Below are 45,958 nucleotides of genomic sequence, written 5' to 3' on the forward strand. Positions count from 1 at the left end.
CCCTTTAAAATTAATATAAAAAGATTTGGAAATGTACTTTTATAAACCAACTATAATACACGCAAATTTAAGCAAAAAAATCAGTTAAAAATGCCTAGATTATCACATTAAATCTAACACCCTATATAATACATATTATTGAAATAGTACGATTAGCAAAGATAATTAAAGAGGTGAAATTTTATGGCAGCTAATTTACATGTAATTGCAGGTAAAAAAGGGGGTTGGGATGTAAAAAGAGATGGAGCTGTTAAAGCTTCGGGACATTTTAACACTAAAGAGGAAGCTATTGAATTTGCTGAGGAAGAAGGTAGACGTTATAATGTGGAAGTATTTATTCATGGAGAAGACGGTAAAATCCAGAAAAGGGAGACTTTTGGCAAGAAGCTATATCCTGGATAGAAAAAATCCTATAATTAATTCCTAATGGTTCCTAATGGTCAATTTTTTAATATGATAAAATATTTCCATAGTTAACCAAATTTTATTTTTGATATTCATTTTTTAAATCCATCAGTGAGCTATTCCGCTCAGAAATTTACAAAAATTAAATTTTACCCATAATTATAATTCATCTTCAAGTCTAATCTTCAAATTTATATTTGAACTCCCAGATATATCTTCCAGTGTGTTCACACCCGGCAAGGTGCTCCATCTCATGGGAAATTCCATATGCTGCTGATCCCTCAAAACTCAATGGCCCCCTTATTCGTTTAAGTCTTATCTCCATGGATCCAGGATTAAGTTCTGCCAGTATAATATCCTCAGCATCCATTTTCACCCGGAAAGGTCTCTCCACCAGTTCACGTTCATTCTTATTCCCACATTTCTCCAGCCTCAGAACCTTACCTTCAGTGGATATTACTTGAGGGTTGATAAAAAGAGTGACTTTCTCCAGAGTGTAACCCTGACTAAGTTCTTCATTGTAACGGGTAATCTTCTCTTTGACTGCCATTGCTTCTAATCTATTGGTTTTAAAACTCCAGTCACCTCCAAATTTAAGAGAGAACAATACCGGAATAAAAGCATCAGGTTGGATATTGAGGCTTTTAATGGCTTTTTTCTCAATCAAATTAAAAGAAAGCTGTTTTTTGAGTTTATCATATTCTAAAACATCATATTCTCGAGCAGTGTATTCAGGTATGTTCAAAATATCACATCATGATTGGAGATTTTAATCAATTTAAACCATAATAGGGGAATTGATAATATTTTTTATAGCTTTTTATGGAGAATAAAAATAGAAAACTGGAAAAAATAGGAATATAAATCCTTTTATTTAGTTTGGTAGTCTGCTATGGCTTTATCAACCACATCAATTATAGCAGAATCCAGATCATCATCTTCACGAATTGCCAGGGGAATGTTATCACAGTAGACAACTTCCAATCCTGCTTCCAGCGCATCCTTGGTGGCCACATCCACGGCAGCAGCCTTAAGTTCAGTGAGCATGACATCCACTTCATCAATATATTTTTCAATATCCTTCTGAAGCAGGGGACGGTTAGATAAGTATGGTGTGGTTCCCACTACAGTACATCCGTGTTCTTCCTGAAGGTCTTTTATCAATACATCTTTAATGGAATCCGGGGCTGTGGTAGCAAATAAAACCTTTTTGCCCTTCACGGATTCCAGGGGTTTGGGTCGAAATACTGTGGGTATTACTGTGGCCTCTGGATTGAGTTGTTTGATGAATTTTTCTATGCGTTCCACCTTCTCTGGACTGGCCATGGGCTCCTCACACATGGTGATGACAGCCAGATCTGCCATTCGTATCCGATAAGGTCCGAAGAATTTTTCGATGTTAATTATGGGCTGATTAGCCCCTATGAGTACAATGTGTCTGTTGGTTTTTATGGGTGGTATGGCAGCTCCACTACCTTCCATTATTACAAAATCAGCATCAACCTGGTTAGCCTTAAGGGCTCCCTGTTTCATATTGGTAATGAAAACCTGACCTACCATCCCCCCACCGCAACGACGGCATCCAATGGTAAGGATACGACTCATGAGAGCATCTTCCCAGTGATCAGATGCTGCATGAACACCTTTTTCTGACTGTTCCATGAGGTACTGGGGAGTGATCTCAATCTGATCACCTCTCACAATCTCCGGTTCTTCCGGACCTCCACGACCCATAGCCACCACACAGGGATTGTATTTTTCACGGTGAATTAATCGTGCAGCATAAGCTGAGACTGCAGTTTTCCCAATTCTTTTACCTGTTCCTAAAATTTTCAGGGATGGTTTTTGGAGAACATCATGTTCCCCTAAGGGTTGGAATGAGAAATCAGGACCTTCATAGAGGATGCCTTTCTCCAGCACCAAGGATGCAATCTTGAATCTTTGGGAATAATCAACTACCGGCTCATCACTGAGGTCCATTACCACATCGGCCTGGTGATCAACAGCAACCTGCACAATTAGATGGTAAGGTATTTTATCATGATCTGATTCAAAATAAACTTTAACTCCGAGTTTTTCACCGATTGATTCAGGTGAAGCATCTCTTAGTTTCTCAGTGCCTCCTATAAAAACAGCAGCAACCAGTTCAATGTGTTCTAGGCTGTCGAGGGTATTCAACGCGGATTTGGTAACTGGAAGATAATGTTCACCATCAATTAAGCATACCATCTTCAATAAACCACTCATATGTCATCACCAGCCAGGGGATCAATAATTTTGTCTTACATGGAAATTTTTTCTACAGTTAAAGCATCTTCGTTCTGATATTTGATTAGTTCTTTTTTGGACCGCTTAACTAGTTCTGAGAGGCCGTTGGAAATGTTAGAAGAACTTCCCCCATTGTTGGCAGCAATGATCTCAGAAATAGAATTTGACAATACAAAAATAGCATATTTATGTTCAGCCTTGGTGCGGTGTATGTGATGAGGGCTGATGTTAAGGCACAGATACTCCTTACACTCATCTTTTACCTCATACTCATGGTCCAGATGCTTTAAAACGTATACTAAAAATTGATGTAACTGTATAAGCTCATCCTTGTACATATCTACCAGACACCTACAATTTAAGTAATTATGATTCAACCAACAGGCATATATAACTTTGTACCAAAAGCTATACCCAGAAACATCCATAAGCACAAGATAAAAAGTATTAAAGTGCTGTTGATAGTATATAATTACACTCTGAGTATAGTGGGTAAATAATTGTTTATCTTAATTGCAAATAAAGGTTTTGACTCTCAAAAGATGAACAAAAATAACATCCCCCAACAATATTATCACTGATAAAAAACTGATTAATAACATTCGCTGGTTATGAAAATGAAAATCGTAGAAATTAATGACAAAAATAGAATGAATCTATTACAGAGGTCACAAATTGATGCAGAATCAGTTATGGATACTGTTAAAGAAATTGTAATTGATGTGATAAATAAAAAAGATGAAGCATTACTCCATTACACGGAAAAATTTGATGGGATTACATTAAGGGACTTTCTGGTGAGTGAAAATGATCTTAAGGAGAGTTTCGGAAAAATTGACAAAAGAATAGCTGAGAGTCTTTCAAAAGCATCATCTAACATCAGGAAATTCCACCAGGCACAATTAATTAAAGACTGGTCCATTGAAGTTGAAGCTGGAGTAACTGCTGGACAGATCATTCGTCCATTGCAAAAGGTAGGCTGTTATATACCTGGAGGAAGGGCAGTTTACCCTTCAAGCATCCTTATGACTGTTATACCTGCCAAAGTAGCAGGGGTTGAAGAAATTATCTGCTGCACTCCACCAGGACCAGAGGGTAAAGTGGAAGATATAGTACTGGCTGCAGCATATCTGGCAGGTGCAGATAAAGTTTACCAAGTGGGAGGAGCGCAAGCCATAGCTGCCATGGCCTATGGTACTGAAACCATTCCTTCTGTGGATAAGATTGTTGGACCGGGTAACGTATTCGTAACTGCTGCTAAAAAAATGGTATACGGCCAGGTGGATATTGATTTTCCAGCTGGACCTTCTGAAGTGCTAATAATTGCTGATGAAACTGCCAATCCAGAATATATTGCACTGGATCTTCTGGCTCAGGCTGAGCACGACCCTCAGGCTGCATCAGTATTGGTTACCACATCATCACAACTGGCAAATGCAGTTTTAGATCAAATAAAAATTGAACTTCCCCAAATGAAAAGGAAAAAGATTATCGAAGAATCTCTTAGTGAAAATGGATTAATTGTACGGGTTAAAAGTCTTAAAGAAGCCATAGATTTCTCCAATGAATATGCACCAGAACATCTTATCATCATGACGAAAGACCCCGATAATCTTGTTTCCGAAATAAATAATGCAGGATCCATATTCCTAGGTAATTTAACACCAGTAGCAGCTGGTGACTATGGATCAGGGACCAATCATGTTCTACCCACTTCCTTCTGTGCACGGATGTACTCGGGATTATCCACCGAATCCTTCATTAAAAAACCCACAGTACAAAGAATTTCCAAAAAGGGTTTAGATAATCTTAAAGATGTGGTAATTCCTTTAGCAGAATATGAAGGATTATACGCTCATGCTGAATCATTTAGAAGGCGTTTAGAAAAAAAATAATTGATGATCACTTAAAAGACAAAAAGTCACTTAAAAGACAAAAAGAAAATCTGTGATTATGAGATATGCTGCTAATGGAGTTAAAGTGATAGTAAGTAAGAAGATAGAAAAGGGGAGAATTAATATATTAAATTAAAATAATTATTAAATTAGACTACAATCATATAGTGTTACAGCATTATGAAAATGAATTAATAATCTCATGATTAGAATTTATTTCTAATTCTAATACCTATATTCACATAAACATTCTATATATTATTAATTAGTATAATTTTAATTATTATCTAATTAGTTTTGTAATGTAAATGTGATTTTGAATAAAGACAGATGTTGAAACAGATCAAATGTACTTACATATCAATTCTTGAGGAGAATTAAATATGACAGAATTATTAGGAGATTGGAGAAGAACACATTACTCAAAAGAACTTGACGATAATATGGATGGCGAGTCAGTAACCCTCATGGGTTGGGTTCATGAAATACGTGATTTGGGAGGGATCATATTCGTCCTTTTAAGGGATCGGGATGGTATCACGCAGATTACTGCTCCCAGCAAAAAAATTGATTCCCAATTATTTGAACAGATCCGTAAACTACGTAAAGAATCCGTTCTGGCAATTAAAGGAACTGTTCAAGGGTCAAATAAAGCACCAGGAGGAGTTGAAGTAATACCTGTGGAAATTAAATTACTAAACAACTCACAACAACCACTGCCCCTTGATCCTACCGAGAAGGTGAAAGCTGAAATTGACACCAGACTTGATTCTCGCTTCCTGGATATGAGAAAACATGGAGTTAGTGCCATATTCAAGATAAAAAGTGCCATGTTACATTCTGTCAGAGTTTTCCTTGAATATAAGGGTTTTCTGGAAATTAACACCCCCAAATTAGTGGGTTCGGCCACTGAGGGAGGTACTGAACTATTCCCCATTACCTACTTTGAAAGGGAAGCCTTCCTGGGTCAAAGTCCCCAGTTGTACAAGCAGATGATGATGGCTACTGGACTGGATAAAGTATATGAAATAGCACCTATCTTCAGGGCTGAGGAACATGACACCCTCCGCCATCTTAACGAGGTTATCTCCATTGATGTGGAAATGGCATTTGCTGACCAGAAAGATGCCATGAAACTCCTGGAAAACCTGGTGCACAATGCCATTAAAGAGGTTAAAAGAAACTGCCAGGCAGAACTGGAAGATATTGGTGTAGAATTGGAAGTTCCTGAACTACCCTTCCCTTGCCTGGAATATGATGAAGTCATTGACATTGTTAATTCCAAGGGAGTGCCGCTCCGACATGGAGAAGATCTTTCCCGCGCCGCTGAAAAGGCTCTGGGGGAGGTTATGGATGGATATTACTTCATCAACAACTGGCCCAGTGACATTAAACCCTTTTACGTCTTACCCCATGAAGATGAACCTGAGAAGAGTTATGCTTTCGATCTTATGTTCAAAGATTTGGAAATCTCCTCTGGAGCTACCAGGGTGCACCAGCACGACCTTTTAGTGGATAGAATCAAAAGGCAGGGACTGAATCCTGATTCTTTCCAGCGTTACCTCGCTGCCTTTGAGTATGGTATGCCGCCACATGCTGGATGGGGTCTGGGAGCTGAAAGATTCACTATGTGCCTCACTGGAATGAAAAACATCCGGGAAACCGTCTTATTCCCCAGAGATAGGCGAAGGTTGACTCCATGATTCAACCATGAAGTGATAACCATCAATACCCATTTTTTTATGATCATTTTTTTATTGATGAAGATTATTATTATCCCCTTTTTTCTTTGACAGTAAATTTTTTGACAGTAAAACAACAGCTAACAATTACCATCCGCTCTAATAATATTTTACCCCTTAAAAATCGACAAATGCTAAAATCAATCATAAAGGTTGTTAAAATCATCATTGATTGTTAAAACATCATAGAGATCATGGAAAAAAATCTTCATGTAGAAAAATTCATGAATAAATCCTTACGAGCATGAACTAAATTCTTTATAGAGTACGTTTATAGAGTACGGAAAAAATGATATATGACGTAGCAGTGATTGGAGCAGGACCTGCCGGGTGCATGGCAGCAATCTGCGCAGCGCAACTGGGAAAAAAAGTCCTCCTCATTGAAAGGAATGATAGCATTGGCCATAAACTTCTTTTAACAGGTAATGGTAGATGTAATCTCACTAACACTGCCGAACTTAATGTTTTCCTAGAGAAGTTTGGTAGGAGAGGATCATTTTATCGTGATGCATTCACCATATTTTCAAATTATAATTTAATGGATTTTTTCCAAAATCAGGGCTTGGAACTCACAGAGGATGAAAATGGAAGAGTATTCCCCATCACTCAAAACGCACAATCTGTGGTGGATGTTTTGAAAAAAGTTTTAGATGAATCAGATGTTGAAGTTCTTTATAATTATCGCTTAAAACACGTTCAAAAGGTTTCCAAGGTTTTTAAGATTTCTTCAACACGTGATAGGTTCATAACTGCACATAACGTTATCCTGGCCACAGGAGGTGTGACTTATGGCTTTACTGGTTCTACCGGTGATGGGTTGGCTGTTGCTGAATTGCTGGGTCATCATATAACTGATATTAAACCGGGAGGTGTTCCACTTAAAGTTCGTGAAAAATGGGTGCATGATTTAAAGGGGATTACCCTGAAAGATGTGGGATTGAAAATCGGATATGGAGGTAAAATTTTGTCCATTGAACGCGGAGATCTCCTTTTAACACATTTCGGCATCTCAGGACCTGTAATTCTTGATAGAAGTAATGAGATTGTAGAGCTTATGGACAAACATGGAGATTTAAAACTTTATATTGATTTTAAACCTGATCTGAGTCCAGAACAACTGAAATCACAGCTCGTAAGGGATTTTCAAACGAATAGTAAAAAATCCATTAAAAATTATTTTAAATACTATTTTCCCAACAGTGCCATTGAACCAGTTTTGGAGATTTTATCCATAAATCCTGGTAAAAAGTTAAACCAGATAAATAGAAAAGAGAGATTAATGGTGCAGGAAACATTAAAGGGACTGCCAGTTACCATTAATGGACATATTGCCCTGGAAAAAGCCATGGTCACCTGCGGTGGTGTTTCTAAAAAGGAAATTAATCCTAAAACTATGGAATCAAAAATAATTTCTGGATTATACTTTGCAGGTGAGATAATATCTGGCTGTGGCAGAAGTGGTGGTTATAATCTTCAGCAAGCTTTTTCAACGGGTTATGTTGCTGGAAAAAGTGCTTCAGAAAACTAGTCATGTGCAAACAAGTCATGATTTAAATGAGTCTTAAAAAAGAAAAGAAATATAAATTTATTTAAATTTATTTCTAGCTTCTAAAGTAGTATTTTTTTAAAATATGCTTGTTACACTCTTATAATTACATTTTTTTACATTTTTTTAATATAATCTTCAATTGGACGGGTGCTGAAGTAAAGAATAATCACCACGGCAATTAACCAGCTGAAATTGGTAACCACAGACTGGGCAGATGTCCCTAAACCTATAGGAACAGCAACCATTCCAAAGGCCATAAGTGGTACGAAAGCAAGATAAACTGTTATCAAAGAAACAGTTAATGCTTTTCTAATCTCCCCGGTGTTAAAGGGGGATGTTCCAGACATATAATTTACTATTAACATCATGCCCAGGAAGGTTACCAGTCCTATTGATACAAATATCCACTGTAAAGGTATTCCCAGAAGGGTGACCAGTAAAGGAATTAATACCAGATCCAGAAGTCCTAGTATAGAAACCATTTTCAGTGCATTTTTCCAGGTTTTTTCATTGGAATGACGCACCTTACGTGAGAGATTATCCCGTTCTTTAATGGCTTTTATACGTTCTTTATCCATCCATTCAGATTTTTTCTCTAATTCCTCATTAATAGATTTCAATTTTTCTATTTTAAGAATGTTTAGATTGTTGATCTCTTCCTCAAGACTGATTCTTTCCTTGTAAAGTTCATCAACCCTTTTTTCTAACTCTTCCCGTTCTTCTGTCATAACTAATTCCTCCTCTGAGGAAATGAGTTTAAAATGATTTTAAACACCTTGCAAGCCTTTCAATAATATTATTGTTTATTCAATATATTAATTTTTAGATAAGAATATTTTAAGATAAGAACTGACTCTAGAAAAAAGCTAACAATTCAGATTATTAATTGTTATTCCAAGCAATATGATTCATTTTTTGGTAATAAAAAAGACGTTAATAGTAGCTTATAATGTTCAAAGATTAAAACTAATGAAATATTGATATAAAACTCCTCATGGTAAAGAATTTCAATATTCTAATAAAACTTCTAATAAAATTCAATGAATGCAATAAAAAATTACATTTAATGGTCCCTGGATGGTGATGGCATATGATAAAAATTGTTTACGATATTAAAGTTTATAGGGAAGTTTTGAAAGATACTATAAGAGAAAATGATGTAGTTGTGGAACTGGGCTGTCATGTGGGTAATTCAACTAGGATTATTTCCCAGATGGCACCAAAAGGACATATTATCTCAATTGATAAAAGTCCCCAGTCTCAAAAGAAGTTACAGGAACTCATGAATGAAGAACAGGCCTCAATCATTTTTATGAAGTGTGATGTGAGGCTTCACGAAACCCTGGAACAAGTTTCTGTAATGGTTAAGGAATTAGGAGGTTGTGATGTTTTATCAGTTGATCTGGGTGGAGGTTACTATCCAGACACTACCTTTAAAGTATTCTTCATTTGGTCATCAACTTTAAAACCTCGTGACACCATAATTAGAAATAGAGGACTTTTAGATTTCCTTCACTCAGCAACAAGTTCTGAGATCATCAGATCTGAAGAGGGGTGGCTGGAGTCCTGTGGAGATGATGGAATACCAACTAGATTAAAAGAACTAAAACTCTGGTCTCCTAAAGTTTAACATGGAGGGTGTTCATGATAGGAAAAAAAATCAGGATCGAAAGGATAATCAACCGAAAGACAGGGCGATGTGTAATCGTACCTATGGATCATGGTGTTTCCATAGGACCTGTGGATGGAATAATAAAAATGGCCGAAACCATTGATGAAGTGGCGAGTGGCGGTGCTAATGCAGTTATAATGCACAAAGGAATGGTTGGCACTGGACACCGAGGTTACGGAAGAGATATTGGACTCATAATCCACCTTTCTGCCAGCACCGCCTTGGGACCAGATCCAGATCATAAGGTGCTGGTGACTTCAGTAGAAAAAGCTATTCAGATGGGAGCAGACGCAGTTTCTGTGCATGTGAATGTGGGATCCGAGATGGAACCTGAAATGTTAATGCACTTGGGAAGCATTGCTGAAATATGTGATGACTGGGGCATGCCCCTAATTGCTATGATGTACCCTCGTGGTAAGAAAATTGATGATGAACACCACGCTGATGTGGTGAAACTGGCATCTCGTGCCGGTGCTGAACTGGGAGCAGACATCATTAAAACCAACTACACTGGAGACCCAGAAACCTTCAAAGAAGTAATTGATGGATGTCCCGTACCCCTGGTTATTGCCGGAGGCCCCCGGGTAGAAACCGACCGGGAATTGTTGGAGATGGTTAAAAACGCAGTTGATGTTGGTGGAGCTGGTGTAGCAATAGGCAGGAATATTTTCCAAGCACCATCCCCTCAAAAAACCACCCGAGCCATTGCTGAGATTGTTCACAATAACCTGGAAGTGGATGAAGCTCTTAAAATAATTAACAGCCAATAAACAACCAAATACAGTGATTAATTTATATCACTTCAAAATTTTTAAAAATCCACCAATTTTACTATTATGAAGAATTCTACTATTATGAAGATAATCTTAGAAGGTTAAAGTTATGAAATTTGCATGGATAATGGCTGAAGGCAATGTGTGGGATAAAAAGAAGCAATTTATCACCACCGCCCTGGAATCGGGAATGGATCATATTGTAGACTTCACAGATACAGATAACATCCGCAGGCTGGGGAATGTGAAACTCATCTCAGATACTGAGGGTTCTGACATTGTAATGATTGGTAGAAACAGTGAAGGAGACGGAACACTCAGAATCCCTGATGATCTATCAGAATCAAAAGATCTAGCAGCGGTTAAAAGACTGAAAAGGATAAATAAAAAAGTTGCTGCCTATGTGGAAATCACCAGTAAAAAACACGAACAACTGGCAGCCCTTCTGGGAAAAGATGCAGATTATCTCATACTAATGGGTCGTGACTGGAAGGTCATACCCCTGGAAAACTTGATTGCCGACCTGCAGAAAGAGAAAGTTCAAATCATAGCCGCAGTAGCAGACTATGATGAAGCAAAACTCGCCCTGGAAACCATGGAACACGGAACTGATGGAATTCTGTTATGTCCCACTGAAATCAGCCAGATAAAAAAGGTGGCTGATTTAATTGAAAAAATCAAGACTGAAAGCTACCATTTAAAACCTGCCACTGTCACCAAGGTAGAACCTGTGGGTATTGGAGACCGGGTTTGTGTGGACACCTGTTCCATGATGCAATTAGGTGAAGGTATGCTGGTGGGATCTTACTCCCAGGGACTGTTCCTAGTGCACAGTGAATCCATGGAAAGTGAATATGTGGCATCAAGGCCATTCAGGGTTAATGCTGGCCCAGTGCATGCGTATGTCATGACCCCGGGTAACAAGACTAAGTACCTCTCAGAACTGGAAACCGGGGATGAGGTACTCACTGTTGACAAAGAGGGCAACACCAAGGTAGCCATAGTGGGACGGGTGAAAATCGAAAAACGACCCTTAATGCTGGTGGAAGCAGAACATGAAGGAATAGTATTGCGCACCCTCCTTCAGAATGCTGAGACCATTCGCCTGGTTACAGAAGATGGGAAACCCATCTCCGTGGCTGAACTGAAATTAGGGGATAAAATTATGATATATCTTGATCCCAACGCCCGACACTTTGGAATGGCTATTGAAGAAAGTATTATCGAAAAGTAATTATATTTAGAGTAGAGGGAATTTTTTTTCCCCAAACTTCCCTATTCATCCCATTGAAAAGCTTTTCATTTTTATCTATTTCCTATTCCTCATTAATTCTATGGTAAACTTTATACATTAAGTCGAGGTTTAAGAGGGAGATTATGGATTTCAAATCCATTGTAGTTGAGGGAGTTAAAAAGGATCTCAATCCCCATGAAGGGGCCTGTGGTATATGTCATCTAACCCTAAAGAACATATCTGAAGCAGGAGGGCAGGCTATTTCCTATGAAGTACCTGGTGGAACTATAGCCCAAATAATTGATGATAACCGGGAGGTTATTGGTGAAGGAGTGGATCTGGTATGGGCTCCCTCAATTCTGGCTGCGGAAATAGATGCTGGTTTATTACCCGAACCTGCAGCTAAAAGTCTTAAAAAACTCTTAACTAATTCTAAAGATCGTAAAAGTGTTTCTGATATTTTTGGTTATGGTAGATGCGTCACACCTGCAGCTAAAGCCATAAGCATCGTCTGGCAGGATGGTGGAAGGGTGGTGATCGCTCGTAAAGGCTTGGGAATTGGCGCATCTCTTTACAACAGGTATGGTGAGTTAATATCTGAAGCAGTAACTGGTTTCTGTCCTATTTGTGCAGTTAACATATCTATTTCTCGCAATAAGGATTTGAAAGAAAGAGTTACTAATGAATTAGAAGGCATGAACAACACAGGACTCTTTAAATATGAACAGGGAATTACTAATCGTGTTGAATGGAAGAACAGAAGAGTATATTCCTACATACTTAAAGGTAATGAAATAATAGGAATGAACTGGGGTTGCTGCATTGCCTATGCTACAGTTAGAGCAGAAATAGCTGCTGGTTTCGGAAATAGGAAATGGAATCTTCTTTTTAAAAATTACTGTGATTTCTGTCCATTAAAACACTGCTGGACTGGGAAGACTATGGGTGCCCTGGGAAATGTTATCCTGGAACGCATGCAAAACATTGGTGTTGAAGAAAGACTTAAAATTGAAAATTACCTCACAGCCCATATTTTGAAAGATAAAACTAGAATAGCTGAAGGTATCGGGACACTCTGCTCCCTGAGTGCCACGGTTAATGCCTTTTTAAGAGCTGATGCTGTGGAAATACTCAAACCATCACCTGCAAGGGGTTTTCCATACAAAGATAAAGATAGAACCGATTAAAGTAAGAAGAAAATTTGCAATATGGAGAATTAAATGATTAAATAAAAAATTAAAGAAGATTCAAAGGAATTGCAGGCCATAGGGAATCTGGAGGATTTGCAAAAAACAGTTTCTAATTGTGAAATAATAGATGCCCAGGCGTTGCTTGGCCAATCTGAAGGTCTTGATGCAGAAAAATCTGTGGCTGTCAGTACTGCAGATCCTTTAAAGGATGGCGAAAGATTTGAGGAGAAAAAAAAGCATCATGTGTTGTGACTGGATACAGGCTCAAAAATGCACCGAGAGAGACAGAAACAGAATCAATTCGCATATAAATAACGATTTTTAAGAATTGAGCTAGATATATCTTTAAAATCCAAAATGAAATGAATCATTTCCTAATAATACAGAAATAAATATAATCAATCATTGTAATAATAAACCCTGGTGGAGATAGCATGTTAGATTATGAGGTAGTGATAATAACTCCCAGTGAAAAGGAAGAAATGTTTCTTGATCTTAACGGGAAAGTTCTATATGAACGAAAGGCCAATATTCACGGTGCTTGCGTTAAACTTTTAACTGATAATGAGGAATTTAAAGAAGAATGGGAGGATAACTTCAAGTTCATGAATGAAGATATCCGACCCCATGCCAAGATTTTCTCAGTGGAAGATGGTGGGGAACTTCGGGTATTATATGAACCTATTTCCAGAACCTGTATAATCAAAAATTGCGACTATTATGGCTGGATTAAAAGTATTGCCCTGGCAGCTATATCTGACTTTTTCGAGGAATATCATTCAGAACACCGACGTTACTCCACTCATGGATCTGCAGTGGATTATGGAGGACATGCCATGGCCATTATTGGACCTCCAGGAACTGGAAAGACGACTTTAACTTATGGAATGCTGCAATATGAAGATTTTAATTACATTTCAGATGATTGGTTCTTCACCCGATTATTTGGGAATGCCAGTGTGATTTATTCATCAGAAAAGAACTCCTATATACGTGATGATTTAGCAGAAGTGTGGAAGGATTTTTCCAATGAAGTTAACCGGGTCAAACTGGACAACCGGGGTCGAGGGATAGCGGATGTAAACACCTTATTTAATGGACGTGTGCGGGAAAGTAGCACCCTTAAAACAGTGGTACTACTTGAAAGAAACAAGTCAAATCCACCCTTCCGCAAACTGGAAGTACAAGAATCTCTAGACTTTATGTTAGAGAAGGATTTTTGCAATCCTCACCAGTTGCTTAGAGATGAGCGTAAAATGAATATCCGGAAAAATTTCTTCCACGATTTATTCAGTTCAGTGGATGTTTATTTACTAAACACCATTGAAACTCCACAGGAGAGTTTAGATAGAATAAAAAATCTTATTATCTGATAGTAAAATATTATTATTTATTAGTAAATAAATTAGCTTAATAATATTTAACAGAAGAGTTGGTCCAATAATTCAATACCAAAAAAATAAGTCAAAAAAGAAAAAATAAAGTAAATAAGCTCTTAAACATTGAACTATGAAAATTTCCATTAAAATTAATCATTGAAAAGAGAAAAAATCATCGATTAAAAAAAAAAACCTGCATGTATGAAGCTAGGTGATTTTAATGCGAGCATTTTTAGCAGTGGACGTTGATAGCAGATTACATTATAAAATACAGAAAATTCAGAAGGAATTAATAAAAACTGACGCACCACTCAAGTTAGTGGAGCTAGAAAATTTGCATTTCACCTTTAAATTCTTCGGTGAAATAAACTCTTCCCAGACTGAAGATATCATCAATATTACTCAGGAGAAACTAGAAAATCACCAGGATTTTACCATGAATATCAAAGGAACTGGTGTGTTTCCCCACCCCGGATATATGAGGGTTCTCTGGTTGGGTGTTGATGATCCCAGTAACTTTTCCGCACTTCAGAAAGATTTGGATGAGGAATTTGTGAAGATGGGCTTTAAAAAGGAGCGCAGCTACATACCACACCTCACCATTGCCCGAATTAAAGGAGCCCATAACAAGGAATTCCTGGCTGATAAAATCAAGGATTTGGAGGATGTGGAAATTGGTCAGATGAATGTAGGCAAACTGGTGTTGAAAAAGAGTGAACTTACCCCGGCGGGTCCAATCTACAGCGATGTTAAAGAATTCTTTATTTGATGAACAATCTGATCATTTTAATGAATGGCTTTTCTAATGTGTGTGCATTAATGTGTGTACATCTGAAGAAGATATTGATACGATATTCATACTAATATTTATACTAAATTTATAAACTGGATAAAGAAGTGAATTGGATAACTTAATTTGAATTAAGATGTTAGTTAATTAAGTTTTCAGTTAATTAAGAGTTGAATAAAAATTTTAAAGGATCGAGGTATCTAATTGATTGATTTTAAGACGATTTTAGAGGATATTGAACCTTCAAAGGACGATGAAAAAAGAGTTCATGATTTATCACACACTTTAATGGAAATAATTGATATTAATGCTCAGAAAGAAGGTATTAATGCTAAATCAACTCTCCTTGGTTCTGTGGCTAAAAATACCTGGATAATAAGCAAGGACAGTGGTAAAGATTTGGATATTGATATCTTTATCAAATTCCCTTTAAGCACATCTCTAGATGATCTAAAAATTAAGGGTTTGGAACTGGCCAGAAGGTGCATTGAAGAAGCAGGTGGGACCTATGAAGAACGTTATGCATCACACCCTTACTTAACCGGGACCATAAAAGGTTTCCAAGTAGATATCGTTCCATGCTATGATATAAAACACGGAAGCGAGTTGAAATCGGCAGTTGACCGTACCATTCTTCACACGGATTATGTAATGAGAAATCTGAAAAAAAGCCAGGAAAAAGAGGTTCGGTTATTAAAACGCTTCATGCAAATGGTAGGAACTTATGGATCAGAATTCAAGGTAGGGGGATTTTCCGGTTACCTGTGTGAATTGCTGGTGATTTATTATGGTTCCTTTTTAGATGTTCTCAAAGGAGCTTGGGAAGAATGGAAACCCGGCTACCATATTGATCTAATGAATTATGGGACTGAAAATGAATTTAATGATCCCCTGGTTGTGGTGGACCCTACTGATAAAAATAGGAATGTTGCAGCTGCACTAACCCTTCAAAAGATGTCAGAATTTGTATTGGCATCATGTAATTTCCTCAGAAAACCTAAAAAATCTTACTTCTACCCCAAAGATGTTGTTTATAACCGAAAAAACATCCTAGAAGAGTTCAACCGGAGAGAAACCACCAGCCTCATTCTCACCTTCCCTGCTCCAGATATCCCTTCAGATGCCCTGCACCCCCAGATCAGGAAAACAGAGAAATCACTGGTAAAGATCCTGGAAACTGAGGATTTCAGTGTTTTGGGAAGCGATTCATGGAGTAATGCAGATGTTGAAGACAAAACTACACAGATAGTTGAAAAAGATAGGGTTAATAGGGGTAATAGGGGTGAAAATGGAAATAGAAAGGTTTTTATCCTCCTGGAAATGAACACTTGGAGCCTACCCCTCTTTAAAAAACGTAATGGTCCATCCATCTGGGATAAAAAAAATACAGTGAAATTTCTTAAAAAGCATCACAGTAGCTGGATTGAGGGTGATGTGTGGAAAACTTTATCTAAACGTAGATATCAGGATGTTGATTCCTTAATCCACGGGATCCTTAAACCAGATGGAATCAGCCGCTTCCGAGCAGGGAAACATTTGAAAAAGGAAATCCTAAAAAACTATGCATTAAATGATGTTTCAGATGTTTTAAATACTGATAATGTGGAAGAAGGCTTGCTGGAATTTCTGTACCATTACCTTCATAAAGGTGAATTATTGGTTCGATAAATTGTTGTTCGAGGTATTATTACCAAAAGTTAAGGTAATGTAATCAAAATATTTTAAATAAACCAATAATTAAAAAAGAAAGATATATCTAATTTTAATCCTTTCTTTCAAAAACGAAGTTAGGTACAGCATCCTCAAAGGGATCAAAACTCTCAAGATTCTTAATGAGGGTGCATTTCATACTTACTCCTGAATGGAGTGAAGAAGGGAGTCTGAGTATTCTTTTAAGATCTATAGAAACTTTAGCATCTACTAAAGTGAGGTTCAGGGAAGCTATGCCCTTTACCAGTTTGGCATATCTCTGGGGTCCTATGTTTTTCCGGAAAATACCCCACTGATCATTTTCTAAAAGTCTGCGGTGTTTTATGGCATCTTTAATCAGTTTCATATTTACTCCATCAAGTTCCATTGAGGGATCCAAGGATAATATTGCCTGTTTTACCCGGTCAGTGAATACCTTCGGATAAGCAAAGGGAATAGTAAAGTGTTCTAGGTTGTATTTCATACCATCATGGGAGTATTCACTACGAGGAACCTCGGATCCTACAATATATTTAAGCACCTGACTACGCACATCACTGTCTGTACGGGTTACCAGATCATCCTGCACCCGGATATGGTAACCACGACCTGAATAAACAATATGGATATCAGATAGTCCCAGATCACCGCTTAAAGTGTCAACCAATCCCTGCACTATTTCTTTGGCCTGGCCTAAGCAGATCTCACAGACATTAGCACATCCACAGGACCTTAGGGGTATATCCTTGGCATCCACATCAAAAACCAGTTCTGCCTTTATCCAGCCATCTCTCCGTCTTGGTTTGTGATAAAAGGCAACAGACGAGTAGGCAGCGAAAGGTGCCCGATAACGCATGAATTTCCTTAAATATTCAATGTTCTGGAACACCCGATAGCGATCATTGGGACCACGACCCATATGGTCAAAACCGAATTCCCTCTGGATAAGAGACTTGCGAATGAAATCAGGAACATCCTTCACACTCCACTCCTCTCTGTAGTACTGACGACGTTCATTGGGGTTAGCAGGTTTAAGATCCATATTTCACTCCTCCCCCAAGTTTTCATCACCTGAATCCATCCCCACATCAGAAAGAGAATCTGCCCCCATACCAGAATTAGAATCTTCTTCTCCATCATCTGAATTTTCATTTTCCTGATGTTCGAGCACCCACATCATCCTATTGTAGTAACTCAGGGGATTTCCAATCTTTTTACATACATCATCCGGTTTGCAGAGGTGAGGAAGGTGTAGTTTAATCTTCTCACAACTCATAGGTGTGTACCAAGTTGTTTCACCCTCGTGTTCCAGTTTAAGTGAGGGGTGCATCCCAAATCCGAGTTTCGCATTAATGTTAACCTTTTCTTGAGGCTGGTCATCGAATAAAGGAGGCTGACAGTTCTCTGCTGCCTCGTAAATCAGGGGAAGTATTTCATTTTCCACAATTTCCAGGTTAGGATCCTGATCTGATACCCTTTTAGTTACATTCATCCGGAATACATCGGGATAAAGACGGGCATAGGAAATAAATGGTGTCATGAACAGTACTATGGCATCGTTCCTTCCCCCTGATTTGATACCTTCCATGGCTGTTTTCACACACGGTGGGAACGCCAGAGGGTTCAGTGGCCCGATTTTCATAGGCCCTCCTCCACCCCTATTTGAACCATACCCATAACGTTGCATAGGCTCAGATAAGACTTCCGCCAACTGATCAGCAAGTTCCAGTAAAATCGGATTGGGTTCCACCATAATCCGAGCCTTTTCATTAACCTGTTTAATATAATCCTCAGTTGCCTGCATAATGAGTTTAACCATGATAACTTCCTTAAGTTCATCACCTATAAGAAGCTGGTACATACTCAGCGGGTTTCTGTGCTGTATCTTTGGCCCGAATCTCTGGATGAAGTCTTCCTGGTCAAGAATTAACTCTCCCTGGTCGAGAATCAAATCTGTGAGCTGTATTTTGCGTGAGCTGAGAAGCTCTTCAAAGAAAGTCCAGTGCACCCGGTCGTCTGCCAGGAGCAATTGCAGTGATTGTTCCACCATCATCCTAGCTTCATCAACATGAAGTTTACTCAGCCTTTCTTGGACTAGATCTCCTTGAGCTTCTACCATAACCCTGTTTTCACGTGAATTAGGTCCAAATTTAACCCCAATAGCCTGGCATAAAAGGTAGAAGGAAATGACATCATATTTAGTTATGGCAGGATCTGCTAAAAAGGAATATCTGCGAGCATTAAAATTTCTATCATTTTTCTTCTTGATATACCATTCCATCCTTTTTAAAGCTAGTTCCAGATAGTTTGAGGGTATTTCATCATCATCTACTATCTCCTGGGATGGATTGTGAGTCACAATATTTCTAAGCTCTGGAATGTCCTGTGATATCGCTTCAAAACTTCCCAGTTCCCTTACTATATCTTTACCCTCAGGAGATAGGGGGTTTAAAAAAGAGATGGAAACCATGATATCAATTGGTAGGTTATAATAAAAAAATTTTTACCAATTTATATTCACATGGATAATATTTTAGCTAAAATTAATCCCTGTTTAAAGGTAAGTATAAGATTTTATATTACATCAAATCCTAAATGAAATTAGATTTCATTATTGAATACAGATAGGTTTTATATGAATTTTTTAAATATTGAAATAGGCTTCTTAACACATCTTAATTTCAAACTAACTAATATAATGTTAATAATGTTAATAATATTTGTTAAGGGTTAATAATATTTCTTAAGGAGGAGTAAAATTGACTGGAGATTTGAATAAAGTTTTTATCACCTGCGCCCTACCCTACGCCAATGGTCCCTGCCACCTTGGACACTTGCGTTCTACTTACATACCAGCTGATATCTATGCCCGTTACAATCGAATGAAGGATAAAAATGTGCTATTTGTATGTGCCACTGATGAACATGGGACCCCCATTGCTGTTCAGGCAGAAAAAGAAGGTGTTCCTCCACTGGAGATTGCTACTCGTAACTATGAACTGATAAAAAAAGACCTGGAATCCTGTGACATCTCTTTTAACAACTTTTCCCGCACCACAGACCCTTTGCATTATGAGATTTCGCAGAATTTCTTTTTAAACCTTTACAAGAAGGATTACATTTATCCTAAAACCATTGAACAGCTTTACTGTCCTCAATGTGACCGTTTCCTCCCGGATAGGTATGTGGAGGGAATTTGCCCCCAGTGTAATGGTGAAGGTGCCCGTGGAGACCATTGCGAAACCTGCGGACGCCACCTGGAACCAGTGCAACTGATTGAACCTAAATGTCTAATATGTGATTCAACCCCAGAAGTGAGGGAATCAAACCAATACTACTTCCGTTTAAGCAGTTTCCAGGAACAGCTTAAAGAATGCATAAAAAATAATCCTGAATTACCACCCAACGTCCGTAATTATGCCCTGCAATGGATTAATGAAGGGCTTAAGGATTGGATACTCACCAGAGACATGGATTGGGGTATCCCTGTTCCCCTGGATGATGCTGATGGAAAGATAATCTATGTATGGGGGGAAGCATTCCTAGGTTACATATCCAGCGCAGCACAGTGGGCCAGAAGAAAAAATGAAGCATGGGAGCCCTACTGGGATGATCGTGCCGTGCATTTCATTGGTAAAGATATAATCTACCACCACAGCATATTCTGGCAAGCACTTCTCATGGCTTACGGTTGCAAATTACCCTACAACATAGTAGCTGGAGAATATCTGTCCCTTGAAGGTAAGAAAATGTCCACCAGTAAAAACTGGGTGATTTGGGTCTCAGATTTCACAGAAAAATTTGATTCAGACCTTTTGAGATATTACTTGGTGGCAAATGCACCCTTAACCCGGGATACTGACTTCTCCTGGGATGATTTCCAGAGAAGGGTTAATGATGAACTGGCAGATGTATTGGGAAACTTCATGCACCGTACATTCTCCTTTACACACAGATTTTTTGGGGGAAAAATACCAGAACCTGGAAATCTAAATGAAAGTGACTTGGAAGTCCAGAATGAAATAAATTCAACTCCTGGAAGAGTTGGAGAGTACATTGAAAACTTTAACTTTAGGGAAGGTCTTAAAGAGATAATTAAATTAGCTAAACTTGGAAACAAGTACTTCAATGACCAGGAACCATGGAAGGCTGTTAAGGAAAATCCTGAAAGAGCTGCAACTTGTATTTATATTTGTAATCAACTGGCAAAGGTTATCAGTGTGATTATTACCCCCTACCTCCCTAAGAAAGCAGAAGAAATGAGAAAAATTCTTCAGTTAAATGGTAATGAAAACATTGATGACAGTTATGATATAAAATGGGACCAATCTGCAGAGTTTCTAAAAGCAGGATGTTCCATCAATAAACCTAAACCCTTGTTTGTTAAAATTGAAGATAAAACCATCCAGAAAGAGAAGGATGAACTGTATAAGAATTTTGAAGAGGCACCTAACATGACAGAAATTATAACAATCGAAGATTTTATGAAAATGGACTTGAGAGTTGGAAAAGTTATTGGGGCAGAGAAAGTAAAAGGCTCAGAAAAGTTACTTAAACTCATGGTGGATGTTAAGAGTAAAAAGTTACAGGTGGTGGCAGGTCTGGCTACCAAATACTCTCCAGAGGATATACTGAATCAAAAAGTTATCGTAGTGGTGAATCTTAAGCCAGCCAAACTATTTGGCGTGAAATCAGAAGGAATGGTGCTGGCAGCTGGTGATAGCCTCTCTTTACTCACAGCTCCCGATGCGGATATTGGTGAAAAGATACAATGAGGTTTGCTTATTTTGCAATGATACTTGTCAGATCCTAAGATTTAAACACAGAATAAATTGGATATTTCCCATCCAATAACACGCTCCCATCTAACTGATAACCTAAATTTAACCTAAGAATACCTTGAATTTAAGAAATAAACACCAGGTGCGAAGGAATAAGATGAATGAATCTGTACTCATAGGAAAATCAGAACGTTTTCTGGAACAGATCAAGCGAAAACAAATTTCAATTGCTGGCATTGATGATCCAGAAAAGTTTTTGAATCTTTACAGTTACCTGAAAACCAATATGGATAAACTGCAAGATATGAGAGAGAACATGGAGCTGAAGGGGTATACGGCTCCCTATCGTTCTATCAATAAATATGGCAGGCCTGTTGCTGGTGAAATGAAGGCCGAGGATATGTATGATATCAGCCGCCACACCCAATATTTCCGGATGAATGCTGCTGCAAAAAAAAACATTCTGGACAGAGTTAAATCTGCTATTTCATCTCATCGCATTGCAATTGGACACTTGGAAGAATTTGCCACCATTGAATGCATTTCCTGCCAGCGCAAATACAAAGGTCATGAGATTTCACTTCTTACCAAAAAGAAGTGTGAATGTGGGCAGGGAACTCTGAAGTTGCAGGTGAATGATGATGGTGTTTACCGCTTGGAAATAATACCATTTTTACCACTTTCAGGAGATTATATGGTTAAATTATCCCAGCTCAGTCCTAGAAGCCGGGAAACTTTTCGTAGCATGGTTCGTGTTATGAAACAGGAAAAAAGGGGAATAGTTAAAACCGTCTCCCTACTAATCAAGGTTTTAGAAGATGGTCGCTGGGTCCGGAAACGGGTTACCATTGATGCAGATGATGAGATGAACTATGAAAAGGAGATTCGCAGTCAGTATGGTTCCAATGCTCGAATCGAGATGATGCAATTTCACCGGAAGAAACCTTCTATTATAAATGACAAGCATACTCAAACAGCACTTTCACTGGGTTATGTTAAACATGCCGAAACACAGATACTCAAATTTTTACCCGATTTACTCGGGAAAAGCCTTTATAACATGGCTAAAGTTCAACATTACCAGAATTCAGTGGAAGAAGCTGAAAAAAAGGCAAATCTGTACCAGGATCTAGATGAAGCAGAAAATGTTAGGGAATTATTATTAACCAGACAACTTGATGAAAGCGGACTATTAGATGATAAGGGAGATCTTGACTGGCAGCTGAAAGAGGACCTTGAAGAGAAAGAAAAAATTGAAAAAAGTTTATTCCAGGAATTTCCCCGTATTTATTTGCTCTGGGACCTATTCCATTATTATTTAACCACATCCTATGACCGGAGAAATAAGTATTCCGGTCCTTTCCCTTATCTTCGCCCTAGTCTTGATTCAAATCAGATCAAAGCATTTCAAGACTTTAATATAGAAGTAATTCAGATCATGAAAGATTATCTCACCGAAAAAATTGAATACGTGCCTAATATGGGAAAAGTGTTATCTGGTAAATTTGCTGTTGAAAAGAAAATGAAAGGTTTGCACCTGCCAATGGGAGCAGCCCTGGGAGCTGCTTTCCTATCAAAAGAAACTAAAATACCAGTAGAGAAAACTGCAGAGTTATTCTCAGTAGATGTTAAAGATGTTTTGAAGGAGAAAGATAACCTGGAAACCCTTCAAAAACCAGTTTCCACCAGAGCCCAAAGATTCATGGAAATGATGAAAAGATAAAAAATTATAGGATTTTTTAAAAAAAAAATTAGATTAATTTCTTTAAAGGAAATGATGGTGAATTTCTCTAAAAATGGAAAATTTATACCCAGATGGAATTTAATGCTTAATTTCAATAATAAATGAGAGTAAATAAATCAGAAATATCACATGATACCCATGAGGTTAATTTCTTGAAAGATGAAATATATGTGAATGAACCATTATCATTCAGAAAGATTATGGAAATACTGGAAAAGAATCCTGATCTTAAAAAAATAACCTGCCCCCCCAGTTTATATTCACGAATCTCACCCAAATATCTGAAGGCACTAGATGAACTAGGAGTCGATGTTGTACCCATACAAAAAAAAGGGCGGCCAAAAAAATATGATGATAAAAAAATTGAAGAAATTCGACGCTTGATAAAGTCAGGGCAAACACCCCAGGAAATTTCTGAAACTCTGAATATACCCCTTAAAACTGTATATTACCTCAAAGATTCCCCCCTAAAAAGAGGTAGAAAAATTAAATATCCTCCTCAAAAAGTCCAATTAGTTAAAAAACTTTACAAAGATGGAATTTCTGCTAGGGAGATTGCATTTCGTTTGGAAATCCCCATCAGAACAGTTTATTCCCTATTAAAACGGTGACCCCTTATGGATCCTAATTATCTATTTCAATATCAGAACTTGATTTTAAACTCTTCAATTTGTGCATTGGTTGCATTTCTGGTAACTTTTTTTAGCATGCCCAGACTTATTAAAAAGCTTGAAGATGCTGAAATAGTTGGAAGAGATATTCATAAACCCTCAAAACCGCTGGTAGCAGAAATGGGTGGTATTGGTATTCTCTTCGGTTTTATCATAGGCATATTCCTGGGAATCTACTTCTATCCGGACCTTCAGTTTCAACTCATTATCACCCTACTGGTGATTCTACTCGTGGGGGTAGTGGGAATGGTGGATGATCTGGTTATGCTGTCCTCAAAGGAGAAGTTAATTCTACTTTGGCTAGCAGGACTACCTTTAATCTGGATTGCACCCCCTAATGTAGGGTTGATATATATTTTATCCATGCCTATTGCTGTTTCCATTGCAGCCAATCTAACCAATATGCTGGCTGGTTTGAATGGTATTGAATCAGGTCTCGGTGTTATTGCCATGACCTCCCTCAGTATCTCATGTATTATTATGGGCAAGTATGATGTGGCAGTTATAAGTATGTGTATGCTGGGTGCACTTCTGGCTTTCTTATACTACAACCGGCACCCCTCCAATGTTTTCCCAGGTGATGTGGGGACATTAATAATTGGTGCAACAATTGTAGTGGTGGCATTTCTAGGCAGGGTAAAAATCATAGCCTTAATTGTCCTTATACCCAATATTATTGATATGATATTAAAATTATACAGTGCCGGAGTAATGGAAAGACAGAAACACCAACCAACCCAGGTAGGGGAAGACGGGAAATTAGTGGCCCCTGAAAGTGGCTTCAATTCATTGATTCGCTGGATCCTCAAAACACCAATGCAGGAAAAAAATGTGGTTATCATTGTATGGTTAATAGGACTATTCTTCGGTGCAGTGGGAATAATCCTGGCATATGTTCTCAAAGCGAGTATGTTCTGATAATTTGATAAAATATAAAGAGTTATTAAAACTGTTAGATTGATTCAAGCCCTGAAAAAATAATTTTTTTGTATCCATACAACAAAGCAGGTATAGGTAAAAAACCACCAACTAAACACAGTAATATAATTCACTCTAATTGAAAAACAAAAATTGATACAAAAATTTATTTCATATATGGATATTTAGACAATTCAAACTAAATTTACCTTTAAAAAATTTTTGAAAAATTTATCAGCCGTAAATAGATTTTAAAAGTGCCAGGGCGGCTTTTTCCATATCTCTGTCCTTTAAATATTTGATAATCTCCATGGACTGGCGAAGATAAACAGAACCCTCATCAGTTTCACCTAATAAAAAATGAGCCGTCCCTATCATCAGCCTGGATATTGCTTCACCTTTTTCATCCCCGATTTTACGGAATAGATTCAAGGATCTAGTGAAAAATTCTAGGGATTTCTTAGTTTTCTCGTTTTTAAGGGATATGTCGCCCATTATTAAAAGTAATGCTGCTTCTCCCTTTTCATCACCAATACTGCTGGCCATTTCATAAGCTTCCTTTACATGACCCATGGGATTGTCAAATTTCTGGTAGGTACCATAAACTGCAGACTCTTCAAGAAGTCCAATAATATCATCCAATTTTTTCCCTATTTCTTCATAAGCTATTGTTTCATCTTCAGTAGAAATTTCACTACCTGCTAGTAACTGTGATTCACTATCCAAAGAAGAAGGTGCAAAATCTAATATTTTCTCCCTGTAAGATTCATCAGTTTTTCCTGTTTTATTTGCGCCTTCTATAGATTTAATTTTATTTAAAACCTCCTCCTTAAGAGGTGTGTCTATTTTAGAAGTTAATCTGAAGGATTGCTTGTAATAATCTAGTGCATTTTCAACATCATCCATATTATTATAAACATCACCTATTAAATCCAGTATAACAGCTTCTTGTTCTGTAAATTCTAATTCATGATATATGTCTGCTGCTTTTTCTAGAAAGGCAATTGCATCTTCAGTGTCTTCATTTTCATAATGGAGGGTAGCAATTTCCACCAGAAGATTTGCTTCAGCTTCCTGGTATTCCCAGAGTTGTTCCAATAACTCCTTGATTGAATTTTGAGAATCATTAGAATCAAAAACTTCTGTAATGAGCATTGACTTTAAAAAATTTGCATTCAACTTATATCACCCAGATAGCTGGTACATTTTCCTCCAGGCTGTCCCTCGGGATCGGCATCTATATGATAACTGTATTGTTTATTGGTTAGATTTTCTAAAAAATTAGCCAGTACAATGGAACGTAAACAAACATGGGGGATCACCCCCCTTTTAACCAGTTCTTTGCATGCTTCAGCCCTGCATGCAGTCATAGATATAGCCACATAATCGTTTTCTTCTTCAACAGTCACCGTACCTTCTTTAATAAATCCTACTGCTTCTAAACATTTTATAATAGATTCCATCACTTCTTTAAGACTTTTATTTTCAATATCTAAATCAATCCCACATGTACTTTCTAAATGACTCATAATATATTCAGTGGCATTCCAACCTAGACGCCGGGTATATGCTATATTATCACCTAAAAGCTCTTCTCTAGTTTTTTCAATACCATAAATCCAGCTACTCATGAGTAAATAATAGAGACCTTCCAGGTCAAGTTTTTCATTCACAGTATTTCCCCCTTCTCTAAAACCAGTCCATGGTCTGTTATATGATACTCTGCTGTTCCCAGTAAACCATCTGAAGATCTGAAAGTTAAATAACTCCCGTCAAGCATAATAACATTATCTACAATTGATTTAAGTATTTTTTCAGTGTTTTCATCTGTTACTCCTTCAGTATAGGATATTAAGACTGTAGAACCTGCTTCATATAGTCTGCGGATGTATGTTTTTAAAAACCTGATGACCATTGGTTCAGGGTTAAAAGCAAAAGGAGTGGTAAGTGAATCAAAAACTGAACGGAAGTTGTTGGATTTTTTGTAAACAAAACGAGTGCCTAAACCTACTTTAACCATCAGATCAGTGGGGTCATTGATTTTAGATAAAGTATATGTATTGCTGCTTTCAGCAGGAGATCCTGAAAGTGATGATATTGAATCAATTACATACAAAAGTTCTTTTTCCATCGGACTTTGCAGAAACCATCCGAAATCCATCATACTTTGTTGTAATTGTTTCATTCCCTCATCAGCAGTGATGTACAGGCAGGGCTCCTCAATGCTCAGCCCATGATATGCAAATTGATAACAAAAAATTGATTTACCCACTTTAGGTGGGCCATAGATTAATGTACTGGAGTTACGAGGGAAACCTCCAAGATCGTAGTCTCTTGAAGACCTTAACAACTCATCTAATCCTGGTATGCCTGATTCAACATCATTCATTATATCACTTTATAATGTTTCCTCTGTTTACCCTATACAATACGGTTTTTTTAATGTGAGTTTTCCATTCAATATGAATATAATAATGGATATAATTCAATATGGATCTAAGTCCTAGTTCTATAAGGAAAATATTATCTAATATAATCCTCAAGAATCTTATGAACCATTAATTAAGATATTTAAACCATCACTGGTGAGTTCATAGGAAGCATCTTTTTTTCCCATGCCTTTCATTGCTTCAATGGTTATTTTTTCTCCATCAAGTTTTACAATGTTATCAACCATGGACTTAATCATGATTTCTGTCTTTGAATCTGCAGATCCTTCGGTATAGGTGATTAATACAGTACTACCCGATTCTTTCATCCTTAAAATGTATGTTTTTAAAACACGGACAATTAAAAGTTCATTATTAGACTCTAGAATCGTGGTCAGGGAATCTATCAACCCCCTTGAACGAAGGCTGCTTTGGGAGATGGAACGCGCCCCTCTGGTGACTTTAACCAGGATGTCAGTTGGGTTTCGAACGGATGAAAGTTGATATCTATCGGATTCTTCCACATCTAAATCACTGGAAGCCGCATCAACCACATACAACATCCCCTTTTCCATATAATCATCCAGAACAAATCCCATATCAGCCATGTTTTGATAAATTTCAGACATGTCATGATCCGTAGTTAAAAAGAGACAGGGCTCATCCTGAGTCAGCCCATGGTAGGCGAATTCATAACAAAAAATGGACTTACCAACACCTTGCGGACCGTATATTAGTGTGGCTGTGTTTTCAGGAATACCTCCCAAACCCAATCCCAGGCCGTCATCAGAAGAGGTTAAATTATCAAATCCAGAAATACCCGAAGCAATGCGAACTATCATTGAGTTCACCTGTAAAGTAGTTCCAAAAGAGCATCCAGTGCATCTTCGATTCCCTCATCTTGGTGCAGGCTTACCGGAATGATGGGTATGCTGTGGTCTATGTTCATGACTTTTCTGATTTCTTCTGGTGATAATGCATCTGGAAGATCTTGTTTGTTGGCCACAATAACCTTGGGTATAGCTTCTGCCTTGCACCTTTTCATCATTTCCTTTGCTCGGGCAAATGTTTTAGGTTCAGTGGAATCCACCATTATAAATGCACCTACAGCTTCTTTAGACAAAACATCCAATATGAGGTCAAATCGTTCCTGTCCTGGAGTTCCAAAAACATCAGCAATAAATCCTTTGTATTCAACATGACCTATATCCATGGCTATAGTAGTGGGAACCTGACCTAGAGCCATTCTATCCACAGAAACAGATTCAGGTGCTATTTTTTTAACAAAAGTGGATTTTCCAGCGTTGAAAGGTCCGGTTACCAGTATTTTTGGGATGAATATCTTAACTCCACCTGGACGTAATATATTAAATAAAACCATGTTGCTGGAGGGAGTGGTCCAACTTGCACCGGTAACCATAAACCCCTGACCAATGATTACTCTTTCTTCAATGGTGTTAAGGTTAACCAAACAGTCCATAGATTCTTTTATTTGCATGATTAAATCATTTTCATAATCCCACTCAGTAAATATGTATAACAATATGGTTTCATTCTCTTTAGCAACCTTATTCCAATTTTTAATTATACGTATTGTTTCTCCTTCCTCTAAATAATCTATGAGAGTTGAAAGATTGTTAATTACACCCACACCACTGGGAACATCAGTGATTGCTTGAATTACAACTTCTTCTATTTGTGAATAATCTTCTATCCCATATTTGCCTGTTACTGGGGCGCCTATGAAGTATGAACTACCATCCACAAAAAAGGCATGGTTGTTTTCCAAATTTCTTTCAAGATCCCATCCAAATTTTTCGAATTCATATATTATGGAACTGGGTTCAGTCACATTGGTAAATATGAAACCATGATCTCCTTCTTCCAGCCGACTATAAAGAGTTTGATAACCAAAAGCCTCACACTCGACACCAGGATCAGCATAGAAAAGGACAGATGAACCTTCTGGTATTCCTCCACCTAAAAAATCGTCAAGTTTAGGAATGTGAGTTCTCTTCATAATCACATACCACCCATGATCTGGTTGACCTGTTCAGCAATTGATTCCATTTCAAAGAATATAAGTCCCAACTGAGCTTCAGGTTCAGTTAGTACGGTTAAAATAGCTTTGGGACCTGCGGGAATTAGCACTATGGTCCCTTTTTCAGTCTTTACAGAAATTTGGCTAACTGAACCCGTGGTCATCTGGCCAGATGCTGCTTCAGCCGCTCCCATGATTGTTGAACACAAAGCTGAAAAAATACGAGCATCAACATCCGGAGGAGTTCTGGAGTTAATTAAAAGTCCCTCTTTAGAAACTATGCCACATGCTTTTATCTGACCTACCTGCATCAGTGTTGTTAATATGTCATCCAGCTCTTCTTTTTTAGTTTTGGCCATTTATTTCCCCCGTATTTTTTATTTATTTTACATAATATTAACCATTGATCCCTTAATAATCAATGAAATAATCAACAATATCTATTATATCTTAGCTTCTTTTTAGAATTTTCGCTTATAATTTCACCATCCAGTATAATTTATAGAAAACATAAATCAATAAAAAGGTCAGTATTACACTTATAATGATGTATAAATTGTTTAATACTGGAATATCATAAAAATCATCAACGATATTAATGAAAACCGCGCATGAATACAGTATCATAGCCACTGCAAATATTTGGAAGACCTTAATTGTTTGTGATTTATTTGTAAATAAACGACCCAGTGCTGCAGTTTTATACTTTCTGAGATTTAAAAATATCATTAAGGGGAAAAAGAACAGTATTCCAAAGAGGAGGATATTGAAAATAGCATTATATATATTCATTTTCCTCACCTTTTTTAAGAACAGTTTGTAATCCATATACAAAATACAAAAGAGAAATAGCATAGAATATGGCTGTTAATTTTAAAATAAACACACTAGGATCGGGAAAAAGAGAATAATAGGTTTGTCCAAGCCAGAAGAAAAGTGCGCCCACTGCTATTATCAAAAATATTTTCTTTATTTGCTTTTCATGTAAAAAGATCATAGATGAAACAAAATCTTCGCTGTCTAATTGTTTTAATAGGATTATAGAGTAATAAATAAGTAGAATTCCTAAGGATATGGATGTAATATGTAATATAGCATCGATGAATTCTAACTGGTCAGACAAGTTAAATGCCTCCCCCTTTTCACAATACAATTATTAAATTGTTTTTCAAATAATTTAAATATTTCTTATAGATTTATGAAGATAAAAAAGAGCTAAGCAAAGATATAATATTTAAATATTCTTATGATCTCTTAGAGTAGTTTTTCCAATATTCAACCACATACTCAATCCCAATAAACATCAGCTGTTGTGAATACATATTTAGATGAAAAAGCCGGGTTAAAAACTGAATTGGTTAAATTTTCTGTTCTAAATGTCTCACAAATTTTTTTCCTAACATAATAATTAATCCTATCTCCTAAACAGTTTCGATCTGTTTTATCTTTAACCGATGATGAAGAAGCATGTATCCGAAGCTGTATCTTTGTTTTTTGATAAGTGGGGTTAAAACCCTGATTAATATAATCAATATTAATTATTTTTACACTGGAAGGATTTAAAAGCCTTTGGTGTTCAAAAGCATAATCATCAAAAGTTTTATCAGGGTATATTGCAAATCCATCCGATAAAGATCCTTCTAATGCTCCTGCACGTGCAGAACTCATAGCTTGATTCAATTCACTTGAATCCTTAATATTGATGGCTAATGGAAATAAAATCATAATACTAAACCCCAATATCATTAGGAATTCAATAGGAAGCTGTCCCTTGAAATCATTTTGAAAACTGCACATGTTACCAACTCATAGGAATTTAACAAGACTTCTTTTTCTTCTTTTTCTGATTAGGGATACAATGGATTATATTATGAAGTTTCAAATAACCGCTGAAATTTTTTTATAAGGATTGATAAAGGATCACTCTGTGACCAGTCTGGTTATTTTTTACATTTCGAATCTTGTAAGTTCTGCTAGGCAGCAGTATAACCTTATATTGATTCATCTCGTAATTAGAGATTATTTTAAAATAAGAAAATGAATAACCACACTTACCTTTGATTTTGACTAAAACACCTGATTGGTTAGTTTCCACTTCGTAATATGATCCATCAATTTGAGAAGGCATTTTTATGGTTATTTCATGGCCTTCCCCTCCTGAATATGATTCTTCAATAGCTTGGGCTATCTTTTCTGATATTAAACGTGCTTCTGATAATTGGGAAGTATGATGCACTGTTTCAAACCTTTCATTAGCAATGGAGAACACCCCACCCAAGATTGCCAAGAGGAACAAAATCGAGAACACAAAATCAATGTTCAAGGATGCCTTATCATCTTTAGTAATAGTTAAACCCATAAACTTATTAATATATTGGTACTATTAATACTTATCTAAATAAAAATAGGAGGAATTATCATGAAAAACTATGAAAAAAATGTTGCAGAAAAAAATAAAGCGTGTGATTTGTTAATTGAATTTAAAGAAAGTGAAAACCCAGGAAATGATTCAATTGATTCATTATTACCCGAAATTAAAGGAATGGAAGAAATTGAAAAAGTTTTAAATAATACAGAAGCTTATTTTTATATTAAGGAATCAGAATTTTACGATGTTGTTACTGTTGATTTATATTCCAACCCTATTTTAGCTATTGAGGAATTCAAAAAGACACCTACAATTGCTATAAAGAAAGTAATACCCCTTGATTTAGTTGTGCCTTCGCTTAAAGAGAATATTATTAGAGATGTTTTGAATTTAGCATCCATTAAAATAAAAAATAATGAATCTTTTACTGTAAAATGTGAAATTCGAAATAAAAGATACATAAAATCTAAAGAGCAATTGATTTATCAAATAATAGATGAAATCTGTAATAAATTGAAGTACAATTATGATGAAAAAAATCCCCACTGGACAATAATTATAGAAGAATTTGGAAAAAACACTGGAATTGGAATAAATAAGACTCAAAATATATTCATAAATCAATAAAACGATTGGCACTACTTTTCATACGCTTTTTATTTACTTTTCCTTTTTTTATTTTTTTACTTATATCTTTTTACCTAAGCTGATTCTTCCATAATTTCCTCTTTATTTCCAATTAATCCGTTTAATAAATTCATGTAATTTTGATGGAATGTCAAAACAAAGAGATAATTTTATTTATAATATCATGGAGATGGATTATAGGGTTTTTGATATGTACAATATATTGCTCTTCAGTGGTGGGGTATACAAATTTGAACTCCTGGCAGAATACATTGAAGATGTAGGTGGTTTACTAGTGCAGGAAGATCGTCTTCATATATCTCGTGGGAGTTATTTTCTTTCAGAAGAGATGAGGGTAATTTTAATTGTGCCCCAAAGTGAAATTTCAAGTGTCAAATCCTTTGCCTATGATATAAAAGGAAATATTGAAGAATTAAAATTAGAAAAAAATCTTGAAAGCAAGCTTAAAAACTCTTTAATTATATACAATATTTTGTCTAAGAAAGAAAATTGGATGGGAATAACTGAAATACTTGATCAAATACAAAAGGATACTCAAGGAAATTATTATAATGAACTTGAATCAGATATAAAAGATTCCGAACATGATTTGGAAAAGTGTTTAGAATTAATGCTTTCATTAAAACTCATTAAAAAACGTAAACATAACGAAATTGATGAATATCATCTCGTTCAAAAAAATTAAACTGAGATGTATTTAGTACCATGTTCTGGACCGAATTTTTAATAAATGAATTTAGATTTAGGATTTAATTTACTATTATTGGAATAATTTAGTGATAAAAAATGATTAAAGGAGAAAGCCTAATTTTTATTGGAATTGCTGCTGTAATACTTGGCATATTACTTATCTTCATAGGCTCAGCTGTTCTATCATCAGGCAAAAACGAAGGCCATAATGAGGTTAAAACAGGTGGCATTATCCTGATTGGGCCAATACCCATCATATTTGGAAACGACAGAAACACGGTTCTTACAGTTTCATTGGTGGCTATTATAATAATGGTGATATTCTATCTCCTGTTTTATAGGGGAAGTACCTGATGATTTTTAATCCCCTAATCCCATCAAAAATCTATCAGAATTTAAATAATTTTTCAGATGATCTAAACATAAAGGAAATAAAGGTCTTATTATGAATTTAATCAATTTAAAAGATAAAAAATTCTTAATCGCATTACCTGCATTGGCTGCGCTCTTTATTGCCCTAATTCCCACCCTGAAATATCAGTGGCCACTGGGTTGGGATATTATTTATCACATACAATACGCCCAAGTATACACTAATTATGGATTCACTCTGACTGATCCTCTCCTACAATTTCCAGTTGGTAAGAAAATAGGTTATCCTCCTCTGTTTCACTTTTTGATTGCTGTATTGGGGTCAGGGCTTGGGATTGATTATTTCCAGATATCTCGGTTCTTACAACCAATTCTGGCCATGTTAGTAGTTTTATCAGTTTCATATGTAGGTTACAAATTTTATGGACCAATTGCAGGATGTGGTGCGGGTTTCCTAATGTTATCAAGTTATCTGGTGAGTAGGATAATTTTACCCCTTCCTGAGAATTTAGCATTAATATTCCTACCATTGGCTGTTTATTTATATTATAAATCTTTAATAAACAGCAAAATTAAGTTTGCTTTTTACAGTGGATTGCTTTTCATAGCAGTAGTTTTGACTCATCAAGCTGCCACTTTATGCCTTTTTTTAGTGATTGTCAGTGTGACAATTATGGAACTAGTAGTTTATCGAAATTTAGGTGTTTGGAAAAGTATAACTTCCTTTTTCATACCACTTGTATCTTTATTAATTACAATTATCATCTTCATCCAAATCTGGGCACCTGAAATCCTGCAAAACATTATTCAACATGGAATTTTTAGCGTAACAGGTTTGAGCACATCTATCAATAACCGACCCCTGGGTATTTTCAGTTATTTGGGTAATCTAGGAATTTTAGTGCTGATATTTGCAATCATTGGCTTAATTAACTCATTGAAAAATCATCAAAAGAAAGATCTGGTCATATTATTATGGACAATTTCCATGCTCATCCTAAGCTATGCATACTTATTCGGAATCAATGTTATTTCATACCGAGTGCTGATATACATTTTAATACCTCTAAGTATATTAGGTGGATCTGGATTTTATTTTGTTTATCTGAAAATAAAAGATAAAGAGATTTTATCTTCAAAAAAAATTCAAACATGCTTTTTAGTTTTGATAATTGGTTTATCCTTACTAAATGGATTTTTAACAGTTGCAAGCCCTAAAATTGCCATTTTTGGAGTTAAAAATGAAATAAATACAGTTCAAATTGCCCCACCATCGAATTCAGAAGTTGATTTGGCCAACTGGTTAAATGAAAACGGGAATAAAAGCCGTTCATTTGTCATATCAAACCAGTTTACTGGCACATTCTTAGTAACAAAGACAAATATCCCTCTTCACTTTGGGTTTGAGTATTATTCAACTAATGAAAAAGTTCCTATTCAAGGAAAATTTGTTAATAACAGCCCACTTACTGCCTTCAGAGATGAAAATATTGGATACATAATTTATGATAAGAGATTGATTATTATACCTCCTGAAAACTATCTTTCAATGCGTATTATTGACTCAGAATTTTACCCACTATATTATTTCACTCAGGATATTGCCACAAATATCAATGAGATCAAACCCGATTTCTCAAGGGTTGTATATGAAAACCAAGATTTTATTGTTTGTGAAGTAGATTTTAAATAATTCAAGAGATATATTCGATTTCTAATAGAGAATAAAAAATTTTCATTGCAGTATTAAAATTGAAAATCAAAAAGAATTTAAAACAAATATTGCCGGATACCATATAACTTTGAACTAGAACCAATATAAATAAATAAACCATCATCAGTATAAAAATAAAAAATCATAAAAACTCATGTTTAATAATTATTTAAGTGATTCTATGAAATTATCTGTAGTTATCCCCGCTCTAAACGAAGAAGGAATAGTTGGAAAAACTGTTGAATCTGTGCCTTTAAAAAAATTAAGTGATGCGGGGTTTGAAACCGAAATTATAGTTGTTGATAACGCATCCGAAGATAACACTTCTCAAGAAGCCATGGAAGCCGGTGCAAAGGTTGTTTGTGAAAAAAATCGAGGATATGGAAATGCTTATCTTCGAGGTTTCCGTGAAGCATCTGGAGATATAATAGTAATGGGAGATGCCGATGGAACATATCCCTTTGACGAAATATTAGAATTTATTCAACCCATTTTAAAAGAAAATGCAGAATTTGTTATGGGTTCCAGATTAAAAGGTAACATAAAAAAAGGCGCCATGCCTGCCCTTCATAGATACATTGGAAATCCTTTTCTGACATGGGTTTTAAACGCCCTCTTTCATACAGGAATATCTGATGCTCATTGTGGAATGCGTGCCATGACTAAGGAAGCATGGAATAAAATGGATTTAAAAACACCTGGAATGGAATTTGCTTCAGAAATGGTCATAGAAGCATCCCGAAAAAATTTAAGAATATCCGAAGTTCCTATTACCTATTACCCTAGAGAAGGTGAATCGAAACTTAGTTCATTTTCAGACGGATGGAGACATCTGCGTTTTATGATGATGTATCGTCCAGGACCATTTCTGTTCATACCTGGTATTATAGTGCTAATGTTAGGTATACTTCTAACAGGAGTAGCCTTGTTCCAAGGCATTTCTCGCATGCATTCATTAATTTTGGGAGGATTGCTCTTACTAATTGGATACCAAATGCTTCTTTCATGGCTTTATTTTGGAGCATTTGGAGCCTCTTACGGAATTTATCGTAAAACAAGCCTATCAAAAAAAATAATGAATTACCACTCCCTTGAAAAAGAGCTCATTATTGGAGTATTCTTTTTAGTCTTTGGAGTATTAATTGGACTTAATGTACTTTACAATTGGGCTACGGGTGGTTTTGGAGCGCTTTATCAAGTTCAGAGTACAGTTATTGCCATGATTCTATCTATTTTAGGAATACAAACCATTTTCTCAGGAATGTTTTTAAGTTTGTTATTGTTGAATCAAGTAGATGAGAGTAATTAAGTGGAGTTTAAATGAAAATTGCTTTTATTTATGACACTGTTTATCCCTGGGTTAAGGGAGGGGCTGAAAAAAGAATATACGAACTTGCAAGAAGATTGGTTAAAAATGGGCATGAAGTCCATTGGTACTCCTGGGGATGGTGGTGGCCAGAAAAAGGCAAAAAAGACATAATATTAGAAGGTATTCACTTGCATGGAGTCGGTCAACCCCACTCTTTATACAATGGAAATAAACGATCTATTAAAGAAGCCATTCTTTTCGCTGTGAAACTCTGGCCGCAACTTAATAAAGAAAAATTTGATATCATTGATTGTCAGGGATTTCCATTTTTCTCCTGTATCACAGCAAAAATCCACTCTATTTTTGGAAAATCTAAATTAATAATTACTTTTCATGAAGTGTGGGGTGATTATTGGTACCAATATTTAGGGTATTTAGGATTTTTCGGAAAGCTTGTAGAGAAATTCATTTTTCGTTTAACTAACCGAATTATTACTGTATCTTCAAAAACACAGCAAGATCTTCTAAAACAAATAAATGCTTCTGAAGCTAAAGTGATTCCCAATGGTATTGATTTTAAGGAAATCATTGAAGTTAAACCACATAAAAATCATCACCAAGTTGTATTCGCCGGTAGATTGATTAAAGAAAAACGAGTAGATTTGTTAATTAGAGCACTAGCCTTTGTAAAAAAGGATGTGACCAACATTAAAGCCATAATTTTTGGCGAAGGGCCAGAAGAACAAAAAATAAAAAAACTCGCTGATGAACTCGAATTATCAAATAATATTACATTCAGAGGATTTCTTGAAAACCATCCCGATCTTATTTCACATCTAAAATCATCAGAAGTATTTGTATTACCATCCGAAAGAGAAGGCTTTGGTATAATAGTCATTGAATCAAATGCTTGTGGGTTACCTGTAGTTATAGTTCAGAGTTCTATGAATGCAGCTGTTGATCTAGTAAACGAGGGAATGAATGGTTTCATAGCAAATTCAACAGTTGAAGATCTTGCCAAGAAAATTACCCTAGCCTTGCATGAAAAAAAGAGCATGAGCGATAATTGCATCGCTTTTGCTAAAAAATATGATTGGGATAATATAATCCCAGTTCTTGAAAATTATTATTATAACTCCTTATAGAAGACCAAAAATTAGAATCTCACAATAATACAATAATAATTCAATAAATTAAATATTTTTATGAGGGAGATTATGAAAATACTTCAGACTCCAGTTAGATTTTACCCATATATTGGTGGGGTAGAAAACTATGTTTATTACTTATCCCAAGAATTAGTTCAAATGGGCCATGAGGTTAATGTTTTATGTGCAAATGAGCCTGTTTCAGCTGAATATGGAACGGTTAATGGAATAAATATTAAAAGACTATTTTCAATTGGTAAAATAGCCAATACAAACCTAACACCCGGACTTCTTCGAGCTTTATCGCGTGAAGATTTTGATATTATCCACACACATATCCCAACACCATGGAGTGCTGATCTAAGTGCTTACATATCTTCAAAAAATAAAAAACCATTGGTCTTAACGTATCACAATGACGTAACTGGAAAAGGATTTGCAAACCATATAGCAAAATTATATAACGCTACTGGACTGCAAAGAGTTCTCAAAAAAGCTGACAGGATTATAATTACCCAAGCAAGCTACTTTGAATCATCCCCATATCTCAAGCCTTACCATGAAAAAATTTTGGTTGTTCCCAACGGAGTTAATATAAATAAGTTTCAACCATCAAAAGCGAAAGAAAAAAACACTTTGTTCTTCTTAAGTGTTCTTGATGAATATCATAAATATAAAGGTTTGGATTACCTTTTAAATGCCTTGAAAATTGTTAAAAATGAAATAAAATCTGTTAAACTAATTGTAGGAGGTAAAGGAGTTCTTTTAAAATCATATGGAGAATTAGCAACCAAATTGGGATTGGAGGAAAATGTGGAATTTGTTGGTTTCATACCTGATGATAAACTCTCTGATTATTATAGTCAAGCTAATATTTTCGTACTTCCCTCGATTTCTCCAGTACAAGAAGGCTTTGGAATAGTTGCTCTGGAAGCTTTAGCTTGTAAAACACCTGTTGTAACCACCAATATTGTTGGGATAGCTGATGATTTAAAAAAAAGTGAATCTGGAACAGTAGTGAAACCTAAAGATGTTGAATCCCTTGCCCAAGGAATTATAAAAATTCTAAATAATCAAAAACTTCAATTAACAATGGGTGAAAACGGGCGAAAGATGGTTGGGGAAAAGTATACTTGGAAAAAAGTAGCAGAAACCATGGTCAATATTTATAGTGAGATAATTTAGTAAGAATTGTTCTATAACTAATAATTAATGTTATCATTATATTTTATAAGTAAGATACTTCCAATAATTCAAAATCAAGAAAAAATAATGATAATAAAAGCTTTAATACTATTTAAGCAATATTTAATTTGACGAGATTAGGTATAAAACATTGTCGAATGGGAAAATTAAATCCTGTATAATAATATAGATGATAATTATGAATCTAAGGCTAATTAATTCAATAAAAGGCAGATACTTGCTGTTAATTATTATTACACTAATATTAACAGATATTACTATAATCTTAGATATTAGTTATCTCAGAGAGGCCTTATCTTTCCTTTTTTTCACAATTATTCCCGGTTTGATAATAATTCAGGTTTTAAAACCTGAATTAGAATTTGTGAAAAAAACTCTACTATGGGTTGGGATAAGCATTGCATTACTCATATCCACTGGTTTGATTCTTAACGCTTTATATCCGTCAATTGAATATCCTTTATCTTTAAAACCAGTTCTGATTACTCTCAATGGAATAATGATTGGATTAGTAGCTGTTGCCTACAAATTCAAACCTGACAATTTTTGTAATAAAAAAATTTTTAACTTTAATCTGGATTTGAAAGGTAAATTAATATCACCCCTAATTTTACCGATTCTGTTTCCATTGTTGGCTGTTATTGGCACATATTCCATGAATTTATTTCAAAACAATATAATTCTAATGATCTTATTGTTCTTGATACCGATACATATAATCATAATAACTTACTTTAACGAAAAAATTCATCCTATTAACTACCCTCTTGCTCTCTGGCTAATAGGGATGAGTTTATTATTGATGCATAGTTTAACATCTAATTTTGTTTTAGGTCGTGATGTTCATATAGAATATTACACTTTCCAATTGACCTTAAACAGTCATTACTGGGACATCAATCAATTTTACAACCCCTATAACGCCTGTCTGAGCATCAACATACTGCCGACCATTTATCAAGTATTGTCAGACATGAATCCAGAATATGTATTCAAATTGTTTTTCGCTATAATTGGTTCCATACTTCCAGTAGTTTTATACAAAGTATTAGAGAATTTTTTAAAAAATCGTAATGCATTTTTAGCATCTTTGCTTCTGGTTTTTCAGGCATTTTTTATCAATCTCACAGGATGCATAAGACAAGAAGTGGCTATTCTATTCTTCTTCCTATCCATATTAGTGCTCTATCAAAAAGATTTCTCAAAGTCAATTCCATTAAAAGCCTTATTTTTAATTTTAGTATTTTCCATGGTAATGTCACATTACACAACTTCTTATGTGGCTCTAGTTATTCTTGTACCTTTATTACTCATACCTTTCTTTAAGGGATTGCTAAAAGAAAGAAAAATTATCAGCACCAACTTAGATGTTATAGTTTTATACATCCTCTTCGTTGCTGTTTGGTTCATATTTTATGCAAATGTCCAGTTTCAAGCAGGTTCAGAAGTTATTGGGGCTACTGTAGGGGCTACTGTTGCAGCAACAGGGACTTCTTTGGTAGCAAGAGAAAGTACTATACTAAACATGATTGGAATAGGAGTGAAATCACTTCCCAACCTTATTGCAATAATCATAAATGACCTAATATTCCTAACAATTGGACTAGGGTTACTTAGAATACTATGGAAACATAAACATTACATGAAAAAGTTGGGTGACCAATATTTATTAGGATCACTTCTTTCTGTTGCTTTATTAGCCGGATTCATTATACTACCCTATATTTCATTTTATTACGGTCCAGACCGCCTTTTCTTCCAGCTTTTAATTTTCACAGGACCATTATTTATATTTGGCTGTTTACAACTTGGAAAAATTGTAAAAAAACCCCAAATTACTCCTTTTATAGTTTTAATCATGTTATTGTCAGTTTTCGCAGTAAACACTCATCTTCAATATAATTTTTTAGGTGAACCATTCAGTGTAGAATACAATGATAAAGGCGTTGTTCGAGGAGAACTATTTATTTATAATGGAGAAGTTTCCGCAGCTAAATGGATTAAAAATTATGGATATGATAATAGTTCAATTAATGGAGATGCAATCAGTTATTCACGATTACTCATGGGAGGTGTGAAAAAATCATCCATTAAAGGTATTAACTTCAATAATCACACTGTTGATGGCTACTTATATCTCGGTTTTTATAATTTAAATGAGAATAAATTTTTTGAAACATATGAATTACAGACATCAGTTGATAAATATTCATATTTCTTCTATGGTAAAAGCAAAATATACCAAAATGGAATAGCCACCATTTGGCTGTGATAAATGGGCACGTTGATCAAAAAAAATACTATTTCTCAACCAATTCTTCCAATAATCTGTTGAAAGCCCTGAAAAAAGCAGCATTTTGTGATTTTTCATTAAATTCTTCACTTATTTTCTTACAACATCGGGAAATTCTATCTTTCCACTGTTTATCTTTTTTGTAGATTTTTAAAATATCTGCAGCCAATTTTGGAGGATCATTACTCTTAAGGATTAATTTTTCAAGTCCGTTTTGCTGCAAAATCATTGCTTCACCTACATTTTCAGTAATTAATGGAATCATTCCTGCTGACATTGCTTCAAATACAGTTACCGGGCAAGAATCAAAATCTGCAGGGTGAACATAAAGTGAACAATCTGCAAAGTATGGCTTTAAATCTCTCTTAACTCCTTCTTTATGAAGCCATTCAAAATCTTCTTTTACTTCTTCAACACATGACCCGATAAGATACAATTCAAACTTTTTTTCTTTCAAATTTAGAAGCTTGACGGCATCCACTAAAAGATCAAATCGTTTGCAGAATTCTTTATTTCCAATGAAAAGTAATTTATTAGAATCTAAATTCGAATTAGTTTCAAAACTATTATTATTTCCATATGGATATACTGTGTAAATTGGTATATCAGGTAGATGATTCTGTGCCAGCTTACTATTTAGATCTGAAATTGCAATTATGCCATCGACATATGACAACAGAAATTCAACAATTTTTCGTAACAAAAAATTCATTTGAGGGAGGTCATAAAAAAGAGTGTCTGCACTGAGCAATACGATATTGATATTATGATTTCGCATCTTTTTGAGAACTGCGTAGGGTAATCCTAGTCCACCTTCACAAAAAATCACATCTGGAGAATCATCATCAAATAGCGATTTTAAAAGATTTTTAAATATTTCAGAGTAATGATCTCCGTATCTTTTCCAATTAGAGGTAATAGTAGAAGCGAAGCCACCATGCACTGGATGAGGGCCTTGGTGAATGAATAAAATTTCCTTCATTTTTATAACCTTATTTATTAAAATCTAAATTAAATTGTTGTTTATCTTAATTTAAATGATCAAAATTCTAAAAATGGTTTGATTATAGTCCATCGATTATCTATTTCATGTATTTGAAGTGAATTATATTTTCTACAGTTTATTCTGTAAAAAACAAATTATCAGAGGCTTAATCATTTAAACTATTTAGTATCCTATTGTATAATTTAATATAAACTTTAACAATTTGCCCCCAATCAAATTTCCTTACATCATCCACATTATTGGAGGATATTTTCTTTCTTAAATCATCATCCCCATACAATGTTAAAATGGCATCAGCTACGTCTTCAGGAGTTGGATCCACTAGTATGCCATTTCGATAGTTGGATATAATTTCTGCAGCCCCAGTGGTTTTCGTTCCAATTACCGGAATTCCTAATGCCATTGCCTCTAAATAAGCTAATCCAAATGATTCTACTCTTGAAGGTAATGCCATGACATCAGATGAATTCAGAACATTATAATATTCTTTTTTATTTAAAAAACCCATGAAATTCACATTAGACTCCAAATCATATTGCTTAATTAACTGTCTTATTATATGGTCTTGAGGTACATCTAATGCTATTGATAGTTCAAATGGAACTTTATCCTTAATTAAATTTAAAGATTTAATGAGAATATCCCCCCCTTTAGTAAGTTTAGGCCCGCCTGGAAAAAATATGTGAAATTTATAGTCAGATCTTGAATTTTTTAATGTTTTAAAATTTATTTCATCAATATCAATACCATTCGGTATTACCACACTATCATGATTGGGTATTTTTATAATTTCGTGAAATTCCTTTTGAAGGTACGAACTGGGGAATAAAACAGCATCAGCTGTTTCAAATGCATTTTTAAGGAAATTAATGGAATATCGATCACCTAAAAAGGGAATAGAAAAGTCTTGCTGCAATAAGGAAAACCAATGTCCATGTAAAGAAGTGATCCACTTAAATTTATCGCTTTTCTCATTCTTAAGAGTGTGCCCCAGAATGTCAGCATACTCTAAATGTGAATGTAGAAGTATTACATCATTATCATGGAGGAATCGCAATAATTTACTCCTGATCCTTTTTAAAAGGATTCTCATTAAAAAGAAATTGATTAAAGGAACTGGATATTGTTTGTTAGTTATCTGAGGATTTTCTGGTTTTAAAATCATTTTAAAAAGAGATGGTGTGTGAAAAACACTGCCCAGATTGAGTTTTTCAACATTAATATCATTGAAGTAATTAGATATCTCTTCATTGAGGATTAGATATACTTCCACATCATTTTTTTGGAGTTGCACAATTAAATCATGCACCACAGTTTCAGCGCCACCCCATCCCTCTGAGATTAATAAAAAACATATTTTCATAATATCCATAGATGTTTGATTTGTAAAATAATTTATTTAAGATTAGATTTTTTTATTATGTAAATAATTATCAATATGTTTCAATATCTCACGTGATTTTTCCATCCACGAGTTTTCCTCAGATATATCTTTTCTAGCTTCTTGCCAAGTAATGTTATCATTTTCTAAGAAAAATTTTAGTGAATTAATAAATTCTTCTGAATCATCTGCCATTTTTAAAACTTTTCCATCGTTAAATCTCTCCAATTCCTTGACTGCAGTAGCTACTACTGGTTTTCCCAAAGCAAAATATTCATATACTTTTATGGGATCTGTACTTAAAGCAACATCACCACTTTGAAAAGGAATAATAGCTACGTCAAACATGTTGACATAACCCGGAACCATTTCATAATTTTTTTGCCCTAAAAAGTAAACATTAATCGGTTTATTTGGATCTTCAGCTTTTTTTTGATTTATAGAAGTCAGTGGTCCTATGAAAACAAAATCTACATCATTAAGAGATCTTGCTGCATGGTAAATCATACCTAAGTCAATCCAATCATAAACTGCTCCAACATAACCCACTACTTTATTTTTTTTATTAAAATCAATATTGTAATTGGATTTTTCTCTGAAAAATTCGGGATCCACCCCATTTGATACCAAAACCGCATCTTTTTTGAACATGTTGAATATTTCTTTTTTTAGTTGATGAGCAGTAGTGAATATGATATCACTTTTTTCTACCAATCTAGAGTGACGTTCATTGAACCCGTACAACTCCAAGGAATCCATGTAATCATAACATATCATATCAAAATCTTCTTCACTTACGTAGGGCTCCCATATTGGAGAAGCCAATATGGCAATTTTAACATCAAAATTATAAACATTTAACCTTCTATTTATTAAGTAACTGATTAAAGGACGAATTAAACTACCTAAACGTCCTAATACTGATATATGCCCCGGAATTGGCATTATTACATTTTTTTGGTCTTTATGGTTTGTTGAAACACTACCTTCTGATTTGAGTTTTAATTGAGGTGGATCAACATAAAATATTTCGTAATCTTTTCCATTATCCTGGCTAACTCTTCGTAGATTATGAAACAATTGTTGTGGTCTCTGTCTGAGAAAATTATAGTTTATACTGGAAAAATAGAATATTGCTTTCTTCATATTTCATAACCTCTATTATCTATTCATAAAATAGCAAATTATTCATTTTAATTAAAAATTGTCTAAAATGGTCTTGAATTTATCCGATATTTTTTCAACACTAAATTTTTCTCTTTTCTGGAGAATATTAAGCTGTTGTTGTGCATATCTTTCAGGATCAGGATTGATTATTATTTCCTCTATTACCTCTCTGATTTCTTGAGTACTACTGCATAAATAACCAATATCCCCCATTAAATCAAAGTAATATTTTAAAAAGGGATTTTCTATGGCTATAACTGGTTTTATACATGAAATTGCATCAGTGAAAACTCCACTAGCTGTGAAACGATAATATTCTGGTTTATGAAGAAACAAAATGTAATCCATTTCATTAATTCGGAGGTAATACTCATCTTCCTCCAAAGGTGATTCGGATATTATTTCTATTAAATTATCATCTACTTGAAGACTTTCATCAATAACATGTCCCACCAATACAAATGAAATATCTTTTTCTTTAAATTTGGTTTTAATATCGTTAGAAAGTTTAAGAAAATCTTCAAATCCCTTCCTCATTGACCCCACCCCCAAAAAACCAAATTTTAATTGACTATAATCCAAATTACTTACATCATAATTCTTAAACACTAAAGGAAAATCAATATACTCTGAGATATCAGCCAATTCAGGAAGTTCTTTAATCAATTCATCCCTTAAGCTCTCCCCGAGAAGCAGATATTTTAAATTAGGGTGGTTAAAGTACTTAAGCCACCATCGAAACCAAAAGAACAAGTCTCGTGATAATGGAATTTGAGTGATTAAATCCAGCTCACTGTGGGGGATTACGAGAACTTTAATATCTTTAAATTTCCTTAATAAAATTTTTATTGCAGCTAAAGCAGAACTGGTAATTGATGTGAAAATAACATATTTGACGTGGTTTGAAGAAGCATAATTTAATAAATCTCTTATCAATCTGTATTCCTTTGGGAATCGCCCCATCCTTGATTTTAATCTCTCTGGAATTTCGACAGATTCGTAAATGATGTTTTTATTATAATTGTTATGTTCATTTTGTTCTAAAATATTTTTAACATATGTTATGTGTGTAACCTCTCCAAAAAATGTAATTTTATCGTTCAAACACATTTCAACTATCTTTATAAATGTTGAATTGAATTCCACATGTTCAAAACCTATGCAAATTGGCTCACAGAGAATAATCATTATAATCACATTAATTCCAATTGATCTATTCAATTTTTTTCTAATTTATTAGGCAAAAGTTATATAAAGTTATATAAATCCATTTAGTTTTTTATAGAAATTTATTTCATGATAATAAATATAATAGGGTGTTAGATTTAATGTGAAAATCTGGGCAATTTTAACTGATTTTTTTGCTTAAATTTGTGTGTATTATAGTTGGTTTATAAAAGTACATTTCCAAATCTTTTTATATTAATTTTAAAGGGTTTTTATATCGAAAAACTTAAATAATGGCTTTTACATAGTATTTTTGGGG

44 protein-coding genes are annotated in these 45,958 nt (G+C 35.2%); 24 read left to right on the forward strand and 20 right to left on the reverse strand.

Annotated elements, in window-relative coordinates; translation table 11 throughout:
- Positions 1-183: 183 nt before the first annotated feature.
- Complete coding sequence (locus tag HVN35_08335; protein NYB52548.1) at positions 184-402, forward strand: DUF2188 domain-containing protein; 219 nt, start codon at positions 184-186, stop codon at positions 400-402.
- 181 nt (positions 403-583) lie between these two features.
- On the opposite strand, the gene HVN35_08340 is transcribed toward HVN35_08335, so the two are convergent.
- From HVN35_08340 to HVN35_08350, 3 genes are all read right to left on the reverse strand, one after another.
- A complete protein-coding gene (locus HVN35_08340) occupies positions 584-1,144 on the reverse strand; it encodes an ATP-dependent zinc protease (GenBank protein NYB52549.1) in 561 nt (186 codons plus the stop codon).
- Positions 1,145-1,275: 131 nt separating this feature from the next.
- Positions 1,276-2,652, reverse strand: a complete 1,377-nt coding sequence (locus HVN35_08345) for a 2,3-diphosphoglycerate synthetase (GenBank protein ID NYB52550.1) — start codon at positions 2,650-2,652, stop codon at positions 1,276-1,278.
- 35 nt (positions 2,653-2,687) lie between these two features.
- On the reverse strand, positions 2,688-3,011 hold the full coding sequence (locus tag HVN35_08350; protein NYB52551.1) for a UPF0058 family protein: 324 nt from the start codon (positions 3,009-3,011) through the stop codon (positions 2,688-2,690).
- Positions 3,012-3,290: 279 nt separating this feature from the next.
- On the opposite strand from HVN35_08350, the gene hisD reads away from it, so the two are divergent.
- The 3 genes from hisD to HVN35_08365 all read left to right on the forward strand — a co-directional run bounded on the left by hisD (position 3,291) and on the right by HVN35_08365 (position 7,838).
- Positions 3,291-4,568, forward strand: coding sequence for a histidinol dehydrogenase (gene hisD, locus HVN35_08355; protein NYB52552.1), 1,278 nt, complete (start codon positions 3,291-3,293; stop codon positions 4,566-4,568).
- A gap of 383 nt (positions 4,569-4,951) precedes the next feature.
- The gene (gene aspS, locus HVN35_08360; protein NYB52553.1) at positions 4,952-6,271 is read left to right on the forward strand and encodes an aspartate--tRNA(Asn) ligase; all 1,320 of its coding nucleotides are present in this window, start codon (positions 4,952-4,954) and stop codon (positions 6,269-6,271) included.
- A 328-nt stretch (positions 6,272-6,599) separates the two neighbouring features.
- On the forward strand, positions 6,600-7,838 hold the full coding sequence (locus tag HVN35_08365) for an NAD(P)/FAD-dependent oxidoreductase (protein NYB52554.1): 1,239 nt from the start codon (positions 6,600-6,602) through the stop codon (positions 7,836-7,838).
- A 134-nt stretch (positions 7,839-7,972) separates the two neighbouring features.
- On the opposite strand, the gene HVN35_08370 is transcribed toward HVN35_08365, so the two are convergent.
- The gene (locus HVN35_08370; GenBank protein ID NYB52555.1) at positions 7,973-8,587 is read right to left on the reverse strand and encodes a hypothetical protein; all 615 of its coding nucleotides are present in this window, start codon (positions 8,585-8,587) and stop codon (positions 7,973-7,975) included.
- A 362-nt stretch (positions 8,588-8,949) separates the two neighbouring features.
- Here HVN35_08370 and HVN35_08375 point away from each other — a divergent pair, with 362 nt between their 5' ends.
- From HVN35_08375 to cca, 8 genes are all read left to right on the forward strand, one after another.
- Positions 8,950-9,489: a class I SAM-dependent methyltransferase gene (locus tag HVN35_08375; protein ID NYB52556.1), complete on the forward strand. Its 540-nt coding sequence runs from the start codon at positions 8,950-8,952 to the stop codon at positions 9,487-9,489.
- Positions 9,490-9,503: 14 nt separating this feature from the next.
- A complete protein-coding gene (locus HVN35_08380) occupies positions 9,504-10,301 on the forward strand; it encodes a class I fructose-bisphosphate aldolase family protein (protein ID NYB52557.1) in 798 nt (265 codons plus the stop codon).
- A 112-nt stretch (positions 10,302-10,413) separates the two neighbouring features.
- Complete coding sequence (locus tag HVN35_08385) at positions 10,414-11,538, forward strand: 3-dehydroquinate synthase II (GenBank protein ID NYB52558.1); 1,125 nt, start codon at positions 10,414-10,416, stop codon at positions 11,536-11,538.
- A gap of 143 nt (positions 11,539-11,681) precedes the next feature.
- Positions 11,682-12,725 (forward strand): hypothetical protein, encoded by a 1,044-nt coding sequence (locus tag HVN35_08390; GenBank protein ID NYB52559.1) that lies wholly within the window; start codon positions 11,682-11,684, stop codon positions 12,723-12,725.
- A 69-nt stretch (positions 12,726-12,794) separates the two neighbouring features.
- Positions 12,795-12,980 carry a hypothetical protein gene (locus tag HVN35_08395; GenBank protein ID NYB52560.1) on the forward strand — a complete coding sequence of 62 codons (186 nt, stop codon included), beginning with the start codon at positions 12,795-12,797 and terminating at the stop codon, positions 12,978-12,980.
- A gap of 182 nt (positions 12,981-13,162) precedes the next feature.
- A complete protein-coding gene (locus tag HVN35_08400; protein ID NYB52561.1) occupies positions 13,163-14,101 on the forward strand; it encodes a hypothetical protein in 939 nt (312 codons plus the stop codon).
- Between the two features lie 226 nt (positions 14,102-14,327).
- Positions 14,328-14,876: an RNA 2',3'-cyclic phosphodiesterase gene (gene thpR, locus HVN35_08405; protein NYB52562.1), complete on the forward strand. Its 549-nt coding sequence runs from the start codon at positions 14,328-14,330 to the stop codon at positions 14,874-14,876.
- A gap of 225 nt (positions 14,877-15,101) precedes the next feature.
- Positions 15,102-16,565, forward strand: a complete 1,464-nt coding sequence (gene cca, locus HVN35_08410; GenBank protein NYB52563.1) for a CCA tRNA nucleotidyltransferase — start codon at positions 15,102-15,104, stop codon at positions 16,563-16,565.
- 94 nt (positions 16,566-16,659) lie between these two features.
- Here the strand turns inward: cca and priS are convergent, their stop codons facing one another.
- Complete coding sequence (gene priS / locus HVN35_08415) at positions 16,660-17,628, reverse strand: DNA primase catalytic subunit PriS (GenBank protein ID NYB52564.1); 969 nt, start codon at positions 17,626-17,628, stop codon at positions 16,660-16,662.
- Positions 17,629-17,631: 3 nt separating this feature from the next.
- On the reverse strand, positions 17,632-19,056 hold the full coding sequence (locus tag HVN35_08420) for a DNA primase (protein NYB52565.1): 1,425 nt from the start codon (positions 19,054-19,056) through the stop codon (positions 17,632-17,634).
- A gap of 301 nt (positions 19,057-19,357) precedes the next feature.
- On the opposite strand from HVN35_08420, the gene metG reads away from it, so the two are divergent.
- The 4 genes from metG to HVN35_08440 all read left to right on the forward strand — a co-directional run bounded on the left by metG (position 19,358) and on the right by HVN35_08440 (position 24,700).
- The gene (metG, locus tag HVN35_08425) at positions 19,358-21,361 is read left to right on the forward strand and encodes a methionine--tRNA ligase (protein NYB52566.1); all 2,004 of its coding nucleotides are present in this window, start codon (positions 19,358-19,360) and stop codon (positions 21,359-21,361) included.
- Positions 21,362-21,524: 163 nt separating this feature from the next.
- Positions 21,525-23,090 carry a DUF530 domain-containing protein gene (locus HVN35_08430; protein ID NYB52567.1) on the forward strand — a complete coding sequence of 522 codons (1,566 nt, stop codon included), beginning with the start codon at positions 21,525-21,527 and terminating at the stop codon, positions 23,088-23,090.
- A 173-nt stretch (positions 23,091-23,263) separates the two neighbouring features.
- Positions 23,264-23,722 carry a helix-turn-helix domain-containing protein gene (locus tag HVN35_08435; GenBank protein ID NYB52568.1) on the forward strand — a complete coding sequence of 153 codons (459 nt, stop codon included), beginning with the start codon at positions 23,264-23,266 and terminating at the stop codon, positions 23,720-23,722.
- Positions 23,723-23,728: 6 nt separating this feature from the next.
- A complete protein-coding gene (locus HVN35_08440; protein ID NYB52569.1) occupies positions 23,729-24,700 on the forward strand; it encodes a multidrug transporter in 972 nt (323 codons plus the stop codon).
- Positions 24,701-24,934: 234 nt separating this feature from the next.
- On the opposite strand, the gene HVN35_08445 is transcribed toward HVN35_08440, so the two are convergent.
- From HVN35_08445 to HVN35_08490, 10 genes are all read right to left on the reverse strand, one after another.
- Positions 24,935-25,855: a tetratricopeptide repeat protein gene (locus HVN35_08445; GenBank protein ID NYB52570.1), complete on the reverse strand. Its 921-nt coding sequence runs from the start codon at positions 25,853-25,855 to the stop codon at positions 24,935-24,937.
- Between the two features lie 20 nt (positions 25,856-25,875).
- Positions 25,876-26,373, reverse strand: coding sequence for a hypothetical protein (locus tag HVN35_08450; protein ID NYB52571.1), 498 nt, complete (start codon positions 26,371-26,373; stop codon positions 25,876-25,878).
- On the reverse strand, positions 26,370-27,089 hold the full coding sequence (locus HVN35_08455; protein ID NYB52572.1) for a recombinase RecA: 720 nt from the start codon (positions 27,087-27,089) through the stop codon (positions 26,370-26,372). Before HVN35_08455 ends, HVN35_08450 begins: the two co-directional genes overlap by 4 nt.
- A gap of 159 nt (positions 27,090-27,248) precedes the next feature.
- The gene (locus HVN35_08460) at positions 27,249-27,971 is read right to left on the reverse strand and encodes an ATPase (GenBank protein ID NYB52573.1); all 723 of its coding nucleotides are present in this window, start codon (positions 27,969-27,971) and stop codon (positions 27,249-27,251) included.
- Positions 27,972-27,976: 5 nt separating this feature from the next.
- Positions 27,977-29,149, reverse strand: coding sequence for a GTP-binding protein (locus tag HVN35_08465; GenBank protein ID NYB52574.1), 1,173 nt, complete (start codon positions 29,147-29,149; stop codon positions 27,977-27,979).
- Positions 29,150-29,151: 2 nt separating this feature from the next.
- Positions 29,152-29,529 (reverse strand): roadblock/LC7 domain-containing protein, encoded by a 378-nt coding sequence (locus HVN35_08470; protein ID NYB52575.1) that lies wholly within the window; start codon positions 29,527-29,529, stop codon positions 29,152-29,154.
- A gap of 115 nt (positions 29,530-29,644) precedes the next feature.
- Positions 29,645-29,962 (reverse strand): hypothetical protein, encoded by a 318-nt coding sequence (locus tag HVN35_08475; protein NYB52576.1) that lies wholly within the window; start codon positions 29,960-29,962, stop codon positions 29,645-29,647.
- Positions 29,949-30,293, reverse strand: a complete 345-nt coding sequence (locus HVN35_08480) for a hypothetical protein (GenBank protein NYB52577.1) — start codon at positions 30,291-30,293, stop codon at positions 29,949-29,951. The genes HVN35_08475 and HVN35_08480 overlap by 14 nt, the downstream gene beginning before the upstream one ends.
- A 164-nt stretch (positions 30,294-30,457) precedes the next feature.
- Positions 30,458-30,967: a hypothetical protein gene (locus HVN35_08485; GenBank protein ID NYB52578.1), complete on the reverse strand. Its 510-nt coding sequence runs from the start codon at positions 30,965-30,967 to the stop codon at positions 30,458-30,460.
- A 103-nt stretch (positions 30,968-31,070) separates the two neighbouring features.
- Positions 31,071-31,529, reverse strand: coding sequence for a hypothetical protein (locus HVN35_08490; GenBank protein ID NYB52579.1), 459 nt, complete (start codon positions 31,527-31,529; stop codon positions 31,071-31,073).
- A 57-nt stretch (positions 31,530-31,586) separates the two neighbouring features.
- Between HVN35_08490 and HVN35_08495 the strand changes: the two genes are divergently transcribed.
- From HVN35_08495 to HVN35_08530, 8 genes are all read left to right on the forward strand, one after another.
- Positions 31,587-32,165, forward strand: a complete 579-nt coding sequence (locus HVN35_08495; GenBank protein ID NYB52580.1) for an RNA-binding protein — start codon at positions 31,587-31,589, stop codon at positions 32,163-32,165.
- 211 nt (positions 32,166-32,376) lie between these two features.
- Complete coding sequence (locus HVN35_08500; protein ID NYB52581.1) at positions 32,377-32,871, forward strand: methyl CoM reductase subunit C; 495 nt, start codon at positions 32,377-32,379, stop codon at positions 32,869-32,871.
- A gap of 101 nt (positions 32,872-32,972) precedes the next feature.
- Complete coding sequence (locus tag HVN35_08505) at positions 32,973-33,230, forward strand: TIGR00304 family protein (GenBank protein NYB52582.1); 258 nt, start codon at positions 32,973-32,975, stop codon at positions 33,228-33,230.
- Between the two features lie 91 nt (positions 33,231-33,321).
- Positions 33,322-34,941, forward strand: a complete 1,620-nt coding sequence (locus HVN35_08510) for a hypothetical protein (protein NYB52583.1) — start codon at positions 33,322-33,324, stop codon at positions 34,939-34,941.
- Between the two features lie 202 nt (positions 34,942-35,143).
- Positions 35,144-36,271, forward strand: coding sequence for a glycosyltransferase family 2 protein (locus tag HVN35_08515; GenBank protein NYB52584.1), 1,128 nt, complete (start codon positions 35,144-35,146; stop codon positions 36,269-36,271).
- Positions 36,272-36,282: 11 nt separating this feature from the next.
- Entirely contained in the window at positions 36,283-37,416 is a 1,134-nt protein-coding gene (locus tag HVN35_08520; protein ID NYB52585.1) for a glycosyltransferase family 4 protein, read from the forward strand.
- A gap of 72 nt (positions 37,417-37,488) precedes the next feature.
- Entirely contained in the window at positions 37,489-38,604 is a 1,116-nt protein-coding gene (locus HVN35_08525) for a glycosyltransferase family 4 protein (protein NYB52586.1), read from the forward strand.
- Positions 38,605-38,794: 190 nt separating this feature from the next.
- The gene (locus tag HVN35_08530; protein ID NYB52587.1) at positions 38,795-40,897 is read left to right on the forward strand and encodes a DUF2206 domain-containing protein; all 2,103 of its coding nucleotides are present in this window, start codon (positions 38,795-38,797) and stop codon (positions 40,895-40,897) included.
- Between the two features lie 28 nt (positions 40,898-40,925).
- On the opposite strand, the gene HVN35_08535 is transcribed toward HVN35_08530, so the two are convergent.
- From HVN35_08535 to HVN35_08550, 4 genes are all read right to left on the reverse strand, one after another.
- Positions 40,926-41,900 (reverse strand): glycosyltransferase, encoded by a 975-nt coding sequence (locus HVN35_08535; GenBank protein ID NYB52588.1) that lies wholly within the window; start codon positions 41,898-41,900, stop codon positions 40,926-40,928.
- Positions 41,901-42,069: 169 nt separating this feature from the next.
- On the reverse strand, positions 42,070-43,296 hold the full coding sequence (locus HVN35_08540) for a glycosyltransferase family 4 protein (protein NYB52589.1): 1,227 nt from the start codon (positions 43,294-43,296) through the stop codon (positions 42,070-42,072).
- Positions 43,297-43,329: 33 nt separating this feature from the next.
- Positions 43,330-44,451: a glycosyltransferase gene (locus tag HVN35_08545; protein ID NYB52590.1), complete on the reverse strand. Its 1,122-nt coding sequence runs from the start codon at positions 44,449-44,451 to the stop codon at positions 43,330-43,332.
- 51 nt (positions 44,452-44,502) lie between these two features.
- On the reverse strand, positions 44,503-45,660 hold the full coding sequence (locus HVN35_08550) for a hypothetical protein (protein ID NYB52591.1): 1,158 nt from the start codon (positions 45,658-45,660) through the stop codon (positions 44,503-44,505).
- Between the last annotated feature and the right edge of the window lie 298 nt (positions 45,661-45,958).

This window comes from Methanobacteriaceae archaeon (assembly GCA_013403005.1).
In the GTDB taxonomy this organism is placed as follows: Archaea; Methanobacteriota; Methanobacteria; order Methanobacteriales; family Methanobacteriaceae; genus Methanobacterium.

Excerpts from the sequence above, each read along its gene's own strand:
- HVN35_08335 (NYB52548.1), top strand. The coding sequence starts at position 184 with ATGGCAGCTAATTTACATGTAATTGCAGGTAAAAAAGGGGGTTGGGAT.
- HVN35_08540 (NYB52589.1), bottom strand. The coding sequence starts at position 43,296 with ATGGATATTATGAAAATATGTTTTTTATTAATCTCAGAGGGATGGGGT.
- HVN35_08465 (NYB52574.1), bottom strand. The coding sequence starts at position 29,149 with ATGAAGAGAACTCACATTCCTAAACTTGACGATTTTTTAGGTGGAGGA.
- HVN35_08505 (NYB52582.1), top strand. The coding sequence starts at position 32,973 with ATGATTAAAGGAGAAAGCCTAATTTTTATTGGAATTGCTGCTGTAATA.
- HVN35_08470 (NYB52575.1), bottom strand. The coding sequence starts at position 29,529 with ATGGCCAAAACTAAAAAAGAAGAGCTGGATGACATATTAACAACACTG.
- priS (NYB52564.1), bottom strand. The coding sequence starts at position 17,628 with ATGGATCTTAAACCTGCTAACCCCAATGAACGTCGTCAGTACTACAGA.
- hisD (NYB52552.1), top strand. The coding sequence starts at position 3,291 with ATGAAAATCGTAGAAATTAATGACAAAAATAGAATGAATCTATTACAG.
- HVN35_08400 (NYB52561.1), top strand. The coding sequence starts at position 13,163 with ATGTTAGATTATGAGGTAGTGATAATAACTCCCAGTGAAAAGGAAGAA.
- HVN35_08520 (NYB52585.1), top strand. The coding sequence starts at position 36,283 with ATGAAAATTGCTTTTATTTATGACACTGTTTATCCCTGGGTTAAGGGA.
- HVN35_08475 (NYB52576.1), bottom strand. The coding sequence starts at position 29,962 with ATGAATATATATAATGCTATTTTCAATATCCTCCTCTTTGGAATACTG.
- HVN35_08430 (NYB52567.1), top strand. The coding sequence starts at position 21,525 with ATGAATGAATCTGTACTCATAGGAAAATCAGAACGTTTTCTGGAACAG.
- HVN35_08365 (NYB52554.1), top strand. The coding sequence starts at position 6,600 with ATGATATATGACGTAGCAGTGATTGGAGCAGGACCTGCCGGGTGCATG.
- HVN35_08350 (NYB52551.1), bottom strand. The coding sequence starts at position 3,011 with ATGTACAAGGATGAGCTTATACAGTTACATCAATTTTTAGTATACGTT.
- HVN35_08445 (NYB52570.1), bottom strand. The coding sequence starts at position 25,855 with ATGCTCATTACAGAAGTTTTTGATTCTAATGATTCTCAAAATTCAATC.
- HVN35_08390 (NYB52559.1), top strand. The coding sequence starts at position 11,682 with ATGGATTTCAAATCCATTGTAGTTGAGGGAGTTAAAAAGGATCTCAAT.
- HVN35_08500 (NYB52581.1), top strand. The coding sequence starts at position 32,377 with ATGTACAATATATTGCTCTTCAGTGGTGGGGTATACAAATTTGAACTC.
- HVN35_08545 (NYB52590.1), bottom strand. The coding sequence starts at position 44,451 with ATGAAGAAAGCAATATTCTATTTTTCCAGTATAAACTATAATTTTCTC.
- HVN35_08420 (NYB52565.1), bottom strand. The coding sequence starts at position 19,056 with ATGGTTTCCATCTCTTTTTTAAACCCCCTATCTCCTGAGGGTAAAGAT.
- HVN35_08460 (NYB52573.1), bottom strand. The coding sequence starts at position 27,971 with ATGATAGTTCGCATTGCTTCGGGTATTTCTGGATTTGATAATTTAACC.
- HVN35_08490 (NYB52579.1), bottom strand. The coding sequence starts at position 31,529 with ATGGGTTTAACTATTACTAAAGATGATAAGGCATCCTTGAACATTGAT.
- HVN35_08535 (NYB52588.1), bottom strand. The coding sequence starts at position 41,900 with ATGAAGGAAATTTTATTCATTCACCAAGGCCCTCATCCAGTGCATGGT.
- HVN35_08375 (NYB52556.1), top strand. The coding sequence starts at position 8,950 with ATGATAAAAATTGTTTACGATATTAAAGTTTATAGGGAAGTTTTGAAA.
- HVN35_08530 (NYB52587.1), top strand. The coding sequence starts at position 38,795 with ATGATAATTATGAATCTAAGGCTAATTAATTCAATAAAAGGCAGATAC.
- HVN35_08440 (NYB52569.1), top strand. The coding sequence starts at position 23,729 with ATGGATCCTAATTATCTATTTCAATATCAGAACTTGATTTTAAACTCT.
- HVN35_08510 (NYB52583.1), top strand. The coding sequence starts at position 33,322 with ATGAATTTAATCAATTTAAAAGATAAAAAATTCTTAATCGCATTACCT.
- HVN35_08380 (NYB52557.1), top strand. The coding sequence starts at position 9,504 with ATGATAGGAAAAAAAATCAGGATCGAAAGGATAATCAACCGAAAGACA.
- HVN35_08385 (NYB52558.1), top strand. The coding sequence starts at position 10,414 with ATGAAATTTGCATGGATAATGGCTGAAGGCAATGTGTGGGATAAAAAG.
- HVN35_08550 (NYB52591.1), bottom strand. The coding sequence starts at position 45,660 with ATGATTATTCTCTGTGAGCCAATTTGCATAGGTTTTGAACATGTGGAA.
- thpR (NYB52562.1), top strand. The coding sequence starts at position 14,328 with ATGCGAGCATTTTTAGCAGTGGACGTTGATAGCAGATTACATTATAAA.
- HVN35_08525 (NYB52586.1), top strand. The coding sequence starts at position 37,489 with ATGAAAATACTTCAGACTCCAGTTAGATTTTACCCATATATTGGTGGG.
- HVN35_08485 (NYB52578.1), bottom strand. The coding sequence starts at position 30,967 with ATGTGCAGTTTTCAAAATGATTTCAAGGGACAGCTTCCTATTGAATTC.
- HVN35_08455 (NYB52572.1), bottom strand. The coding sequence starts at position 27,089 with ATGAATGATGTTGAATCAGGCATACCAGGATTAGATGAGTTGTTAAGG.
- aspS (NYB52553.1), top strand. The coding sequence starts at position 4,952 with ATGACAGAATTATTAGGAGATTGGAGAAGAACACATTACTCAAAAGAA.
- HVN35_08370 (NYB52555.1), bottom strand. The coding sequence starts at position 8,587 with ATGACAGAAGAACGGGAAGAGTTAGAAAAAAGGGTTGATGAACTTTAC.
- HVN35_08345 (NYB52550.1), bottom strand. The coding sequence starts at position 2,652 with ATGAGTGGTTTATTGAAGATGGTATGCTTAATTGATGGTGAACATTAT.
- HVN35_08515 (NYB52584.1), top strand. The coding sequence starts at position 35,144 with ATGAAATTATCTGTAGTTATCCCCGCTCTAAACGAAGAAGGAATAGTT.